The 57671-nt window shown below is 69.8% G+C and carries 47 protein-coding genes, 1 pseudogene and 1 riboswitch (1 of these 49 only partly in view); of the genes and pseudogenes, 25 read left to right on the top strand and 23 right to left on the bottom strand.

Annotation, left to right across the window (positions count from 1 at the left end; genetic code table 11):
• Positions 1–574: the 3' portion of a TRM11 family SAM-dependent methyltransferase gene (locus tag ACTOQ3_RS25110; RefSeq protein WP_440085791.1), read on the top strand. It extends 503 nt beyond the left edge of the window; 574 of the gene's 1077 nt are visible here — the last part of the coding sequence; the start codon falls outside the window, past its left edge; it ends in the stop codon at positions 572–574.
• Between the two features lie 41 nt (positions 575–615).
• On the opposite strand, the gene ACTOQ3_RS25105 is transcribed toward ACTOQ3_RS25110, so the two are convergent.
• A complete protein-coding gene (locus ACTOQ3_RS25105; RefSeq protein WP_440085844.1) occupies positions 616–2790 on the bottom strand; it encodes a sigma-70 family RNA polymerase sigma factor in 2175 nt (724 codons plus the stop codon).
• Positions 2791–2838: 48 nt separating this feature from the next.
• A complete protein-coding gene (locus ACTOQ3_RS25100) occupies positions 2839–3174 on the bottom strand; it encodes a YciI family protein (RefSeq protein ID WP_440085790.1) in 336 nt (111 codons plus the stop codon).
• Between the two features lie 289 nt (positions 3175–3463).
• Here ACTOQ3_RS25100 and ACTOQ3_RS25095 point away from each other — a divergent pair, with 289 nt between their 5' ends.
• On the top strand, positions 3464–4165 hold the full coding sequence (locus ACTOQ3_RS25095; protein ID WP_440085789.1) for a DUF998 domain-containing protein: 702 nt from the start codon (positions 3464–3466) through the stop codon (positions 4163–4165).
• Between the two features lie 22 nt (positions 4166–4187).
• On the opposite strand, the gene ACTOQ3_RS25090 is transcribed toward ACTOQ3_RS25095, so the two are convergent.
• A complete protein-coding gene (locus ACTOQ3_RS25090; protein ID WP_440085788.1) occupies positions 4188–4838 on the bottom strand; it encodes a DUF998 domain-containing protein in 651 nt (216 codons plus the stop codon).
• Between the two features lie 309 nt (positions 4839–5147).
• On the opposite strand from ACTOQ3_RS25090, the gene ACTOQ3_RS25085 reads away from it, so the two are divergent.
• From ACTOQ3_RS25085 to ACTOQ3_RS25065, 5 genes are all read left to right on the top strand, one after another.
• Complete coding sequence (locus tag ACTOQ3_RS25085; RefSeq protein WP_440085787.1) at positions 5148–5549, top strand: hypothetical protein; 402 nt, start codon at positions 5148–5150, stop codon at positions 5547–5549.
• A 13-nt stretch (positions 5550–5562) separates the two neighbouring features.
• Positions 5563–5787, top strand: coding sequence for a helix-turn-helix transcriptional regulator (locus tag ACTOQ3_RS25080; protein WP_440085786.1), 225 nt, complete (start codon positions 5563–5565; stop codon positions 5785–5787).
• A gap of 552 nt (positions 5788–6339) precedes the next feature.
• A complete protein-coding gene (locus ACTOQ3_RS25075; protein WP_440085785.1) occupies positions 6340–7155 on the top strand; it encodes an SAM-dependent methyltransferase in 816 nt (271 codons plus the stop codon).
• A gap of 468 nt (positions 7156–7623) precedes the next feature.
• Entirely contained in the window at positions 7624–8256 is a 633-nt protein-coding gene (locus ACTOQ3_RS25070) for a gluconokinase (RefSeq protein ID WP_440085784.1), read from the top strand.
• The gene (locus tag ACTOQ3_RS25065; RefSeq protein WP_440085783.1) at positions 8253–9626 is read left to right on the top strand and encodes a GntP family permease; all 1374 of its coding nucleotides are present in this window, start codon (positions 8253–8255) and stop codon (positions 9624–9626) included. Before ACTOQ3_RS25070 ends, ACTOQ3_RS25065 begins: the two co-directional genes overlap by 4 nt.
• A gap of 44 nt (positions 9627–9670) precedes the next feature.
• Here ACTOQ3_RS25065 and ACTOQ3_RS25060 read toward each other — a convergent pair whose 3' ends face one another.
• The 4 genes from ACTOQ3_RS25060 to ACTOQ3_RS25045 all read right to left on the bottom strand — a co-directional run bounded on the left by ACTOQ3_RS25060 (position 9671) and on the right by ACTOQ3_RS25045 (position 13868).
• The gene (locus tag ACTOQ3_RS25060; protein WP_440085782.1) at positions 9671–11584 is read right to left on the bottom strand and encodes an FUSC family protein; all 1914 of its coding nucleotides are present in this window, start codon (positions 11582–11584) and stop codon (positions 9671–9673) included.
• A 10-nt stretch (positions 11585–11594) separates the two neighbouring features.
• On the bottom strand, positions 11595–12389 hold the full coding sequence (locus ACTOQ3_RS25055) for an SDR family NAD(P)-dependent oxidoreductase (protein ID WP_440085781.1): 795 nt from the start codon (positions 12387–12389) through the stop codon (positions 11595–11597).
• A gap of 323 nt (positions 12390–12712) precedes the next feature.
• Positions 12713–13276 (bottom strand): carboxymuconolactone decarboxylase family protein, encoded by a 564-nt coding sequence (locus tag ACTOQ3_RS25050; RefSeq protein WP_440085780.1) that lies wholly within the window; start codon positions 13274–13276, stop codon positions 12713–12715.
• 136 nt (positions 13277–13412) lie between these two features.
• Positions 13413–13868, bottom strand: coding sequence for a winged helix-turn-helix transcriptional regulator (locus tag ACTOQ3_RS25045; RefSeq protein WP_440085779.1), 456 nt, complete (start codon positions 13866–13868; stop codon positions 13413–13415).
• Positions 13869–14015: 147 nt separating this feature from the next.
• Here ACTOQ3_RS25045 and ACTOQ3_RS25040 point away from each other — a divergent pair, with 147 nt between their 5' ends.
• Positions 14016–14726 (top strand): SDR family oxidoreductase, encoded by a 711-nt coding sequence (locus ACTOQ3_RS25040; RefSeq protein ID WP_440085778.1) that lies wholly within the window; start codon positions 14016–14018, stop codon positions 14724–14726.
• A 103-nt stretch (positions 14727–14829) separates the two neighbouring features.
• Here the strand turns inward: ACTOQ3_RS25040 and ACTOQ3_RS25035 are convergent, their stop codons facing one another.
• The 8 genes from ACTOQ3_RS25035 to ACTOQ3_RS25000 all read right to left on the bottom strand — a co-directional run bounded on the left by ACTOQ3_RS25035 (position 14830) and on the right by ACTOQ3_RS25000 (position 24275).
• Positions 14830–15420, bottom strand: coding sequence for a phosphoribosylanthranilate isomerase (locus ACTOQ3_RS25035; RefSeq protein WP_440073850.1), 591 nt, complete (start codon positions 15418–15420; stop codon positions 14830–14832).
• 57 nt (positions 15421–15477) lie between these two features.
• The gene (locus ACTOQ3_RS25030) at positions 15478–17133 is read right to left on the bottom strand and encodes a penicillin-binding transpeptidase domain-containing protein (protein WP_440085777.1); all 1656 of its coding nucleotides are present in this window, start codon (positions 17131–17133) and stop codon (positions 15478–15480) included.
• Positions 17134–17335: 202 nt separating this feature from the next.
• On the bottom strand, positions 17336–18154 hold the full coding sequence (locus ACTOQ3_RS25025) for a PIG-L family deacetylase (protein ID WP_440085776.1): 819 nt from the start codon (positions 18152–18154) through the stop codon (positions 17336–17338).
• Positions 18155–18295: 141 nt separating this feature from the next.
• Complete coding sequence (locus ACTOQ3_RS25020; RefSeq protein WP_440085775.1) at positions 18296–19579, bottom strand: Gfo/Idh/MocA family oxidoreductase; 1284 nt, start codon at positions 19577–19579, stop codon at positions 18296–18298.
• 99 nt (positions 19580–19678) lie between these two features.
• The gene (locus ACTOQ3_RS25015) at positions 19679–20944 is read right to left on the bottom strand and encodes an ABC transporter substrate-binding protein (protein WP_440085774.1); all 1266 of its coding nucleotides are present in this window, start codon (positions 20942–20944) and stop codon (positions 19679–19681) included.
• 34 nt (positions 20945–20978) lie between these two features.
• Entirely contained in the window at positions 20979–21839 is an 861-nt protein-coding gene (locus ACTOQ3_RS25010; protein WP_440085773.1) for a carbohydrate ABC transporter permease, read from the bottom strand.
• Positions 21823–22803 (bottom strand): carbohydrate ABC transporter permease, encoded by a 981-nt coding sequence (locus ACTOQ3_RS25005; RefSeq protein WP_440085772.1) that lies wholly within the window; start codon positions 22801–22803, stop codon positions 21823–21825. Before ACTOQ3_RS25005 ends, ACTOQ3_RS25010 begins: the two co-directional genes overlap by 17 nt.
• 503 nt (positions 22804–23306) lie before the next feature.
• The gene (locus ACTOQ3_RS25000) at positions 23307–24275 is read right to left on the bottom strand and encodes a LacI family DNA-binding transcriptional regulator (protein WP_440085770.1); all 969 of its coding nucleotides are present in this window, start codon (positions 24273–24275) and stop codon (positions 23307–23309) included.
• A 147-nt stretch (positions 24276–24422) separates the two neighbouring features.
• Here ACTOQ3_RS25000 and ACTOQ3_RS24995 point away from each other — a divergent pair, with 147 nt between their 5' ends.
• From ACTOQ3_RS24995 to ACTOQ3_RS24960, 8 genes are all read left to right on the top strand, one after another.
• On the top strand, positions 24423–25310 hold the full coding sequence (locus ACTOQ3_RS24995; RefSeq protein ID WP_440085769.1) for an NAD-dependent epimerase/dehydratase family protein: 888 nt from the start codon (positions 24423–24425) through the stop codon (positions 25308–25310).
• A 25-nt stretch (positions 25311–25335) separates the two neighbouring features.
• Entirely contained in the window at positions 25336–26202 is an 867-nt protein-coding gene (locus ACTOQ3_RS24990; protein WP_440085768.1) for a 5-dehydro-4-deoxyglucarate dehydratase, read from the top strand.
• A complete protein-coding gene (locus tag ACTOQ3_RS24985) occupies positions 26199–27242 on the top strand; it encodes a mandelate racemase/muconate lactonizing enzyme family protein (RefSeq protein WP_440085767.1) in 1044 nt (347 codons plus the stop codon). Before ACTOQ3_RS24990 ends, ACTOQ3_RS24985 begins: the two co-directional genes overlap by 4 nt.
• The gene (locus tag ACTOQ3_RS24980) at positions 27239–29140 is read left to right on the top strand and encodes a DUF6807 family protein (protein ID WP_440085766.1); all 1902 of its coding nucleotides are present in this window, start codon (positions 27239–27241) and stop codon (positions 29138–29140) included. Before ACTOQ3_RS24985 ends, ACTOQ3_RS24980 begins: the two co-directional genes overlap by 4 nt.
• A 185-nt stretch (positions 29141–29325) precedes the next feature.
• Complete coding sequence (locus ACTOQ3_RS24975; RefSeq protein ID WP_440085765.1) at positions 29326–29517, top strand: hypothetical protein; 192 nt, start codon at positions 29326–29328, stop codon at positions 29515–29517.
• The gene (locus ACTOQ3_RS24970; protein WP_440085764.1) at positions 29514–30848 is read left to right on the top strand and encodes a hypothetical protein; all 1335 of its coding nucleotides are present in this window, start codon (positions 29514–29516) and stop codon (positions 30846–30848) included. The genes ACTOQ3_RS24975 and ACTOQ3_RS24970 overlap by 4 nt, the downstream gene beginning before the upstream one ends.
• Positions 30849–31016: 168 nt before the next feature.
• Complete coding sequence (locus tag ACTOQ3_RS24965; protein ID WP_440085763.1) at positions 31017–31625, top strand: TetR/AcrR family transcriptional regulator; 609 nt, start codon at positions 31017–31019, stop codon at positions 31623–31625.
• Positions 31622–32548: an SDR family oxidoreductase gene (locus tag ACTOQ3_RS24960; protein WP_440085762.1), complete on the top strand. Its 927-nt coding sequence runs from the start codon at positions 31622–31624 to the stop codon at positions 32546–32548. Before ACTOQ3_RS24965 ends, ACTOQ3_RS24960 begins: the two co-directional genes overlap by 4 nt.
• Positions 32549–32714: 166 nt before the next feature.
• On the opposite strand, the gene ACTOQ3_RS24955 is transcribed toward ACTOQ3_RS24960, so the two are convergent.
• The 4 genes from ACTOQ3_RS24955 to metE all read right to left on the bottom strand — a co-directional run bounded on the left by ACTOQ3_RS24955 (position 32715) and on the right by metE (position 41673).
• The gene (locus ACTOQ3_RS24955; RefSeq protein WP_440085843.1) at positions 32715–36665 is read right to left on the bottom strand and encodes an NB-ARC domain-containing protein; all 3951 of its coding nucleotides are present in this window, start codon (positions 36663–36665) and stop codon (positions 32715–32717) included.
• Positions 36666–37202: 537 nt separating this feature from the next.
• Positions 37203–37709 (bottom strand): lytic polysaccharide monooxygenase auxiliary activity family 9 protein, encoded by a 507-nt coding sequence (locus ACTOQ3_RS24950; protein WP_440085761.1) that lies wholly within the window; start codon positions 37707–37709, stop codon positions 37203–37205.
• A gap of 646 nt (positions 37710–38355) precedes the next feature.
• Positions 38356–39153 carry an SAM-dependent methyltransferase gene (locus ACTOQ3_RS24945; RefSeq protein ID WP_440085760.1) on the bottom strand — a complete coding sequence of 266 codons (798 nt, stop codon included), beginning with the start codon at positions 39151–39153 and terminating at the stop codon, positions 38356–38358.
• Positions 39154–39447: 294 nt separating this feature from the next.
• Positions 39448–41673 (bottom strand): 5-methyltetrahydropteroyltriglutamate--homocysteine S-methyltransferase, encoded by a 2226-nt coding sequence (metE, locus tag ACTOQ3_RS24940; protein WP_440085759.1) that lies wholly within the window; start codon positions 41671–41673, stop codon positions 39448–39450.
• A 110-nt stretch (positions 41674–41783) separates the two neighbouring features.
• Positions 41784–41994, bottom strand: a riboswitch (cobalamin riboswitch).
• Positions 41995–42179: 185 nt separating this feature from the next.
• Here metE and ACTOQ3_RS24935 point away from each other — a divergent pair.
• The 5 genes and pseudogenes from ACTOQ3_RS24935 to cutA all read left to right on the top strand — a co-directional run bounded on the left by ACTOQ3_RS24935 (position 42180) and on the right by cutA (position 47268).
• The gene (locus ACTOQ3_RS24935) at positions 42180–42914 is read left to right on the top strand and encodes an NUDIX hydrolase (protein ID WP_440085758.1); all 735 of its coding nucleotides are present in this window, start codon (positions 42180–42182) and stop codon (positions 42912–42914) included.
• On the top strand, positions 42911–44029 hold the full coding sequence (locus ACTOQ3_RS24930; protein ID WP_440085757.1) for a 5'-methylthioadenosine/S-adenosylhomocysteine nucleosidase family protein: 1119 nt from the start codon (positions 42911–42913) through the stop codon (positions 44027–44029). Before ACTOQ3_RS24935 ends, ACTOQ3_RS24930 begins: the two co-directional genes overlap by 4 nt.
• 68 nt (positions 44030–44097) lie before the next feature.
• Entirely contained in the window at positions 44098–46008 is a 1911-nt protein-coding gene (locus ACTOQ3_RS24925; RefSeq protein WP_440085756.1) for a hypothetical protein, read from the top strand.
• A gap of 15 nt (positions 46009–46023) precedes the next feature.
• Positions 46024–46866, top strand: a pseudogene (locus ACTOQ3_RS24920) (replication initiator).
• 84 nt (positions 46867–46950) lie between these two features.
• Positions 46951–47268, top strand: a complete 318-nt coding sequence (gene cutA / locus ACTOQ3_RS24915; RefSeq protein WP_440085755.1) for a divalent-cation tolerance protein CutA — start codon at positions 46951–46953, stop codon at positions 47266–47268.
• 809 nt (positions 47269–48077) lie between these two features.
• Here the strand turns inward: cutA and ACTOQ3_RS24910 are convergent.
• On the bottom strand, positions 48078–48410 hold the full coding sequence (locus ACTOQ3_RS24910; RefSeq protein WP_440085754.1) for a helix-turn-helix domain-containing protein: 333 nt from the start codon (positions 48408–48410) through the stop codon (positions 48078–48080).
• 502 nt (positions 48411–48912) lie between these two features.
• Here ACTOQ3_RS24910 and ACTOQ3_RS24905 point away from each other — a divergent pair.
• Both ACTOQ3_RS24905 and ACTOQ3_RS24900 read left to right on the top strand, forming a co-directional pair.
• Positions 48913–51066, top strand: coding sequence for an ATP-binding SpoIIE family protein phosphatase (locus ACTOQ3_RS24905; protein WP_440085753.1), 2154 nt, complete (start codon positions 48913–48915; stop codon positions 51064–51066).
• A gap of 254 nt (positions 51067–51320) precedes the next feature.
• Positions 51321–51965: a DDE-type integrase/transposase/recombinase gene (locus ACTOQ3_RS24900; protein WP_440085752.1), complete on the top strand. Its 645-nt coding sequence runs from the start codon at positions 51321–51323 to the stop codon at positions 51963–51965.
• A gap of 316 nt (positions 51966–52281) precedes the next feature.
• Here ACTOQ3_RS24900 and ACTOQ3_RS24895 read toward each other — a convergent pair whose 3' ends face one another.
• Positions 52282–52806, bottom strand: coding sequence for a hypothetical protein (locus tag ACTOQ3_RS24895; protein WP_440085751.1), 525 nt, complete (start codon positions 52804–52806; stop codon positions 52282–52284).
• 66 nt (positions 52807–52872) lie between these two features.
• Between ACTOQ3_RS24895 and ACTOQ3_RS24890 the strand changes: the two genes are divergently transcribed.
• Together ACTOQ3_RS24890 and ACTOQ3_RS24885 are read left to right on the top strand one after the other, a co-directional pair.
• Entirely contained in the window at positions 52873–53931 is a 1059-nt protein-coding gene (locus ACTOQ3_RS24890; protein ID WP_440085750.1) for a helix-turn-helix domain-containing protein, read from the top strand.
• A gap of 223 nt (positions 53932–54154) precedes the next feature.
• On the top strand, positions 54155–56032 hold the full coding sequence (locus ACTOQ3_RS24885) for a hypothetical protein (protein ID WP_440085749.1): 1878 nt from the start codon (positions 54155–54157) through the stop codon (positions 56030–56032).
• Here ACTOQ3_RS24885 and ACTOQ3_RS24880 read toward each other — a convergent pair.
• Both ACTOQ3_RS24880 and ACTOQ3_RS24875 read right to left on the bottom strand, forming a co-directional pair.
• Entirely contained in the window at positions 55945–56193 is a 249-nt protein-coding gene (locus ACTOQ3_RS24880; protein ID WP_440085842.1) for a hypothetical protein, read from the bottom strand. The genes ACTOQ3_RS24885 and ACTOQ3_RS24880 overlap by 88 nt on opposite strands.
• 80 nt (positions 56194–56273) lie before the next feature.
• The gene (locus ACTOQ3_RS24875) at positions 56274–57428 is read right to left on the bottom strand and encodes a hypothetical protein (protein WP_440085747.1); all 1155 of its coding nucleotides are present in this window, start codon (positions 57426–57428) and stop codon (positions 56274–56276) included.
• Positions 57429–57671 lie beyond the last annotated feature (243 nt).

Here is a 57671-nt window from a genome sequence, read left to right as displayed (position 1 = left end):
GAGGATCACCGACCGGCCCCTGCACCGGCGCGCCTACAAACAGCGCTCCATCCCGGGGACCCTGCATCCTCCGCTGGCCGCCGCGATGGCACGGATGGCCGACATCCACCCCGGGCACACGGTCCTCGACCCCTGCTGCGGCGCCGGAACCCTGCTGATCGAGGCCGGGCTCCACCAGCCGCGGGCCCGCTTTCACGGCTTCGACCTGGCTTCGGAGTCGTTGCGGGCGGCGAAGGAGAACGCGGCGGGGCTGCCGATCTCCATCGACCAGGCCGACGCCGGTCACCTGCCGCTACCGGGCGGCGGCATCGACCGCGTCCTGTGCAATCCCCCCTGGAACGGTCAGGTCGCCGCGCGGGGCCGGCTCTCCGGCTCCTCCTCGCACTGGTGGGCGGAGCTGAGCCGTGTCCTGGCGCCCGGCGGCATGGCCGTGGTCCTGCTTCCCGACGCCGGGGACATCGCGGCCGGGATCAGGCGACGGTTCGTCCCGCTGCGCGTCCAGCGCGTCCGGATCTCCGGCGCGCAGCCCTTCCTCGTCCAGTTCGCGGCACCCGGCGAGGAGAGGGGGTCGTAATGCCGTGGACTCCGTCCGGCGGAAGGGCGCCGGGCGGAGTCCTACCGGGTCCTGAGCTGGTCGAGGGTGTGGCCGGTGGCCCGCTTGAACAGGTATTCGGCCCGTTCGTAGGAGAGCCTTCGGCGGCCGGTCTCCGGGCACAGGTCGGCGGGTGCCGGGAGCCGGCCGGGACCGGGCCTGCGATCGGACAGGAAAAGAGGACCCCGGCGACGGCCCGCGACGAGCCGCGGGAGGAGTTCGGCGGTACCGGAGCGCCAGTGGACCCAACCGGATCCGGCGGCCACCTTCCCGCGCCTCCCGGCCAGGTCGAGATCCTCGACGTTGAGCGAGAGCACCGGGCCCGCTCCGGCCGCGCTCTCGTGGAGCAGCAGCCACAGGGCGCGCTCGCGCGGGGCGATGTCCGGACGCTCCCAGAGCGCCTCGACCCGCGACCGGTCCATGGGCTGGGTGCGCCCCCGGGGCTCGGGCCTGCGCCCGAGTCCCGCGGCCAGGTCACGGTGCGTTCCACCGCCCGGACCGCCGGCCGCCGAACCTCGATCGCCCATCGGCGGACCCTGGCCGGCGGCCCAGGCGCAGAAGGAGCGGACGGCCCCGCGGTGGCGGTTCCACGTGGCGGGGGCCGCGTCTCCCCACGCGGCGCCGAAGATCTCCGTCACCCGCGCGGCGCTCACGTCCGGCAGCGGGATGTCGTCGCCGAGGTCGCGGCGCAGCCGGTTCATGGTCTGGCGGTAGGAGCGGACGGTCGCGGCGTCCAGGTCGTCACGGGCGAGGAAGGCGGTCGCGGCCTCGGCCAGGGTGACGACCGTCCTCGGCGCGGCCCTTCCCGGGGTGGCCCTTCCCGGGGTGGCCCTTCCCGGGGTGGCCCTTTCCGGGGTGACCGCCCCCGGCACGGCCGTTCCGGATCCGGCCGTCCCCGGCGCGGCCGTTCTCCGCGCGGCGATGTCGGCGCAGGCCGCGGCGCGTCCCGTGAGGATGGCCCGTTCCGGCCCGTTGAGGGTGAGGGCGGCGGCCCGTTCGAACTCCCGCCGGGCCTCCTCGTGGCGGCCGAGCCTGGCCAGCAGATCACCGCGCACGCTGGGCAGGCGGTGGTAGTCCTTGAACACCGGTTCGCCGACCAGCGTGTCGACGAGCGCCAGACCCGCTTCCGGACCGCTGGCCATGGCCAGCGCGACCGCGCGGTTGAGCTGCACGACGGGAGTGGGCAGGACCCGGGCGAGCGCCTCGTAGAGGGCGTTGATCTGTGTCCAGTCGGTCTCCTCCGCCGTACGGGCCCGCGCGTGGCAGGCGGCGATGGCGGCCTGCAGCACGTACGGGCCGAGAGGCGCGGCGCACCGCCTGGCGCGCAGCAGGGCCGTGAACCCCCGGCGGATGAGCAGCTGGTCCCAGCGCCCGCGGTTCTGCTCGTGCAGCGCGACGGGCTCCCCCGACGCCCCCGTCCTGGCGGCCGCTCGTGACGCCTGGAGCTCCATCAGCGCGACCAGGCCGTGCACCTCGGCCTCGCCGGGCGCGAGACCGGCCAGCAGGCGGCCCAGGCGCAGCGCCTCCTGGCAGAGGTCCTGACGCATCCAGTCGTCGCCGGCACTCGCCGCGTACCCCTCGTTGAACACCAGGTAGACGACCCCGAGGACCGACGACAGGCGCGCCGCCCGGTCCGGACCCTCCGGGACCTCGAAGGGGAGCCGGAGGGTGGCGATGGTGCGCTTGGCCCGGACGACACGCTGCGCGACGGTCGACTCGGGGACGAGGAACGCACGCGCGATCTCCTCGGTGCGCAGGCCGCCGAGCAGCCGCAGCGTCAGCGCCACCCGGGACTCGGCGGGCAGCGCCGGGTGGCACGAGACGAACATCAGGCGCAGGACGTCGTCGCCCACCTCGTCGTCGAGGGCCGCGTCGATGTCGGCCTCGGCGGTTCCCGCGGTCCCGGCGGTGTCCCGCCGGGTGGCGAGGTCGTGGGCGAGTTGCTCGTGCCTGAGGCCGAGCCGCTCCTCGCGGCGCAGGTGGTCGATGGCGCGGCGCTTGGCGACGGCCATGAGCCAGGCGCCCGGGTTGTCCGGGACACCCGCCCCCGGCCACTGTTCGAGGGCGGCCAGGAGCGCGTCCTGCGCGAGCTCCTCGGCCAGCCCCACGTCGCCCAGCATCCGGACGAGGCCGGCGACGATTCTCGCCGACTCCATCTTCCAGACCGCGTCGACCGCGCGGTGGGCGTCCCCGGACATCACGTGCCCGATCAGAGCACCCTCCGGACCGGGTACGCAAGCGTCCGGTCAGCTCTCCGGGCCGAAGACCTGCTGGATGTCCCCCTCGCCGTCGCCGACGATCCTCCAGAAGCGCCGGGCCAGCTCGACGGCCTCCTCCTTCGATCGCGCCTCGACGAGCGCGAAGCTGACGATCGCCTCCTTCGCCTCGGTGAACGGTCCGTCGGTGACGGTGATCTCACCGCCGGAGGACGAGATGTGGGTGCCGGCCGGGTCCAGGCCGCCGGTCGCCAGCAGCACTCCCGCCCTGGTCATCTCCTCGATGAAGGCGGCCATCTCGGCGTGCATCGCCTCGCTCGGGGGTGCCATGTCGTGGCTGCCCTTGGTCGTCATCAGGAACCGCATCGCCATATCTCCTTCGGGTGTCCGGGTGACCGATCCTCGCCGGTCCTCGGCTGCGCGTCGAACGGAGCGGCCGGAAATCGACACGCACCGCCCGACCTGGGCGGCGACCGGATGTGACAGGGAATGCCATGTGACAGGGAATGCCTGCCCGATCCAGGTCATCGCAGCTCAGAGGCGCTATGGAGGCGGGACGTCGATTCCCGCCCCTTCCGTTCGACGCGTCAGCGAGGCCGGGCGAACCGGCGGAACGAGAACGGCGACGGCCCCCGTCGCGCCGAGAGGAAACGACATGACCGCCATCCGGCCCGGCAACCCCGCCGTCCCCGCCAACGGCTCCGTCGACGGCCCCGCCGGTGACCCCGTCGCCCCCGCGACGCGCGTCCTGCTCGCCTGCTCCGTCGCCGCCGCACCCCTCTTCGCGGTCGTGTCGCTGGCGCAGGCCTTCACCCGCGAGGGCTTCGACCTGACGCGCCACCCCCTGAGCATGCTCGCCACCGGCGACCTCGGCTGGCTCCAGATCGCCGACTTCCTGCTCAGCGGCGCCCTGACGGTCGCCGGGGCGGCCGGCCTGCGCCGCGTCATGCGCGGCACGCCCGGCGGTACGTGGGCGCCCCGGCTGATCCTGGTCAACGGCGTCGCGACGGTCGCCGCCGGCGTCTTCGTGATGGACCCGGGCGACGGATTCCCCGCGGGCACTCCCCTGGGCCAGACGGGCACGTTGAGCTGGCACGCGCTCATGCACCTGGTCGCCGGGTCCATCGCGTTCACCGCCCTCATCGCCGCCTGCTTCGTCCTGGGCCGCCACTTCTCCCGCGCCGGTCGTCCCGGTTTCGCCACGGCCTCGCGGCTCAGCGGCCTGGTCTTCGCCCTCGGTGACGGCTGGGCGATGTCGGGCGGGCGGGCCGGTTCCCTGACCCTGGCCGTCGGCGCGATCACCGCGATGGCGTGGATCGCCGTGGTGGCGGCGGACAAGCGGGCCGCGCTCCGCTAGGCCGCACTTCACCAGGAACGCCTCAGCGAGCCGCGGCTCCCTCGCGACGCGAGGGAGCCGCGTCCGGAAGGCCGCGCATCACGCGGACCGCCAGAGCCGCCACGAACGCGAACAGCACCGCCGACGCGAGCAGCAGCCGCACGCTGAGGCCCTCCGGATCGGGCCACGCGGTGAGCACCAGGGCCGCCACGGCGGTCGCGACGCACGTCGCGACCCAGCCCCACCGCCCGAGCGCGGCGAACCGGCGCGCGAACACCAGGCATCCCACCGTCATCCCGCCGACCGCCAGCATGGGCCCGAGACCGTGCAGGGCACCGTGCCAGCTGATCTCGGGTGCCCCGGCCGGCGCGCCCGGCGGGTACCCGGCGCCCGCGTCGGTGACGAAGACCCCGCCCACGATCAGCCCGGCGCCGAGAAGACCGACCAGCAGCGGGCCCCAGGTGCCGCTGCGGCCGGGACGCAGCGCCCGCCACATGCCGACGGCGCAGGCCACGTACAGCACGCCGGTCACGGTGAAGTTGGCGATCTGGATCCACCCGAGATCCCCGAGGCTCAGCAGGCTGATCGGGTGGCGGCTCAGGTCGTACCCCTCGCGGGTGAACGCCTGGATCAGCACCACCGCGACGAACAGCGGGCCTGCGACGACGCCGCACGCCAGCAGCTTGTACTTCACGGTTCTGTCTCCTCGCCGGGCACCCCTGCGGTGCCACTCGGCGGAGACGTCGGAGCCACCGGTCCCGTTCCGGACATCCACCCGCCGCCACATCGCGAGAGGCGGCCGCCCGCCGTACGCGCCCGGCCGGACCCGCTCGGCGGCGATCGCCGAAGCTGGGCGAAGGCCGACGCCGCGGCAGTGCCGAGCAGCGAGCGTCGGGCCAGGCTCAGGGGTCGTCTCGCGGTCAAAATAGCAAGAATGTAAGGTGTGCCTTCCATTAAGTCAAGGGTGCTTGACTGTATGGAAAGGCTGCTTTACCTTCGTGTCATGGCGAAACAGCAGGACCAAGTGACGCGCGCGGCCCACCGCGCCGCCCTCATCGACGGCCTGCCCGTGGCCGCTCTGGGCCCTGTGGCCCTGGCGCTGGGCAGTGATCCCGACCAGAGCACCGCTCAGAAGGGTTTGTGGATCGCGGCTACCGCCGTGTTCGCGCTCGCCGTGGCCTGGGCCCTGCTGCGGGCGTTCCGGCGTGCGGACGAGTACCTGCGCAAGATCCAGCTGGAAAGCATGGCCATCGCCTTCGCGGCAGTCCTCGTGGCACTGCAGGTGGCCACCGTGCTCGACGCCGCGGGCGTCGTCCGGCTCCATCAGCTCACGCAGCTGATCCTCCTCGGCGGGGTGGCGATCTGGCTTGTGGTCGCCGACCTGCGCACCCGCCTGCACCGATGAAGACGCCGCACCCGTGAAGAACCGACTACGCGAACTGCGAGCAGCCCGCCGGTGGAGCCAGGCCGCCCTGGCCGACCGGTGTCAGGTCTCCCGACAGGCCATCAACGCCATCGAGACCGAGCGGTACGACCCCAGCCTGCCCCTGGCGTTCACCATCGCCGACGTCTTCGGCCTGACCATCGAGGAGATCTTCCTGCCCGACCGGGCGGACACGACGAACGGCCCGGCCCGATCCTGAACGCCTCAGGCCGGCTTCCGGCCGGTCGGTGCGAGCGAGCGGGCAGAGACGGAGCCACCGTTCCCCGCCGGGACGCCACGTCCAGCGAATTATGGCCGGCGCCCGTGGGCGAATCACGCAGCCCGAGAGTGACACCGTCCGTGGCATTCCATGAAACGCGAAGCAGCTTGGAGCTGCCACCGAGGTTGAAGGGCGGATGTCACGGCGGGGTGCGGTTGCGGGCGATTGCCGGGGTGTTCGCCATGCCGGAGGTATGAGGTATCCCGAAGGGGGCGGTCCGACCGCGGAGGAACGGGCCAAAGGCGAGCGATTGCGATTCGAGGCCGCCGAGTTGACGGTCTTCCGGCTACCGGCTTCATCGGCCAGACCGAACTCATCCTCCAATCACCGCAACTCCCACCTTTTCAACCTCAGCGGCACGTGGAATGGCAGCCGCATACGGGTTTCACGATGACCGTGGATGCATAGTTGATTTGCCCCGAACATCACGTTTGTGATCGACTATCTCCCATCCCATTCGATGCGAATTCCTCATGAACGGATCCCACCCCCATGAGTACCTCTCGCGAATCCGACTGGCAGCCGGTGGAGCTCGATGTCGACCGGCCGCATTCGGCGCGCATCTGGAACTACTGGCTGGGCGGGAAGGACAACTACCCCGCCGACCGCGAGGCCGGGGACATGGTCGAAGGGCTCATACCCGGCATCGTCGACTCGGCCCGAGCCGACCGGGCGTTCCTCGGCCGCTGCATCAAGCACCTCGTCGCCGACGCCGGGATCCGCCAGTTCCTCGACATCGGCACGGGCCTGCCCACCGCCGACAACACGCACGAGGTGACGCAGCGGATCGCCCCGGAGTCCCGGGTCGTCTACGTCGACAACGACCCGCTGGTCCTGACCCACGCCCGCGCCCTGCTCGTCAGCAGCCCCGAAGGCGCCACCACCTACCTCGACGCCGATCTGCGCGACCCCCATCACATCCTGCGGGCGGCGGCGGAGACCCTCGACTTCACCAGGCCCGTCGCGCTGATGCTGCTGGGGATCCTGCACCACATCACCGATGACGACGAGGCCAGGAAAGTCGTGCAGGAGCTGGTCGACGCCGTCGCGCCGGGCAGCTACCTGGTGATCGCGCACGCCACCGCCGAGGTGCACGGCGACGCCATGCACGAGGCGATGCGGCGGTTCATGGAGCGGGGCGGCACCCCGATCGTGGCCCGCGACCGTGGCCACCTCGCCTCGTTCTTCGACGGCCTGGAACTCCTGGAGCCCGGCGTGGTCTCCTGCTCGAGGTGGCGCCCGGAACACTCCCCGTGGGGCGAGCCCGCGGAGGTGTCCCAGTTCTGCGGCGTCGCCCGCAAATCCTGACGTCGCCTCTCCCGAGGACCGCCCTCCGCTCCCTCGCCGAAGGCTCCGCCGGGCCCGCCGGATGATCCCGGGGACCCGTGGCCGGGAGAGTTTCCACCGTTCGCGCACGGTCACGATGACGCCGGCGCGGCCACGGTCGCCGACCGGCCCGGCGGTCGCGGGGCGCGGATCGCCGCCCCGGACGCCCTCGATCGCCCTCGAACGTCCCCGGTCAGGTGCCGGGGTTCCCCGGTTCAGGCACCTGACCGGCGACGAGGTCACCTGACGCGACCGGCGTGCCGAGTTTGTTCAGGGTTTATTCAGGGCGCTCCGGTGCAGTCTCATAGTCGTCCGCCGTTGTCCCCCAGCGACCGAACACCCCAAACAGGGATATAACAGCACAAAATATGATTTATCACTGTTAACCCTGGGTCGCAGATCACTGATCCAGTCAGGCTGTCGCGAAGATCGACATGGGAGGCCGTCTCCATGAACCCCGCTCAGGATCCCGCCGCACCACCCCCCGGCGCCGCGCTGCTCGTCGTCATGGGAGTGACCGGTTCCGGCAAGACCACCGTGGGAGCCGCCCTCAGCCAGCGGTTGCGAGTGCCGTTCGCCGACGCAGACGACTTCCACAGCGAGGCCAACATCGCCAAGATGTCGGACGGGATCCCCCTCGACGACGAGGACCGGCTGCCCTGGCTGCGCGCGATCGGCGCCTGGCTCGCCGACCACGCCGCCACCGGCGGCGTGGCGAGCTGCTCGGCGCTCAAACGGGGCTACCGTGACATCCTGCGCGAGGCCGCACCGACGGTGACCTTCGTCCATCTCCACGGCGACATGGACGCCGTACGCCGGAGAGTGGCCGGCCGCCCGGGGCACTTCATGCCCGCCTCGCTGGTCGAGTCGCAGTTCAAGACCCTGGAGCCCCTGGAGCCCGACGAGCGGGGGATCGTCCTCGACTTCGCCATGCCCGTCGACGAGCTCGTGGACGCCTACCTCACCACGACGGCCCGGACGCGGCCGGACCCGTCCCCCGCCGGCCCCGCCGCTCCGGCCACGCCCGAGAACCGGGAGCGGGGCACGGGTGAGGACGCCGGCGAGGCCGGGAGCACGAGGTGAGCCCCCTCCTGACCGCGCTCGCCGAGCCCGCCGCCACCTCCCCCGGCAGGCTCATCCCGGCCGCGCTCGTCGGCATCGCGCTGATCGTCGTACTGATCACGTACTTCAAGCTGCACCCCTTCCTGAGCCTGACCCTCGGCTCGCTGGCGGTCGGAGCCGTCGCGGGCCTGGCGATGACCGACACCATCGCCGCCTTCACCGACGGGTTCGGCAGCACCGCGGCCGGTGTCGGCACGCTCATCGCGCTCGGCGCGATGTTCGGCAAGCTGCTCGCCGACTCCGGCGGGGCCGACGAGATCGTGGACACGATCGTCGGCCGGTCCAGCCCCCGTTCCCTGCCCTGGGCGATGGCCGCGGTGGGCGCGCTGATCGGCCTGCCGATGTTCTTCGAGATCGGCCTCGTCCTGCTGATGCCGGTGATCTTCCTGGTCTCGCGCCGCTCCGGCGTCTCCCTGATCCGGGTGGGCATCCCCGCGCTCGCGGGGCTCTCCGTGATGCACGGGCTCGTCCCTCCCCACCCGGGTCCGCTGGTCGCCATCGACGCGCTCAAGGCCGATCTCGGCATCACGCTGGGCCTGGGCGTGCTCGTCGCCATCCCGACGGTCGCCGTCGCCGGACCGCTGTTCTCCAAGTACGCGGCCCGCTGGGTGGACGTACCGGCACCGGAGCTCTACGAGACCCGGCCCCCGGCGGAGGACACCCGGCGGCCGTCGTTCGGCGTCACCCTCGCCACCGTGCTGCTGCCGGTCGTGCTGATGATGGGCAAGGCCCTCGCCGACATCCTTCTCGCCGAGGGCAACGTCCTGCGCACCGTGCTCGACTTCCTCGGTACGCCGCTGGTGGCGCTGCTCATCGCCGTCATCGTGGCGATGTTCACCCTGGGCCTCGGCGCCGGCATGGACAGGAAGGCGATCGCCGGGTCCCTGGAGCAGTCGCTGCCGCCGATCGCGGGCATCCTGCTGATCGTGGCCGCCGGCGGCGGTTTCAAGCAGACGCTGATCGACACCGGGATCGGCGACCTCATCGCCACGTGGGTGGAGAACAGCGGTCTGTCGGTGCTGCTGCTCGCCTGGCTGGTCGCCGTGCTCATCCGGCTGGCCACCGGCTCGGCGACCGTCGCGACCGTCACGGCCTCGGGGATCCTGGCCCCGCTGGTCGCCAACCTCAGCGTCGGGGAGACCTCGCTGCTCGTGCTCGCCATCGGCGCGGGCTCGCTGTTCTTCTCCCACGTCAACGACGCGGGCTTCTGGCTGGTCAAGGAGTACTTCGGGCTCACCGTGGGCCAGAACATCAAGACCTGGTCGGTGATGGAGACGATCATCTCGGTGACCGGTCTGGTGTTCGTCCTGATCCTGAGCCTGTTCCTGTAGTTCCCGCGGCCGGTCCTCGCGGCCTTCGCACGACACGGTGCCGGTCAGTCCTGGCGGTCACCCGACACCGTGTCGCGCAGGCATCGGACGGCGGAGTGGACCGGCTCCAGCGGCTCCTCGACGCAGAACCCGACATCGCCGGGGTCTCCTCCCCCGCGAATGTCCCCGGCGATGTCCTCCAGGGAGCGCGCCAGCGCCCGTACTCCCGCCTCGGACGGCGGCGGCGCGCCGCGCTCGGTGCGCGCGACGGTGGCGGCGACCGCGTCGGCCACCTGCTCCAGCGCGGCCATCGCCGGCATCCAGGTGGTGACGCGCCGGCTGATCACGGGGGGTTCGGCCAGTGCCCGCTGGAAGACCGTCCGCAGGTCGCCCAGGGTGTCGTACACCCCCCGGCGCAGCCGCGCCCTGCCGGTGTGCCCGGTGTCGAACGCGTGCCGCAGGTAGTTCGCGGTGGCCGCCACCGCGTCGGCGAGCCGCGGCCCGACCGGCGCCTCCCAGCTCGCCGGCCACGGCAGGTATCCCAGCACCAGGACGATCACGCATCCGATCAGCGTGTCCACCAGCCGGATCCTGCCCAGGTCGGGGCCCCCGTGGGTCAGCAGGTCCACCAGGAGCAGGACCAGCGGCGCCTGGAAGGTCGACATCAGACCCCAGTTGCGTTGCATGCCGTACGGCATGAGCGCCGCGCACACGGCGATGGGGATCAGGAGTTGCGGGCCGTGCGGCACCAGGACGAGCGCCAGGGTGCCGATCAGCGCGCCCACGACGGTCCCGAGCGCGCGTTGCACGGCACGCGCGAACACCGACCCGAAGTCGGGCTTGAGCACCAGCGCGACGGTCAGCATCATCCAGTAGGACCGTTCGAACCGGCCGGACGCGCTGAACGCGGCGGCGACGCCCATGCAGAGTCCGAGCCGGACCGTGTAGACGCGGACGAGGTGGCCCCGCCACATCTGCTCCGCGACGGCGAGGATCCGGGAGCGGTAGCCGACCGGTTCGTAGGGCAGCTGGTCCGCCGCGACGTCGCCGCCGGACGCCAGCTCGGCGGCCCCCCGCACGGCGAAGTAAAGAGCACGCGCGGCGGGCGAGCCGGGCTCGCAGGGCGACATCCGGGGTGCGGGCCCACCGGCGAGTGACCCGGCGACGGCCCTGACGGCGGACACGGTCCCGGCGGGCGGCTCGCTTTCCTCGTAGCGCAGCGAGAGCAGCGCGTTGCGGATCAGTGAGGCCTGGTTCAGCAGGGCCACCAGACGGGTGCGGCCGGGATCCAGCCCCGCCGCCGGGGAGCGGGCGCCGAGCACGACGTCGTAGCCGCCCTTGAGAGCGGTGTCGAACGCCGCCAGCGCGGGGGCGTCGCGATCGGAGAACAGCCGGTCGAGGGCCTGGTAGACCTCGATCACGGCGGCCCGCTCCGGTGCCCGGGGGTGGAACGGCCAGTCGGCGACCCCCAGCACGATCACCCACAGCACGCCCAGCAGGAACGCGAGCGCGTTCGCCTCCGACGCCCCCGGCAGTCCTATGCCGGTGGCGATCCCCGTCATCACCAGCAACTGCAGCCCGGCGGCCGAGCCGGCGGCCCCGCCCGTGCTGATGAGCGCGGACACCACCGAGACGGCCACCACGACCGGCACGATCCACCAGCCGTGGCCGCGGACCGTGGACCCGACGAGATACCCCAGCGCCCCGGCGACCCCGGCCGCGCCCATCAGGATGATCCTGGTCCGGTACGGGCCGCCCCGGTCGGCCATGCCGGCGTTCATCGCGCCCAGGGCCGGCAGCAGGCCCGCCGTGACGTTGCCGGTGGCGAACCCCAGCAGGAGCGGGACGGTCACCGCCACGGCCATGCGCAGCATCGGCCACCACCGGAGCGGCGCGGGCACGGGCCTGACCGTCTCGACCAGCCAGCCGGGTGCGGCGTCGGTCAGCCGGTCGGCGGCGCGCCGGAAGAGCGGGGGCATTCCTCGCCGCTCAGGGGATGATGGCGTCGACGTATCCCCCGTCGACGCGCAAGGCGCCGCCCGTGGTGGCGGAGGCCTGCGGTGAGCTGAGGTAGACGACCATGTTGGCGATCTCCTCCGGCTCGATCAGCCGTTGCAGGAGCGACTGCGGGCGGTGTGCCCGCATGAAGGCGCGCTGGGCCTCCTCCCAGGGCAGGTCCCGGTCGACGAGCCCGTAGACGAAGTCCTCCACGCCGCCGGTGTGGGTGGGTCCGGCGATGACGGAGTTGACGGTGACGCCGCTGCCCGCGGCCTTCTTGGCGAAGCCGCGCGAGACGGCCAGCAGGGCGGTCTTGGACATGCCGTACTGGATCATCTCGATGGGGGTGACGATCGCGGAGTCGCTGGCGATGTACTGGACGCGGCCCCAGGAGCGCGCCGTCATCCCCGGCAGGTAGGCGCGGGTGAGGCGGACCGCCGCCAGGACGTTCACCTCGAAGTAGCGGCGCCACTCGTCGTCGGTGATCTCCAGTGCGTCCTTCGACTCGAAGATCCCGAGGTTGTTGACCAGGATGTCGACGTCCGGCAGGAGGTCCACGGCGCGCTCCGCGCCCTCCTCGGTGGCGAGGTCGGCGGCGAGCGGGACGACCCGCGCGCCGGGGACCTCGGCGCGCAGCGCGTCGGCGGCGGCGTCGACCTTGTCGGGTTTGCGGCCGTTGACGGCGACCGTCGCGCCCGCCCGCGCGAGGCCGGTGGTGATGGCCGCCCCGATGCCCTGGGTGGATCCGGTGACCAGTGCCGTCTTGCCGGTGAGATCGATATGCATGCGTCACGTCCTTGGAACCCGGCGTGCGGCCGCCCGCCGATGTGGGCGGGCACCGCACGACCTGGCGATATGTCGTCCAGCCGATCCGGTGTTCGTTCCCGTGTCCGCCGGTGCGGAACGTGCCGACGATGATCGTTTTTCGCGAAACAGCCACTTCGCGCCGTCGGCCACCGGGCCGCCCGAGCATTCCGGGCGGCCCGGATCCCGTGTCCACCGGCTGGAGCCTCCGGTGCTCCGCCGCCGACATCCCGCTGTCCGGCGGCCTCGGCACCGTCGCCGGGGTCCGCCGATCCCTCTGACCGGTCACGCGGACCGGTCCGGGCTCACCTGTCGTCGCCGTCCCAGGCGAAGGCGTGGAACGGCGGGTCGAGGGGGGCCTCGATCAGGCGGTTGGCGAAGGTGGAGATCGTGTACGCGCCGATCCCGAGGACGACCTCGAGAGCGTTCCGCGCGCTGTGGCCCGCGTCGAGGAACGCCCGCGTCTCCTCGTCGCCGACCGCGCCGCGATGGTCCATGACGGCGAGGGTGAAGGACCGCAGCGCCTCCGACCGGGCGTCCGGGAGGGGCGTGCCGGCCCGGAGCGCCTCGACGAGGTCGGAGGGGGCCTCCAGCCGGGCCAGCGTGGCGGTGTGCACCGCCACGCAGACATGGCAGCCGTTGCGGGTGGCGACCGTCATGACGACGATCTCGCGGTCGACCGGATCCAGGGTGCTCTGCTCGAAGGCGGCGCTCGCCGCCAGGAACCCCTTGAGCAACTGCGGGGAGGTGGCCATCCGGCCGACCGCCGTGGGGACGTGGCCGAACTTCCGCCGCACGCCCTCGATGGTGGGGCGGGCGTCGGGCGGAGCGCTCTCGGCGGTGTGCGTGACGAAGACGGCATGGGACATGGGGGCCTTCTCTCTTGTTCTCCGGGTCCTCGGAACGTGGGCTGCGCAATCGCACCTCGGGGCGATACCGTCAACGAGGTTGTCTATATAGTAAAGACGGTTGACGGCTTTGGCAACGCCGGATCCGGAAGGCCGCTCAGGCGCCGAGGAAGACCAGGTCGACGTCCTCCCGGGGCACGGGCGTGCCGGCGTCGTCGACGAACGTGACGCGCACGGGACGCCCGGTGGACCGGCTGCGGCTCCACATCGAGGGACCCTCCTCGTGGGGCCGGTTGACGTCACCCCACTGCTGGAGCGAGGCGAGCACCGTCACCAGCTCCTCGCCGGCCGGGGTCAGGTGGTAGCTGTGACGAGCCCTGGCTCCCGGCTCCCGATAGGGACGGCGCTCCATGACACCCGCCTCGACCAGCGCGTTCAGCCGGCCGGTGAGCAGGTCGGAGGCGATGCCCAGGGAGTCGCGGAAGTCGGCGAACCGGGTCAGACCGGCGAGGGCGTCCCGGACGATCAGCAGCGTCCACCGCTCGCCAAGCACCTGCAAACTCCGGGCGACGGAGCAGCGCGGTTCGGGTACGCGGTTTGTCTTCGTGGGCATGATTCCAGTCTATGCGAGGTTGGGTTTTCCAATCCAGGGTGCTAGATTGGATATACCAACTCAGGTGCCGGAGAATCCTCCGGCGGTCCCGTGGCGTGGAAACCGTCTCGCGGCGTCTCCGCCCTTTCATCCACGGTAAGGAACATCATGCAGATCAACGGCTCTGTGGCCCTCGTCACCGGCGGCAATCGCGGACTCGGCGAGCGGTTCGTCCAGGCACTGCTCGAACGCGGCGCGTCCAAGGTGTACGCCGCCGCGCGCAATCCCGGCACGATCACCACGCCCGGCGTGGTGCCCATCGCCCTGGACGTCACCGACCCGGCGGCCGTACGCGCGGCGGCCGACCTGGCACCGGACGTCACCCTGCTGATCAACAACGCCGGAAGTTCCACCAAGGCGGGGCTCCTCGACGGGGAGCTCGACGCCTTCCGGCTCGAGATGGAGACCCACTACTTCGGCACGCTCGCCATGAGCCGGGCCTTCGCCCCCGTCCTCGCCCGCAACGGCGGCGGGGCCGTCCTCAACGTCCTGTCCGTGCTGTCCTGGGTCGCGCTCCCCAGCAGCGCGGCCTACTCCGCGGCCAAGTCGGCGGCCTGGTCCCTGACCAACGCGCTGCGCCTGCAGCTCGCCGAGCAGAAGACCCTGGTCACCGCCCTGCACGTCGGATACATGGAGACCGCCATGGCCGCGCACGTCGACGCGCCCAAGAGCGACCCCTCGGTCGTCGCCCGCGCGGCCCTCGACGGCGTGGAGGCCGGGCGGTACGAGGTCCTCGCCGACGAGATCAGCACGCGCACCAAGGCCGCGCTCTCCGGCGACCTCACCGCGCTCTACCCGAGGCTGACCGGGGCCCGCTGAACGGCACCGGCTCCCCCGGGCGGCCCGGGGGTCGGCCGTCGAACGTCCGGGCGGCCGGGAGACCGTCCTCGCGGACATGGTGCCGGGTGACCGGCCGCGGCGCTCAGCCGCCGCGGGCGGCGGTGACGAAGTCCCTGATGAGACCGGGGTCCTTCACCCCGGGCGCGACCTCCACCCCGCTCGACACGTCGACCCCCCAGGGCCGGGCGGCGGCGATCGCCCGGGACACGTTCGACGGGTCCAGCCCACCGGCCAGCATCCAGCGGCCCTCCGGGCGCCCGCGCACGGCCGCCCAGTCCCACGGCTCCCCCGAGCCCGGTCTGGGCGCGTCGACGATGAGCAGGTCCTCGTCGAGGGCACCGCAGCGCAGGTCGGTGCTCGCGGCCCCGGCGCGGACCAGAGTGACCCCGAGGTCCTTCAGCGCGGTGAAGTCCTCGTGCGGATGGTCGCCGTGCAGCTGGACGGCACGCAGTCCCGCCTCCAGCGTGGCCGCCCTGACCTCCTCGGACGGCTCACCGGCGAACACCCCCACGGTCAGCACGTGCGGGGGGATCGCCGAGGCCAGTTCCCTCGCCCGCGCGGGGGTGACCCGCCGCGAGCTCCTGGTGAGGACGAACCCGACGGCGTCGGCTCCCGCCTCGACGGCGGCCGTCACATGTCCGGGCTCGCGCAGCCCGCAGATCTTCACGTACACCCTGTGTACGGTAGCCCGTTCCCCGTACCCGGAACGCCGGGAGCGCGGCGGAGGGCGTCAAAGGGCGTTCAGGAACCTCGCGGCGATCGGCGCCGCCACCTTGCCCCCGGCGCCGCCGTGCCGGACGAACACCGCGAAGGCCAGGGAACCCCGGTAGCCGATGAACCAGGCGTGGTCCCCGCCGCCCTCGACCTCGGCGGTGCCGGTCTTGCCCGCGGTGTCCGGCGGGAGCCCGGCCTGGGAGGCCGTTCCCTGGGTGACCACGGCGCCCATCATCGTCCGCAGGCTCGCGGCCACCCCCTCGTCCAGCGGCACCGGGGCCGGCGAGTCCGCGGGAGGCTCCTCGGTCATGATGGCGGGTTTCCAGACGCCGCTCGCGACCGCGGCGGCGACCTCGGCCATGCAGAGCGGGCTGGCCTGCACCGAGTTCTGGCCGATGGCGTCGGATCCCAGCTGGTCCGGGCTTCCGTACGGCTGGATCCGGCAGGAGCTCAGCCCCGGCTTCTCCCGGAAGCCGAACCGGTCGGCCGCCTCGGCGCGCAGCCGGTCGTCGCGCAGCCGCTCGTACGTCTGCTGGGCGAAGGTGGTGTTGCAGGAGAGCGCGAAGGCCGTGGTGAAGGGCACGTTGCCGTGGTCGACGCCGTCGGAGTCGCTGAAGCTCCTGCCGTTCGGGATGGTGTAGCCGGCAGGGCAGGCGACCTGCGACTCCGGGGTCAGGCCGCCGCGGAGCAGCGCGGCGGCGGTCACGACCTTGAACGTCGAGCCGGGCGGGTAGAGGCCGTTGAACGCCTCCTTGCCGCCCAGCGTGTCCGCCACCGCGCGCACCTGGGCCGTCTGGACGTCCAGGGCCACGATCGCGGCGGGCTGGCCGACACCGTCCAGGGCTCGGGCCGCGGCGGCCTGGACGGGCCGGGAGATCGTGGTCCTCGTTCCCGAGGCCTGCCGGGGCGGGGAGGCCAGCAGCACCCGGCCGGAGGGCTCCTCCTCCAGCTGCAGCTCGACCGCCATGTCACTCAGCCCGCCGAAGTAGTGGCCCGCCCTGCTGTCGCGGGGGAACGGGACCCCCTCGCGGGTCAGCGTGGCCGGGCTCCGGACCTCGGTCTCCTTCAGCCGCAACCTCCCGCCGTCCTTGAGCGAGCGGTGCATCGTCTCGGGGGTCCAGCGCACCTTCCACACCCCGAACCGCAACTCCAGGCGCAGGACGGAGTCGAACGGCCACTCGCCCAGGCCGGTGACCTGCCGTACCCCCCTGAAGGACATCTCGGCCGCCTCCTCGCCGCGGTGGCGCAGCTCGCCGGGGGTGAGCGACAGCGACGAGACCCGCAGGTCGGCGTCGAACCCGCGGTGCCGGACGCCGAAGTCGGCCGGGGGGTCGACGACCATGCCCGTCATCCCGGTGAAGTCGCCGTTCTGCCAGGCGGTCAGGTAGTTCCTCGCGGTCGCCTCGGGACCGCTCTGCGGGGCCGGCGTGACCGGGGTCAACGTGACCAGGTTCGGTGGCGGCGAGACGGGCACGGGGCTGGGCGCCTCTCCTGCTCTCGTCACCGTCGCCCTGTCCTCCGGGGTCTTCGCGTCGTCGGCGTCACCGGCCGGCGCGGGGCGCGGCGAGGGCGAGGCCACCACCGCCCCGGGGGAGGCCACCACCCCGTACACGCCGAAGACGAGGATCGCGGTCGCGGAGAAGATCAGCGCGAGGAGCCGTCGATCACGCATAACCGTTTACTCCCCCGGGTTTGCAGAGTTGCATACCAGAGAAAAGATCGTAAAGGCGACGAGAAGCGTTGAACCAGGTTTTTCGTACTTCGGTATGACACCGTAGCCCTCGGCGGGCCCCGCGGGGCCCGCCGAGGGCCGTACCCGCGGAGGCGGCCGAGGGCCGTACCCGGGGAGGGGCCGCCTCCCCGGACGCGTCCTCCTAGCGGAGGCCGTCGAAGAGGTCGTCCTCGCGGTCGGCCGCGGCGGGAACGCGGTTGATGTGGCGGACGAAGGTCTCGTGCGCGAACACCCGGTGCTGGGCCTCGGCGGGCATGCGCAGGAAGAAGATGCCGTCGCCCTGGCTCGCGTGCGCCTCCAGCGCCTTGATCTTGCGCTCCACCTGGGCGGACACGTCGACCACGGCGGTGATCTGCTCCTCGGGGACGCCGAAGTCGTCGGGGAACTCGAAGCCCTCCGGGGCGTCACCGGTCGAGCGGAGATACTCGAACAGCTCGGCCATCCGCTCGCGGGGCACGGCCGTGTAGTAGAGCTTGCCGGGAATGCCGCTCGCCTCGGCCGCGGCCACCGCGATCCGGTGGGCCTGGATGTGGTCGGGGTGACCGTAGCCGCCGTTCTCGTCGTAGGTCACGACGACCTGCGGGCGGTAGCGCTCCATCAGCGCGACGAGCCGGCCGACGGCCTGCTCGAAGGGGACGTTGGCGAAGGAGTCGGGCGCCTCGTTGGCGGCCCAGCCGACCATGCCCGAGTCGCGGTAGCCGAGCAGCTCCACGTGGGAGATCCCCAGGTGGGTCGCCGACTCGCGGAGCTCCTCCAGCCGCAGCGCTCTCACCGCCGCCTCGTCGTGGCCGGGCTCCCCCGGCTTCACCCCGCCGGGGCCGTCGCCCTGCTCGCCGTTCGTGCAGGTGACCAGGACGGTCCGGACACCCTCGTCCGCGTACCTGGCGAGGATCCCGCCGGTGCTGATCACCTCGTCGTCGGGATGGGCGTGAACGGCCATCAACGTCAGTTCTTTATCCATAAATTTCCACCCGTTTTCGAAAAGTCCTGCGGACCGGCCCACTCTACGGCGGCCGCCGGGAGGCCGGGAGCGGCAGGTGGGGCGCCGGAACGGGCGGGACGTCCTCGCCGGGAAGGCAGGGTCCCCGTCGAGCGCCGGGGGTCAGCCCGCGTACCGGGTGCCGTCGTCCTCCAGGAGGACGGGCGTGCCGCTCGCGGCGGACAGGTTGGCCGAGACCCCGACCATCACGCTCGCGACACCCGCGCGGTGCCCCGCCTGGCGGCCCAGGGGGTCCTCGCCCGCGCCGCGGAAGACGTCGTCCAGCATGAGGGCGTCGCCGCCGCCGTGGCCACCCGCGCCGGAGGAGACGGCGATCTCCTCGGGCTCGCTCCAGTGCCGGTGCAGGACGAGCCGCTCGGAGGCGCCGGGGGCGTGCGCCTTGTCGGCGGCGGTCGGGTCGATCGCGGCCCGCGGCGGGGTCCAGGCGCGTTCGACGACCTCCAGCTCCAGCCGTCCCGCGGTGCCGTTCATGGCCACCCGGTAGCCCTCGAAGGGGCCGTGGGCGTTGAGGGAGTAGGTGAGCATCGCCCCGCGGGAGTACCCGACGAGGACGGCCATGTTGTCCTCGATGGTCACGCCGTCGTCGAACACGTCCTGGTCGCGGAGGTAGCCGTCCTCGTGCTCGGCGTCCAGGTAGAGGCGCTTGAGCCGGGGATCGGCGGAGATGTCGAGGAGGTAGGGGTCGGTGCCGAGCCCCGGCGCGCCGTGGGCGCGTCCCGGCCGGTCGCGCAGGCCGCGGGCGCGGGCGTTGCCGGCCCCGTAGAACCGCAGCGCCGACCGGGCGTAGACCGAGCGGGCGGTGTCGGCCAGCCACCAGTTGACCAGGTCGAAGTGGTGGGTGGACTTGTGCACCAGCAGGCCGCCGGAGTTGGCCTTGTCGCGGTGCCAGCGGCGGAAGTAGTCGGCTCCGTGGATGGTGTCCAGCACCCACTCGAAGTGGACGGAGGTGACGTCGCCGATCGCTCCGTCGGCGAGCAGCCGGCGGACGGCGCTGTTGCGCGGCGAGTAGCGGTAGTTGAAGGTGACGATGAGCCGGCCGGTGCTCCGCTCGGCGGCCTCGGTGATGGCCGCGCAGTCCTCGGCGGTGGTGCACAGCGGCTTCTCGACGATGACGTCCTTGCCCGCCTCCAGCGCGGCGACGACGTAACGGGCGTGGGTGGCGTCGACGGTGGCGACCACGACGGCGTCCGCGAGCTGGAGCATCTTGTCGAACTCGTGCGGCGCGAAGCACGGGACGTCGCGTCCGATCCGATCGAGGTAGTAGCCGATCCGGGTGCGGTTGACGTCGCAGAGGGCGACGATCTCACCGGTGTCGCCCCACTCGCCGAGCAGCGCGTCGATGTACAGCTGCACCCGGTGGCCGAGCCCGACGAAGGCGTATCGCATCAATCACTCCATGAGAAGGACGGTGAAGGGTGGAGACAGGTGTGCCGTACGGCTCGGCGCGAGCCGTACGGCACGTCAGCGGATCCCGGCTACCGCCGGCTACTTGGTGATGGCGGCGTTGGCCTCGGTGAGGAAGGCCCGCGCGGCCTCGTCGGCGGAGGTCTTGCCGAACAGCACCGAGTCGGTGGCGCGCTTGAGGATGTCCTCCATCTCCATGGCGCCCTTCGGCGGGATCGAGATCGGGCTCAGCTCGCTCCTGATCGAGTCGATGAAGGCCAGCACCTTCTGGTCGGTCGGGGTCAGCTTGTCCTTGATGGCGGCGACGACCTTGGCGTTGGTCGGCAGGCCGCGGTCGCTGAGCAGGATGGCACCGGCCTCGGGGTCGTTGACGAGGAAGTCGACGAACTTCTGGGCCGCGTCGGCCTTCTCGGTCTTGGACGAGATCGTGTAGTACATCGCCGGCTGCAGGAACATGCCGGCGGTGGCCGCCCCCTCGGCCTTCGGCATCCGCAGCAGGTCGAGCTCCTGACCGGAGCCCTTGCTCAGCGCGGTGAGCTGGTTGCTCCACCAGCTGCCGAACGCGCTGGCGTTCGTGGCGAGCAGTGCCTGGTCGACCTTGGTCCCGGTCTCCAGCATCAGGGCGGCGTCCGGGCCGGCCTTGGTGGAGATGATCTTCTGCAGGAGGGCCCACCAGTCCTTGATGACCTGCTCCGACAGGCCGATCTTGCCGTCCTTGTAGAACTGCTCCCCGCGCTGGGCGGCGAACAGCTGCAGGAAGGCGGGGTTCTCGTTGTACTCGGTGCCCCAGACCTTGCCGTCGCCCTTCTCGGTCACCCTCTGGGCGAGCGCGATGTACTCGTCCCAGGTCCAGGTCGTGTCGTCCGGCACCTTCTCGCCGGCCTTCTCCACCGCCGCCCTGTTGACGATCATCGGGAAGGTGTTGACGCCGGTGGGGATGGCGTACTGCTTGCCGTCGACCTGGCCGGCCTTGAGCACCTCCTGGTCGAGGTCGGCGGTGTTGACCTTGCCGTTGAGGTCGGCGAGGGTGGCGCGGCCCGCGTACTCGGCGAGACCGCGGATCTCGATGGACATGACGTCCGGCGCGTCGCCGGCCGCGGTCTTGGTGGCCAGCTTCTCGTAGTAGCTGTCCCAGTCGGAGAAGTCGCCTTCGATATCGATCGTCGGGTTCTTCTTCTCGAACGCGGCGATGGCCGACTCCGTCAGCTTCTGCCGGGCATCGCTGCCCCAGTACGAGAAGACGACCTTCGTCTTCCCGTCCGACCCGCCGCCGCTGTCGTCGCTGCCACACGCTGTGGCCGAGACGGCGAGCAGGGTGATGGCGGTGGCCGCCAGGATTCGCTTCATCGAGATACCTCCGGGGGGATGGGGGTGGGAGGGGTTATTTGAGACCGGTGGTCGCCATGCCGCGAACAAGATACTTCTGGCCCGCGAGGAAGAACCCGAAGATCGGGCCGAGAGAGATGATCGACATCGCGAACAGCGGTCCCCAGGAGGATTCGCCGCTGGAGTCCATGAACTGCCGCAGCGCGACGGGGACGGTGAGATTGTCGGAGTTGGTCAGGTAGAGGTTCTGGGTGAAGAAGTCGTTCCACGTCCAGATGAAGGTGAAGATCGCGGTGGTCGCCAGCGCCGGGACGCACAGTGGCATGATCACCCGGATGAACGTGCGCCAGTAGCCCGCGCCGTCGATCGCCGCCGCCTCGTCCAGCTCCCGGGGAAGGGTGCGGATGAACTGCACCATCAGGAAGATGAAGAACGCGTCGGTCGCGAGGAACTTCGGCGCGACGATCGGCCAGATCGTGTTGATCCAGTCGATCTTGGCGAACACGATGTACTGCGGGACGACCGTGACGTGGTGCGGCAGCATGATCGAGCCGAGCATGATCGCGAACCACATCTTCTTCAGCGGGAACTCCAGCCGGGCGAAGGCGTACGCCGCGAGCGAGCAGGCGACCAGGTTGCCGACCACCGCCAGCGCGGTGAGGACCGCCGAGTTCCACAGGTAGTAGCCGAAGGAGTGCTTGAGGGCGTCCCAGCCCTCGGTGTAGTTCGCCTCCGTCACCGCGGTCGGCATCAGCCCCGGCTCCCGGAAGATCAGCTCCTCGGGCTTGAACGAGCTGGAGACCATCCAGAGCAGCGGGTAGAGCATGAACAGCCCGGCGCCGATGAGCAGCAGGTGCCTGAGCAGGCGCGGGGCGGGCCGGAAAAGGACCGGCACGCGCTTACTTGTCGTCGCCATAGAAAACCCAGAATCGAGACATGAGGAAGTTGACACCGGTCAGCGCGGCGATGATGAGCAGCAGCACCCAGGCCATTCCGGCCGCGTAACCCATTTCGTAGTTCTTGAAGCCCTTGATGTAGAGGTAGAGCGTGTAGAAGAGGGTCGAGTCGACCGGCCCGCCGTTGCCACCGCTCACGATGAACGACTGGGTGAAGGACTGGAACGACTTGATCACTTCCAGCACCAGGTTGAAGAAGATGATCGGGGTGAGCAGCGGCAGGGTGATCGAGCGGAAGTTGCGCCACCTGCCGGCGCCGTCGACCGAGGCCGCCTCGTACAGGCTCTGCGGGATCTGGCGGAGCCCGGCCAGGAAGATGACCATCGGGGCGCCGAACGTCCAGATGTGCAGGACGATCAGTGTCCACAGCGCGGTGTCGGGACTGGTCACCCAGCCCTGGCCCTCGTAGCCGAACAGGCCCAGGAACGAGTTGACGATGCCGTCGGTCCCGAAGATCTTCCGCCAGAGGATCGAGATCGCCACGCTGCCCCCGAGCAGCGACGGCAGATAGAAGATCGAGCGGTAGAACGGCAGGCCGCGCAGGCCCTTGTCCAGCACGAGCGCCAGCGCGAGGGCGAAGGCCAGCTGCAGCGGGACGGACACCAGCACGTAGGTCGTCGTCACCTGCAGCGACGCCATGAACCGCTCGTCCTGGGTGAACATCTCCACGTAGTTGTCGAACCCGACCCACTTGGCCTCGGTCAGCAGGCTGTAGTCGGTGAACGACAGGTAGAGCGAGGCGATCATGGGGCCGAGCGTGATCGCGAACAGGCCGATGAACCAAGGGGCCAGGAACAGATAGGCCGCCCGTGCCTGCGATCGGCTGCGGTGGCTCTTGAGACGCCCGGGGTGGGGGGCGCCCGCCTTTTCCGGGGGCGCGACCGGCACCTCGGTCGTCCCCGCCGGTGCGGGACTCAGCGTCATCACTGGCCCTTCGGGGAGTTGGTGAATGGGATGCGCTTTTCCTATAGCTTCACAAACTAAGACGTCAACCCTTTGCAGTGAGCTAGCTCACGAATCGTAACCTTCGGTTTTATTGTTATCGCAGGTCAGACGGGATATCCCTCGTCAGAGGCCGAACGGAAAAAACTCGCTTGAACACGAGTTAGTACAACCGATTGCAGTAGCGGACCGTGATCCGCCCGCGGCGCGACGAGCAAGAAGTGCCTGGTGGCCGCCCTCCGGGCGAGGTGTCCGCTCGAAGCGCGTCACCACCGCGACGGGATCACGTGCACCGTTGTGCCGGGATCCGGCCGCGCGTGGAGCGTGGGAAAGAACCGGAAGTCCGCGGGCCCACCGCTCCCGGCGTTCCCTTCGGGTGGCGCGCTCGACTCCGGGGACACGGCGAACTCCGGAAGGCGCCGCGGGCCCCGGAGGACACGGTGAACCCCGGAAGGCACGACGGGCCCCAGGAGGCGCGGTGGACCCTAGGAGGCGCGGTGGCCCCCGGGAGGCGCGGTGGACTCCCGGACCACCAGATGGGTCTCCAGGACGGTCGCGGCGCTCATCGACTGGATGAGCAGGTCCACCGCCATCCGGCCGGCGTCGCTCGCGGGCATCGCGACCGTGGTGAGTTTGGGACGATGCAGCCGTCCGGTGATGCTGTCGTCGAAGCCGATCACGCTGACGTCGCCCGGCACGTCGACGCCGAGGACCTCCAGTCCCTCGATGAGTCCGATGGCGACGAGGTCGTTGTAGGCGAGCACCCCGGTCACCCCCGCCTCGGCGACCTTGGGTGCGGCGGCGATCCCGCCCTCCTCGGTGGGAGAGTTGGGGCCGATGACCACCGTGTCGAGACCGGGGATCTCCGAGACGGCCTTGCGGATCTCGCCGCTGGTCCACGAGCCGGCGGGGCCCGCCACCAGGGCGACGCGCCGGTGACCGAGGCTCACGAGGTGCTCCATCGCGGCGCGGGCGCCGTTCGCGACGTCCATCACGACCGTGGTCAGCCCGCGGATGCGCCGGTTGACCAGCACGAACGAGACCTGCTCCGAGAGCTTCTCCAGGGCCTTGTTGGACAGCCGCGGGCTGCACAGCACGATGCCGTCGACCTGCTTGGAGAAGGCCAGTACGAGATTCTCCTCCTCGACGGGGTCCTCGCCGGTGTCGGCCACGAACAGGTGGTAGTCCTGGCGGCGGGCGGCGGCCTGCGCGGCCTTGATCAGCGGAGGGAAGAACGGGTTGGCCAGATCGGCCACGATCAGCCCGATGTTGTTGGTGCGGCCCGTCTTGAGCGAGCGGGCCGCCCGGTTGGGCCGGTAGTCGAGCTGTTCGGCCGCCGCCAGCACCCGGGTCCGGGTCTCGGCGTTCACCAGATGGGGCGCCGAGAAGGTCCGGGAAACCGTCGACACATGGACGCCTGACGCCTGGGCGACGTCCCGGATGGTCACTGACATGCCGCACACCTTAACGCAATCGTTTGCAGGCGGGTCAACCATCCTGAGACCGGTTGCCGGTGATTGACCCCGCTCACTTGACGTATTGTCCCGCCTGACGCGATTGTTTACTGCAACTGATTGCAGTCTTCAAAAGGAGTCCACACGGTGAGCAGAGTGCTCGTCACCGGCAGCGCAGGCCGGCTCGGCCGCAGCGTGGTCGCCTCGCTCGCGGCGGCCGGGCATGAGGTGATCGGCGTGGACAGCGCGCCGGGAACCCCTCGCGAGGCCGCCTCGACCCTTCCGGCGGATCTCACCGATCTGGGTGAGGCCCACGCGGTGATCGCACGGTTCCGGCCGGAGGCGGTGGTCCATCTGGCGGCCATCGCGGTGCCGTTCAGCCGTTCCGAGCCCACCACGTTCCGTGTCAACACCCAGCTCGCCTTCAACGTCTGCGCGGCCGCGGTCGCCCTCGGCGTGGAGAAGCTCATCGTGGCGAGCAGTCCCACGGTGATCGGATACGGCGCGCCCGGCGGCTGGACCCCCGCCTACCTGCCCCTTGACGAGGACCACCCGACGGAGCCCTGGAACGCCTACAACCTGTCGAAGGTCGTGGCCGAGCAGACCATGCGGACGTTCGCCCGGACCAGCGAGACCACCCGGATGGCCGCGTTCCGCCCCTGCTTCGTCGTCGCGCCCGAGGAGTGGGAGGGCGCGCCCACCCAGTCCGGGCACACGATCACCGAGCGGCTGGACCGGCCCGAGATAGGCGGGGTCTCCCTGTTCAACTACCTCGACGCCCGCGACGCCGGCGACTTCGTCGACGCGCTGATCACCGGGCTCCCCCTGCTGGAGACGAACGGCGAGGTCTTCTTCGCGGGCGCCGGCGACGCCCTGGCGCGCGAGCCGCTGGCCGAGCTGCTGCCGACCGTCATGCCGGAGACGAAGGCGTTCGCCGCCCACCTGACCGGCACCGCCCCCGCCTTCTCCTCCGCCAAGGCGGAGCGACTGCTCGGCTGGACCGCCAAGCGCAGCTGGCGCACCGAACTCTCCTGACTCTCCTGAAAGAGAGACTCTGATCATGAACCTCGATGGTGTCCTGTTCTTTCCCGTGACCCCCTTCGGCCCGGACGGCGGGCTCGCGCCCGGCGTGCTGGCCGACCACGTCCGGCGGGGACTCGAGCACCGGCCGGGCGGCGTGTTCGCCGCCTGCGGGACCGGCGAGTTCACCGCGCTGTCGGAGGCCGAGCACGCCGAGGTCGTCCGGGTGGCGGTGGAGACGACGGCCGGGGCCGCCCCGGTGTTCGCCGGGGCGGGCGGGCCGATCGGCGCGGCGCTCGCCCAGGCGCGGGCCGCCCGCGAAGCGGGTGCCGACGGGCTGCTTCTCATGCCGCCCTATCTCGTCCAGGGACCCGGTTTCCCCGCGTACGTACGGGCGATCGCCGCCGAGCTCCCGGTGATCGTTTACCAGCGCGGGCCGATCGCGCTCGAACCGGAGACGGCGGTCGAGCTGGCCGCGATCCCTGGTGTCATCGGGCTGAAGGACGGCCTCGGCGACATCGACCGGATGCAGCGGATCGTGCTGGCCGTCCGGGAGACGCACCCGGACTTCCTGTTCTTCAACGGGCTGCCGACCGCCGAGCTGACCCAGCCCGCCTACCGGGCCCTGGGCGTCGGCCTGTACTCCAGCGCGGTGTTCTGCTTCGCGCCCGAGATCGCCAACGCCTATCTCAACGGCGACGAACGGCTGCTCACCGAGTTCTACGCGCCGCTGGTGCGGCTGCGTTCCAAGGTGCCGGGCTACGCGGTGTCGCTGGTCAAGGCGGGGGTACGGCTGCGCGGGCTGGACGTCGGCGCGGTCCGGCCGCCGCTGGTCCCGGTGGCGCCCGAGCACGAGGCCGAGCTCGAGGCGCTGATCAAGTCCGGACTCGCCCTGGTAACGCCATGATCAAGGATTTGACGGTCACGCCGCGGTCGGTGCCCCTGACGCGGCCCTGGGGCGCGGACGTGCCCTTCAACCACGCGCTGCTCGTCACGATCACGCTGGACGACGGGCGGCGCGGCACCGGGCTGGCGTGGACGCCGCAGATCGGGGCCCAGGCGGTCCAGGCCCTGCTGGAGCACGACATCCGCGACGCGGTGATCGGCCTGCCGCCGCATCCGGAGCTCGTGTGGGACCGGCTGTCGGCCCGTCTCGGCGAGGCGGGGCGGTCCGGGGTCGTGCCGATCGCCCTGGCCGGGGTGGACCTCGCGCTGTGGGATCTGCGCTGCGCGGAGCGCCCGCTGGTCGAGGTCCTCGGCGCGCGGCGCGAGAGCGTCCCCGTCTACGGCAGCGGGGTCAACCTCCACTACCCGCTGGAGGAGCTCCGGGCGCAGGCCGGACGGTGGGTCGCCGCCGGATACACCGCGGTCAAGATCAAGGTCGGGCGCCCCTCGCTCGCCGAGGACGTCGAGCGGGTGGCGGCGGTCCGCAAGGTGATCGGCCCCGACCGGCTGCTGATGATCGACGCCAACCAGCGCTGGGACCTGCACCGGGCCCGGACCGCGCTGCGGGCCCTGGAGAGGTACGACCTGTTCTGGATCGAGGAGCCGCTGCCCGCCGACGACCTGGCCGCCCAGGTGGAGCTGCGGCGGAGCGTCGCCACCCCGATCGCGGTCGGCGAGAACGTCGCCACCGTCCACGGGTTCCGCGACCTGCTGACCGGGGGCGCCTGCGACGTCGTCCAGCCGAACCTGGTGCGGGTCGGCGGAATCACGCCGTTCCTGCGGATCGCCGAGCTCGCCCGCGCCTTCAGCGTCCCGGTCTATCCACATCTGCTCACCGAGTTGTCGGGCCAGCTCGCCCTCGCGCTGCACCATCCCTCGATGGTGGAGAGGGTGGAGGACGCCGCGCTCACCGATCTCGGGCTGCTCGCCCCGCCCTTCCCCGTGGAGATCACCGGGCCGGAGCTGCGGGCGACCGGGGCACCGACGAGGTGGGCGCCGTGAAGCCGGTTCGAGTGGTGGTCGCCGGGATCCACGGCCACGGGCGCAACCATGTGGAGAACGTCCGGCGGCTGGCCGCGGCCGACCGGGCCGAGCTCGCCGGCGTCTGCGACACCCGGCCGGCGACCGGCCTCGACGTGCCGTGGTCGGCGGACCTGCCGTCGCTGATCGCCGAGACCGGGGCGGAGGTCGCGGTGATCGCGACACCGATCCACACCCACGCGCCGCTGACGGTCGCCGCCCTGCGGGCCGGGGCCCACGTGCTGCTGGAGAAACCCCCCGCGCCGTCGGTGGAGGAGTTCGAGCGGATCTCCGCCGCCGTGGCCGAGACGGGGCTGGCCTGCCAGGTCGGCTTCCAGTCGCTCGGCTCGGCCGCCGTCCCCGCGGCGGCCGGGCTGCTGGGCGAGCCGATCCGCGCCATCGGCGTCGCCGGAGCCTGGACGCGCCCGTTCACCTACTACACGCGCGCCCCCTGGGCCGGGCACCGGCGGCTGGACGGCGTGGACGTCATGGACGGCGCGCTGACCAACCCGTTCGCGCACGCGGTGGCCACCGCGCTGGCCGTCGCCGGGGCCGACGCGGTCTCCTCGGTCGAGGGGATCGAGCTGGAACTGTACCGGGCCAACGCGATCTCCTCCGACGACACCTCCAGCGCCCGGCTGCGCCTCGCCGACGGAACCGTCATCGCGGTCACCGTAAGCCTCTGCGGCGACCGGCGGACCGAGCCCTACCTGCATCTGCACGGCGAGACACGCTCCGCCCTGCTCTTCTACACCCTCGACGAGATCGAGGTGGACGGCGTCCGTACCGGCTTCGACCGGGTCGACCTCCTCGACAATCTCCTGGCGCACATCGGGGAGGGCGAGGAACTGCTGGTGCCGCTGGAGCGGACCGGCGGCTTCACCCGGCTGCTCGACGAGATCCGGCGCGCGCCCGACCCGCTGCCCGTCGACGGCTCCCGCGCGGAGCCGTCCCGGCTGGTGCTGCCGGGCATCGACGGCCTGGCCGTGCGCGCGGCGGCCGAGCTGAAGACCCTGTCGGAGGTCGGTTTTCCCGGCAGCCTCGCCTCCCGGCCGAGCACCTGGCCCGAGTCGTCGCTGCGCGTCGGTTCGCGGGAGGTCGCGACCTACACCCGGCGGGGCGACCTCAAGCCGACGGACGCGCCGCGGCCCCACCTGCATCCGGTCCGGACCCTCGGCGGGACGCTCGTGACCGAGACCCAGCCCGCGGACCACGTGCACCACTTCGGGGCGAGCGTGGCGATCTCGGATGTCAACGGGGTCAACTTCTGGGGCGGCTCCACCTACGTACCCGGTACCGGTCCGAGGATCCTCCCCAACCACGGGCGGCAGCGACGGCGCTCGCTGCGTCCCGTGGACGGCGGCTTCGCCGAGCACCTCGACTGGGTCGGACCGGACGGCGCCGTCCTGGCCACCGAGGAGCGGACCCTCACCGCCCGCGCCCTGCCCGGCGCCTGGGCGCTGGACGTCGCCTTCACCCTGCACAACCGGACCGGCGAGCCGCTGTCGATCCAGAGCTCGGCCTGCAAGGGCCGGACCGGCGCCGGCTACGGCGGGTTCTTCTGGCGCGCGCCCAAGGACTCCCCCGGGCTGGACGTCTTCGCCGCCGACGCCTCCGGCGAGCGGGCGGTGCACGGCGGCCTCTCGCCCTGGCTCGCGCTCGTCTCCGACGACTGGAGCCTGCTGTTCGTGCAGACCCTCGGGCTCGACCCGTGGTTCGTCCGCGTCGCCGAGTACCCGGGCGTCGGACCGGCCCTGGCCTGGGACGCGCCGCTGACCGTCCCCGACCGGCTGGAACGCGCGATCACCGTCGTGGTCGCCGACGGGCGGTTCACCACCGAACGGGCCGCCGCCCTCGCCGCGGAGCTCGTCGTCCCATGAGGACCTCCGCTGTGGGGCGCCTCGGCGGGACGGCGCCCCACAGCGGACCGTGACGGCGCGAGAGCCGGCGTGACCGGCTCTCGCGCCGGGCGGATCGCCGGGATCGGCAGGACACTTTCGTCCGGCTGCCGTACCGGTCCGCCGCCGCGCTCACTTTGTCGGTGATGATCTCTACTCTCCGGCACATGACACGTGCGACACGGGCGTACGGCCACGCCGCGCCCTCCTCCCCGGTGGAAGACGGGCGTCCGGGGTCACCGGCATCCGATGACGAGACCCTGGACGGCGAGGTGTCCGGCAGGGGGACATTCCGCGCCGGCCACGATGGGCCGCGCGAGGCGCGGGCCGCCCGGATCACCGTGGAGACGACCTCGTGACCGCCTGGCAGGAGGTGCGCGACCTCATCACCCGGCGCGAGACCGGACCGCTGGCCGACCGCGTGGTCGCGCTGACCGAGGCCGAGCGCGCCGAGGTGGCGGGGCGACTGCCGGGGTTCCTCAAGGAACTGCGCGAGACCACCACGCGGATGGCCTGGGAGAGCGGGCCGGCCGACCTCGACGTCGACCTCGCCTCCGACGAGGAGAGAGACGAGCTGCTCTCCTGGGAGCAGGAGGTGCGTCAGGCGATCGCCCGCTCGAGGGCGGACGAGGCGCTGGCCGAGTTCGAGCCGTCGCTGCGAATCGCGGGCGCGGGCACGATCTCGGGGCCCGCCGCGGTGGCCGCCTGGCTGGCCCGCCGCGAGCTCAACCCCCGGTGGGCGCCGCGGGCGGATCCGGCCGGGGTGGTCCAGGTGCTGGCCGTCCGTCCCGCCGGCTGGCAGGCCGACGTGGCGGGCAGGCTCTCCAGGAGGATCCGCGCGGCGGGTGATCGCATCGTTCCGCTCGCGCTGGCGCTGCTGCGGGCCTCCGGCTGCGAGCCGCCCGAGCACGACCCCCTCGTGCTCGCCTGGCTCTCCGCCGAGATGGTGGACGACGACCCGCTGGCCGGTCCGCTGCTCGCGAGGATCTTCGAGGTGGAGGGGGTGGGCCGCGTCCTGCGGAAGGAACGGCTGACACCCGCGCCCACCCGGTGGCTCTCCCTGCTCGGACGGCTCCTCGCGGCCGGAAAGGTGTCGCGCGAGGATCTCCTGGACGGCTGCGTGAGCCGCTTCCTGCGCGGAGGTGACGCCATCGACCTGCGCTTCTTCGTACGGCTGCACGACCTGATCGACCCGGTGCCGCAGGAGGCGGCCGCGCGGGCGCGTGACTACCTGCGGCTGCTCCCCGCCGCCCCCGGCACGGTCGCCGAGCTGGCGCTCGCCCAGGTGCGCCGTACCGGCCCCCACGACGGCGCCGACGTCGTCGAGGCGATCGGCGCGCTGACCTTCCGCCCCGAGGCCAGGATGGCCCGGGCGGGCCTGGGCTGGCTCGACGAGGAGGTGCGGCGCTCGCCCGCGTGCGCCGGCGAGCTGGCGCACGCGCTCGTCACGGCGTTCGCGCACACCTCCTACGAGGTTCAGGGACGCGCGGCCCAGCTCGCCCTCAAGCACGCGGCCGCCTTCGGCACGGGCGCGGATCTGATCGTCGAGGCCGTTCGCACGCTGCCCGCGGCCCTCGGGGCACGGGTGGCCTCGAGGTTCGGAGGCGAGACCGCGCCTTTTCCCACCTGTACGAGACGGAGCGCTGGTCCGGCCTCACCTTCTGGGCGGCCGCCCTCGCCAAGGAGGTGATCACTCCTGGAACCGATTCCGCGGTGAAGGCCCGCCGCCGGCGGCTGGAGGCGTGCGCGGCCGTTCCCCCATGTGAACGGCCGGACCGGCCGCTTCCTGGCGCTCCGATCGGGGGGTCGTCGCCGTGTGCTATAAATAATGAAGGTTCATTATTTAATGGGAGGGGTCATGGCGGGACGGCCGCGCACGATCAGCGAGGAGCGCATCATGGTCGCGCTCGCCGCGGCGGTCGGACGGGTGGGACCGGGCCGGCTGACGCTGGCCGACGTCGCCCGGGAGGCCGGGGTGTCGACGGGCGTGCTCGTCGGGCGGTACGGCAGCAAGCGCGACCTGCTGCTCGGATTCGTCCGGTGGGGTCTGGCCGAGAAGACGTTCGTCCAGCCGATGCGGGCCGCGTTCGAGTCCGCCGCCGATCCGGTGGAGGGGCTGATCCGCGCGGTGGTGCGCAGCGCCGGACCCGACACCGAACCGGAGGAGTTCGCCAACCACCTGGCGTTCCTTCACCTGGAGCTGGCCGACCCCGAGTTCCGCGAGCTGCTGGGCGAGCACGACGCGGCGGTCCGCGCCGAGCTCGCCGCCTGCCTGCGGTCGGCGGTGGCGAGCGGGCACCTGGCGACGGGCGCCGACGTGGACGCGCTCGCCGCCGCCGTCGACTCCATCCGCAACGGCACCCAGCTCACCTGGGCGATGACCAGGTCGGAGCCGCTGGCCGAGGCGCTCCGCCGGGACCTGAGCACGCTGCTCGACCCCTATCGGCGCGACAAGGAGGACCGGTGACAGAAGAACCGGTGAAGAACAGACCGCTGACCGGACAGGTCGCCCTCGTGAGCGGAGCCACCCGTGGCGGAGGCCGGGGAACGGCCGTCCAGCTCGGCGCGGCCGGCGCGACCGTCTACGTCACGGGCCGCAGCACGGCGGCGGCGAGATCGCCGATGAACCGTCCCGAGACCATCGAGGAGACCGCCGACCTGGTGACCGCCGCCGGCGGCCACGGCATCGCCGTCCCCACCGACCATCTGGACGTCGCCCAGGTCCGCGAGCTGGTGGCGCGGATCGACCGCGAGCAGGACGGCAGGCTCGACATCCTGGTCAACAACGTCTGGGGTGGTGACCCGATGACGGTGTGGGACAAGCCGCTGTGGGAGCAGCCTCTCGAGGACGGCCTGCTGCTGCAGCGGCAGGCGGTGCACACGCACATCATCACCAGCTGGCACGCGCTGCCGCTGATGGTGGCCCGCCGCCGCGGCCTGGTCGTGGAGGTCACCGACGGCACCGCCGACCAGGACTACCGGGGCACCTTCTTCTACGACCTGGCCAAGGCGGGTGTCATCCGGGCGGCCCTGGCGCAGGCGGGTGACCTGCGGCCGCACGGCGTCACCGCCCTCGCGCTCACGCCCGGCTTCCTCCGGTCGGAGGCGATGCTCGACCACTTCGGCGTCACCGAGGCCACCTGGCGCGACGGCATCGCGAGGGACTCCTACTTCGCGATGTCGGAGACACCCGCCTACCTCGGCCGCGCGGTGGCCGCGCTCGCCGCCGACCCGGAGGTGAGCCGCTGGAGCGGGCACTCACTGTCGACCTGGCAGCTGGCCAAGGAGTACGGCTTCACCGACGCCGACGGCTCCCGGCCGGACTGGGGCGGCTACTTCGGCGCGACCCAGCGCCAGAGCGGCGCTGTCGCCCCGGAGGACTACCGGTGACATCCGGATCGCGCCGGTCGCCGCCGAGGGGGTGCTCGCGTCCGCCGTTCTCACGGCCGTGGCCGCGCTCGCGCCGCCGCGAGGCCGAACGCGGGAGCCCACCGCGCGGGAGCCGCGGTGACGACCGCGCCGGTCGCGCCGGCCCACCGCGAGCGCGATCGGGGCGCTATTCGGGCGGAGGGTAGAGGTCGAACCCGTACAGGCCCTGGTCGCCGCCCGCGGCCAGGGTGAAGCCGCTGGGGAACCAGGCCAGGCAGTTGAGGCCCGCCTCGACCCGAGCTCCGGCGGCGGACGACTCGCCGTACCTGTCCCACACCCGGATGGTGCCGTCGTCGGAGCAGGTGGCGAGCAGGTTGCTGTCCGGGGAGATGGCCACGCCCCGGATCCTTCCCTCGCCGCCGGACAGTCTCGCCCGTTCCGTGCCGCCCGCCGACCAGACACGGGCGCCGCCGTCGTCGAAGCAGGCGGCCAGCCAGGTGCCGTCGGGGGCGATCGTCACCCCCCGGGCCGGTCCCGGGCATCCCTTGAGCGAGGCCCGCGCCTTCCCGTCGGCTCCCCACAGACCGGCCGTCCCGTTGGCGGAGAAGATGGCGAACCATCTGCCGTTCGGCGCCACGGTGATCTCGCCGATGTCCTCCACCCTGTTCCTCAGGGTGGCGTACCTGCGGCCGTCCGGTTTCCAGAGCTGGATCTTCCCGTAGATGGACAGGGTCGCGAGCCAGCCGCCGTCCGGGGAGATGAGGAGGTGGGCCGTCGCCCTGACGTTCGCGACCAGGACGGCGCGCTCGGTGCCGTCGGCCCACCACACGCGGGCGGTGCCGTCCTCGGAGCAGGTGGCCAGCCAGGTGCTGTCGGGAGCGATCACCACCTCGCGCACCGGCCCGGTGTGACCGGCAAGCACCGCCCTCCTGCTGCCGCCCGCGCCCCACAGCCGTACGGTCCGGTCGGCCGACCAGGTGGCCAGCCAGGTGCTGTCGGGAGCGATCGCCACCCCGCGCAGGCGTCCCGCGTGCCCCGTCGGGATGGCCCGCCTGCGGCCGCCGGCGCCGCGTATCCGGACGACGTGGTCGGCCGACCACACGGCCAGCCACGTCTTGTCCGGCGAGACAACGCCGTGGTGGCTGTTCTCGAGGGGAACGGTGAGGGTCGCCCCTTCTATCCTGTCCTCGTTCCAGAGCTTCACCGACCCGTCACCGGAGTGCGTGGCGATCCAGCTCCCCTCGGGGGAGATCGTCACCTGGCGCACCGTCCCGGTCCGGCCCCTGCGGCTCTGCCGCGCGGTGCGCTCCGACTGCCAGATCCGGATCGTCCCCTCGTCGGAGCAGGCGGCCAGCCAGCCGCTGTCCGGCGCGATCACCACCTGACGAACCACCCCCGCATGACCCGTCAGAGCGGCCCGCTCAACACCGTCGGCCTCCCACAGCCGCACACTCCGATCACCGGAGAGAACCGCCAGCCAGCCGCTGTCCGGCGCGATCACCACCTGACGAACCACCCCCGCATGACCCGTCAGAGCGGCCCGCTCAACACCGTCGGCCTCCCACAGCCGCACACTCCGATCACCGGAGAGAACCGCCAGCCAGCCGCTGTCCGGCGCGATCACCACCTGACGAACCACCCCCGCATGACCCGTCAGGACGGCCCGCTGCCTGCCGCCGGCCTCCCACAGCCGCACCGGACCGGTGGACGCCCAGGTGGCCAGCCACGAACCGTCGGGAGAGATCCGCATGCCCGATCCCGCCCCGGTGTGTCCCGTCAGGACGGCCCGCTCGACGCCGTCGGCTCCCCACAGGCGCACGCTCCCGTCTCCGGAGAGGGTCGCCAGCCACGAACCGTCAGGTGAGACGGCTATTTCGGAGACCTTGCCGATCGGCCTGTCCCGGCCGGAGACCTTCTCGTCCTCCTGGCTCCAGCCGCGCATCCTCAGGACGTCTTTCAGGCGTCGCGGCTTGGTTCTCACCCGGACCCGGCTCCTGAGGACCAGTCGTCTCCTCCCACCGGGACTCCAGAGAGCGACCCGTCCCGTCGCGGAGCGGGACGCCAGCCACGAACCGTCCGGCGCGGCCACCAGCCCGGCGAGCTTTCCCGCCCCGCTTCGCAGGGCGGCTCGCCTGCTCCCGTCGGGATTCCAGAGGCGGCCCTTCCCGCTCGCGGAGAGGGTCGCCAGCCACGACCCGTCGGACGCCGCCACCATCGCGGCAAGCTTTCCCGTCCCGGTGCGCAGGACGGCCCTCTCGGTGCCGCCGATCCCCCATATCTGCACCTTCCTGCTCCCGGAGCGGGTCACCAGCCACGAGCCGTCCGGCGCGACGACGACCTCGTGCACCGGTCTTCCGTGGGTGGCCAGCGTCGTCCGGGTGGTGCCGTCGACCTTCCAGATCTGCGCGCCGCCGTCGCGGGCGTGCACGACGAACCGTGACCCGTCCGGTGTGATCGACACCTCGTCGAGCCGTCTCGTCGCCGAGGTCAGGGTCCGCAGGAGGCAGGTGGCGCCGTCGTCGGGCAGCGGCCAGCGGGCTCTCAGGAAGGTGGTCTTGTTCTCCTGGCTGTAGCGCTCGACCGACGCCCGCATCGGCGGGAACGCGTAGAGGCGGGCCAGCAGGTTCGACGTGGAGACCGCGTCCGACTCGAAGGGGGTCAGCAGGTGGGCGCTGCGGTCGATCAACCGGCGGACCCCGGCGACGGAACGGGAGGTCGACAGGGCCAGGTCCGCCTCCGCCGCGGCCACCCCGAACGCGCGTACCCGGGCGACGAACCACCGCACGTCGTGCAGGAGCGACTCCAGCTCCCGGTATCTCCTCGCCTCGGAGAGGTGGAACAGCAGGTGGTCCCAGAGGTAGGGCACGGTCCGGGGCAGCCTCCACCATTCGGCGTCCGCCGTGAGGTCGTCGTCGGGTATCAGGTTCCTGGCCTCGTCGAGGAGGTCGCGGTTGGCGGCCTCGGCGCGCTCCTTTCCCAGGCCGCCCTCCGAGCGGACGGCGGAACGGACGACGTCGTGGATCGTGATCGACGGCGTCGTTCCCCTCGCGTGACGTCTGCTGACCAGTGAGAGGTCCTGGAGCCTTCCGCAGAGCCGCTCCGCCTGCTTGGACGTGAGTCCCGCGGTGCCCCGCCAGAGAAGCTCGACGACGGTGACCGGTATCTCGGCGTCCTCGGGGAAGACGCCCAGTTCCAGGAAACGGGCGCGGTCGAACGCGCCGAGGGCCTCGAGGCCGTGCTCGACGGTGGCGAGCACGGCGGTCTCCCGCTGGGAGGCGACGGTGACGTCCAGGACGGCGGGTACGGCCCGGCCGAGCCGCTCGGCCGCCCGGCGTGCGGCGACGTCGGCGTTCGTTCCCGCGCCGTGCTCGTCGCGCAGCCGCGCGTTGACGAGGGACAGCAGCAGCGGCCATCTCCCCGTCAGTCCGACCAGGTCGCTGACGACCCCGGGGTTCATCGGCGGCAACCCCCGGCTCAGCACCTGGACGGCCACCCGCGGCGCCATCTCGTCGACGATCATCGCGATCGCCTTCGGGGGCAGCGCCCGGGGCAGCCGGGTCGTCACCAGCACCCGGGACCGCACGGCCGCGGCCAGGAAGGGGCGCAGTTGCCTGAGGCTCCACACGTCGTCGACCACCAGCAGCACGCGGCCCCGCTCCGCCAGGGCCTCGGCCATCCGGTGACCGGCCTGCTCGGGGCTGGAGAACTCCGGCCGGACGCCCAGCACGGCCTCCGTGACGTCGTTGGCGAGCGCCGCGATGTCGGCACCGGCGCGGTCACGGCCCACGGTGACCCATATGACGCCGCCGCCGAACCGTTTACGCACCTCGTCGCTGTGACACGCCTCCACGGCCAGGGAGGTCTTGCCGAACCCGCCCGCCCCGGCGAGGCCGGTGGTCAGCCCGACCGTGCCCGAACCCCTCATCGTCAGGGTGGAGACCACGTCGTCCAGCTCGGTTCTCCTGACCCAGCCCGGCTGCCTGTCCGGCACCAGGAAGAGCCCGCCGCGCGTGCGTGACTCCCTCAGTTTCGGCGTCAGCCATGTCAGCAGGACGACAAGGGAGGCGGTTAATCCGAAAATCGCGATCCATTCGATCCGGTGCTCGACGACCGTGTCCGGAAGATATTCTTCGACCATTCGCACCGGAAGTCCGACCAGGATTCCCAAAACCACCAGAATCGCCGTGGCGACATCGGTGATTCTTTTTGTGCGACGAGTCACCGTCCACCCCTACAGTGCCGACCCCTGCCCCGACGGGCGCCGGGAACCCTGGACGCACGATATCTGTTCCCCATTGCCGCTGAGTTGAATCACCGAGGTTTCGGCAATTAAAGCGCATACGAAAACCGCGTTGCACAGTTTGAGCTGCTATGTCCACGACATCGTGGCCGCCATTCCGGATCCATTCAAGGTAGATCCTTTCGTGTGACAACGCGACCGCCCCCGGTGACCTCTCCTGGAGCGTCCGGGAGAGGGTCCGAAGAAGGTGATGGAACGACGAACCGCCCCCGCGCCCATCGGGCCGGAGACGGCGCGGGACGCCGTCGGGCCGCGGAGGGCGCGGGAGCGGTTCGGTTCTGACGGGCCGGGCCTCGCCGGCCCGATCCGGCCGGACCTGACAGGTCCGGCCGGATCGGGTCTTGAGGTCACGGATCGCGGATCGCGGATCGCGGATCAGCGCTGCAGGTCGACGCAGGAGTAAAAGGCGTTGGCGGTGTCGGCGATGTTCCAGACGGCGAGGATCTTCAGACGGCCGGTCCTGCCACCCAGGTTCACGTTGTGCGAGACCGTGGCGCCGGGCTGCCTGCCGCCGTCGTTGAACACCGCGATCCGGGTGTTGCCGACGTAGTACTCCCACGTGCTGGTGGCGTGGCGGGCGGTCAGCACCCAGTTGAAGGTGACCGAGTTGCCCACGCTGGTGGCCGGCCAGCCCTTGCTCTCGTCGCTGAGCTGGGAGAACCGGGCGATGTTGGCGTGGCAGTTCCGCAGGCCCTTGGGGCCCTCCACGCTCTGGGGCTCGTAGATGATGTCGCCGCAGTTGGAGACCCGGCCCTGGGCGCACATGGCCTGGCGGCTCGGCGGCGACGAGATGTAGCCGTGCGCGTTGGCGGGCGAGGCGATGAACACGGTCGAGGCGACGGCGATGATCGCCATCGCGAGGAAGGTGACCGTTCTGCGCATGTCCTGCTCCTTCGCTGGGGGGTGACTCGAATATAAAAGAAAGTTTCCTAACAGTAAACATTCGAGTCATGAAATATTCGGAAGCCGGTCAGGCGCGACGGCCCCTTCGGCCGGGCCCCGGGAGCGGCGGTTCTCACGGTTGGCCGCCCGGTCGCTCTTTTCGGGGATGACGGCCCTGATGTGGCGTCGGCACAGATGGCCGCGGTTGTCGCGGGAGGAACGGGAGGGAGCAGGCCTTGTCGGCGGCCGCCGCGGCAGGGCGGGTACACGGGCGGCCGGACCTTGATACGAGCCAGGACGGCGCGAAACCGCGCGCTGTCCCCGCTTGCCCCACGGTCAAACGGTCAACGCTTGCCCCACGGTCAAGACGAAGGACAGCGGACGACATCGCCGGCCGACCGGCAGGTGGACCTTGCCGGTCACCCACCCCGAGAAAGGCCGGGCTGCCCACGGGCAGCGGCCCCGCCGATCATCGTCTGCGAAGGAGGTGCGCCCGAGCTCGGCGCAGATCGTGTGGACGGCGTCGACTCGGGCGGCCGGCAGGTGGGTGTGCTCGCGCGGCGGGAAGGTCTCCCCCGGCCGTTTCGTGAACCTGGAACGGATCACCATCGGGACCCGGTGGACGTCTCCCGAAGGGACGCGACCCCTACGGAACTCTCGCGACCATGCCGAAGATGCCGGGTTCCGCGAGGTCGGGGATGGGGTCGAAGTCGTCCTCGGGGCGCCAGCCCTGGACGGGGACGATGCCCGGAGCCAGGAGCTCCAAGCCCTCGAGCCACGCGGCCATGTCCGCGCGGGTGCGGCCGACGACGGCTCCCTGACGGGTGCGGCCGTACAGCTCCTGGCCCTTCTTCGCCAGGTCTCCGGTCAGCTCGCCGGGGTGGCCGTGGGAAATGGCCACGTAGCTGCCGGACACCAGCGGGCGACGGATCTCGGCGATGATGCCGGCCGCCTCCTCGTCGTCGGGGATGAAGTGCAGGACGGCCAGCAATAACACTCCCACCGGCTGGGTGAAGTCCAGGTAGTCGTGGACCGTGGGGTGCCGCAGCAGGGCGGCCGGGTCGCGGATGTCGGCCGGGACGACCACCGTGCCGGGGTTGTCGGCGAGCAGCGCGCGAGCATGGACGAGCACCACGGGATCGTTGTCGACGTAGACCACCCGTGAGCTCGGCGCCGCGCGCTGGGCCACCTGATGAACGTTCTCCTGCGTCGGCAACCCGGCGCCGATGTCGAGGAACTGGCGGACGCCCGCGTCGACGAGGGTGCGCACGGCCCGGCTCAGGAAGGCACGGTTGGCCCTGGCGTTCTCGCGCGCGTTCGGCACGGACTGGAGCACCATATCGGCGGCTTCACGATCCGAGGCGAAGTGGTCCTTGCCGCCCAGCAGGTAGTCGTATATGCGTGCCGCGCTCGGCACGGTCAAGTCCACGCCCGGTATATCCATGGACGAAAGGTTAATGAATCAAGCTCCTTCATCGGCGTTTTTCGCGCAAAGGCTGGACATCGGTCCCCGGCCGCCCGAGCGAGGTCTGCGCGCTCGCCAGGAGTCAGCCGTTCCGGCATGCACGACCTCGGCCGAACGTAGAGGCGCTCGATCAACGATCTTCTGCACCGGCCCGCCTGGCGACGCCGCGACGCAGGACCCCGGCAAGCCACGAGACCGGCCCCTGCCTCCGAGGCTCGATCATGTGGCTGAAGCTCCTCACCCCAGCCACATGATCGAACCTCTGAACCGGCTCTAGACCGCTTCCGCGCGGACACGCAGGGCAGCCTCGACCATGTTCCTGAGGCTGGCCTCCGTCTCCGGGTAGTCGCGGGTCTTCAGGCCGCAGTCGGGGTTGACCCAGAGCAGGGCCGGATCCACCGAGGCCGCGGCCGTACGCAGGGCGGCCTCGATCTCCCCGACCGAGGGCACCCTGGGCGAGTGGATGTCCCACACGCCGGGCCCGATGCCGCGCGCGTAGCCGAAGGCGCGCAGGTCGTCCAGGAGTTCCATCCGGGAGCGGGCCGCCTCGACGCTGGTCACGTCGGCGTCCAGGTCGCCGATCGCGCCGATGATCTCTCCGAACTCCGAATAGCACATGTGGGTGTGGATCTGCGTGCTGTCGGCCACCCCGCTGGTGGCCAGCCGGAACGCGGCGACCGCCCACTCCAGGTATGCCTCGTGGTCGGCCCGCCGCAGCGGCAGCAGCTCCCGCAGCGCGGGCTCGTCGACCTGGATGATCCTGATGCCCGCCGCCTCAAGATCGCGGATCTCGTCGCGCAACGCCAGCGCCACCTGCCTGGCGGTCTCGCCCAGTGGCTGGTCGTCGCGGACGAACGACCAGGCCAGCATGGTCACCGGGCCGGTGAGCATGCCCTTGACCGGCTTCTTCGTCCGCGACTGCGCGTAGGAGGCCCAGCGCACCGTCATCGGCTCGGGACGGGAGACGTCGCCGAACAGGATCGGCGGGCGGACGTAGCGGCTGCCGTACGACTGCACCCAGCCGTGCTCGGTGGCGGCGTAGCCCTCCAGCATCTCGGCGAAGTACTGGACCATGTCGTTACGCTCGGGCTCGCCGTGCACCAGCACGTCCAGGCCGATGTCCTCCTGCAGCGCGATGACGCGGTCGATCTCGGCCTCCATCCTGCGCTCGTACCCGGCCCTGTCGATGTCGCCCGAGCGCATGGCGGCGCGGGCCTGGCGCACCTCGCCGGTCTGTGGGAAGGAGCCGATGGTGGTGGTGGCCAGCGGCGGCAGGCCCAGGTCGGCGTTCTGCACGGCGAGCCGCTCGGCGTGCGGGGCGCGCGGGCTGCCCTCGCCCAGGGCATCCAGCCTGGCTCGCACCCGGGGGTTGAGGAACCGCTCGACGGTCCTCTCCCCCGCGACGACCTCCTCGCCGTTCAGCGCCCGGCCGATCCGTACGACCTCGTCGACCTTCTGCCTGGCGAAGGCCAGCCGCTCGCGCAGCCGCGGGTCCAGCGAGGTCTCGGCGTCCAGGTCGAGCGGGACGTGCAGCAGCGAGCAGGAGGTGCTCACCACCAGCCGGTCGCTCAGGCCGAGCAGCGCGGCGCAGGTCGCCAGCGCCTTCGCGATGTCGGTACGCCAGACGTTGCGGCCGTCGACGACCCCGGCGACGAGGGTCTTGCCGGGCAGCCCACCGGCGGCGGCCAGCGCCTCCAGGTTGCCGGGCGCCGAGACGAAGTCCAGGCCGACGGCCTCGACCCGGCTGCGGGCCAGGATCTCCAGTGCGGGCCCGATCTCGCCGAAGTAGGTGGCCACCAGCAGCCGGGGGCGGCTGCTGAGCTCCCCCAGCCGCGCGTAGGCCCGGCGCAGCGCGGCCAGCTCCTCCTCCGTATGGTCGGCGGCCAGTACCGGCTCGTCCAGCTGCACCTCGGCCACCCCCGCCGCGGCCATCCGCTCCAGCAGCTCGGCGTAGGTCTCCAGCAGGCCGTCCAGCAGCCGCAACGGCGCGAAGCCGGGCTCGGTGGACTTGGCCAGCAGCAGGAACGACAGCGGCCCGACCAGCACCGGCCGGGTCTCGACGCCCAGCCGCCGCGCTTCGGCGTACTCGGCCAGCGGCTTGCTCCAGTCGAGCCGGAACCGGGTCTCGGGGCCCACTTCCGGAACCAGGTAGTGGTAGTTGGTGTCGAACCACTTGGTCATCTCCAGCGGTGCGACCCCCTCGGCGCCGCGGGCCATCGCGAAGTACGGGTCCGCGGCACCGGAAAACCGCTCGGGCACCGCGCCCACCATGACGGTGGTGTCCAGCACGTGGTCATACAAGGAGAAGGTGTTGGACGGCACCGCGTCCAGCCCCGCCTCCGACAGCTTCCGCCACACTCCTTGCCGCAACCCGGCGGCCGTCTCCTGCAAGCCGGCGGCGTCGACCCGCCCGGCCCAGTGATCCTCCGTCGCCCGCTTCACCTCGCGACGGCCCCCGATACGGGGATAACCCAAAACGGTCGTGGTGACCTTGCTCATGGCGTCCTTCCCTCGGCTCATGCCATGCCGACCCACGGCCACACGGAAGGAACACCCAGGAAAAACCCATCCCAGGCCCTCCCACGAGACCACGGATCACCGCACACCGGACGGCGCACGAGCGGCTGGCAGGTCTTCGGACTCGCGGGCATCACACACACTCCTACTGACCGTCGCTTCCCAGATGACACGCACCCAGTGCCGATGACGGCGTTCGTTCCCACTCACCGCTGCGGGGCAGTCCCGGAATCACACCGGGTTCCCTCTTACGACTCCCGACACCAACACGGCACCGGGAGAACCAACCGCGCCACGAGCATAACCCGCCCCCACCCCCACCGGACCGGGACGCCACCCAGCGGATCGATGAGGCAGGGATCACCTTCGATCACCCGGCCGCGCGCTCATCCCCATCAGCGTGAAGTAACCCTCAGCGGACCGTGGCTGTCTAGAACTAACCATTGCGCTACTTTCTGTCAAAGTGACAGAAATCTAATGTCGCCTCCATGAGCGATGACCGATGGGAGCCACCAGCCGTCCTGCTCGCCGTTGACCTGGTGATCCTTACCTTGCGCGAATCGCGCCTGCACGTGCTCCTCGTCGAGCGTGGCATCGAGCCGTGCAAGAGTGCCCAAGCTCTGCCAGGCGGCTTCCTTCAGCATTCGGGAGAGAGCCTCATCGAGGCGGCTCACCGGGAGCTGGCGGAGGAGGCCGACCTGGATGTCGAGACACTCCGCCTTGAGCAACTCGGCGTCTATGACGACCCTGGCCGTGACCCTCGCGGCCGGGTGGTGAGCGTTGCCTATCTGGCCATCGCCCCTCGGCTGCCCGAGCCGATCGCCGGGACCGACGCCGCCCGCGCAGGCTGGCAATCCACCGACCGGGTGCTTTCCGGAGCGTTGAAGCTCGCTTTCGACCACCGGCACATCGTCGCGGACGGCGTCGAGCGCGCCCGCGTCAAGCTTGAGCATTCCGCACTCGCCACAGCCTTCTGCAGGCCGACCTTCACGATCACCGATCTCCAGGACGTGTACGAGGCGGTATGGGGGATGCCACTCGACCCCCGCAACTTCTACCGCAAGGTCCAGAAGACCGAGGGCTTCATCGTCTCTGCCGGTTCGGCACGGAAGGCCGCGACCGGACGACCGGCTCGGCTGTTCAAAGCCGGCCCTCGCGATGTTCTGAACCCCCCGATGATCCGGCCCACCGACTCGCCAAACGGAAAGGAACCAACGCAGTGAGCCTCGTCGTGATCCTCACCGCACTAGACCTGGAATACCAGGCGATCCGAGAGAAGCTGATCAACCCGCGCCTGCACCGACACCCGCAAGGCACCCGCTTTGAGGTGGGCCGACTGGCGGACGGGCGATCCCGGGTGGCCCTCGCCCACGTCGGCAAGGGCAATCACTCCGCGGCGGTGCTCACCGAACGCGCCATCGCCGAATTCCAACCGGCCGCTCTCCTGTTCGTGGGTGTGGCCGGCGCGCTGCATCCGGACATCGCTCTCGGAGATGTGGTGGTGGCCACGCACATTTACGCCTTCCACGGTGGGACCAGCGAGGATGACCGCTTCAGGAGCCGTCCCCGCGTCTGGGAGACCTCGCACGCCGCCGAGCAGATCGCCCAGCACCTGTGCCGCAGCGGTGCCTGGGGCAAGGATCTCGATTCCCGCCCGGATGTGCACTTCGGGCCGATCGCCGCAGGAGAAGTGGTCCTGAACTCCCGGCTCTCCTCACACGCCCGCTGGATTCGCGACAACTACAACGACGCGCGGGCGATCGAGATGGAAGGCGCAGGCGTGGCGCAGGCCGGGCAGCTGAACCGAGCGCTGCCGGTGGTCGTGATCCGGGGCATCAGCGACCGAGCCGACGGCACCAAGGAGACCACGGATCGCGAACGGTGGCAGCAGCGGGCAGTCGCCAACGCGGCCGCGTTCGCCGCAGCTCTCGCCGAAGAACTGTCCACCGAAGAGCCCACGAGAAGGAGCTCCACCATGCCCGACACGACCAGGAACATCGCGAAGGGGAACGCTCGCGTGGGAGTGCAGGCAGGTACCGTACACGGCGGCATAAGGATCTCTCCCGAACCGTCCAGACCGACGGACCTGCCCGAAGCGCTGCTCTCCTTCCGCACCCGGCTCCAGCAGGCACGGGCGGCGGAACGTTTGGACGAGGTGACCTACAAGGCGGCGGAAGCGGAACTCGCCGTGGCCGACCAAGCGCTGAACACGGAGACGCCGGACCGGAAGAACATGCTGACGCTGGCGCTCAAGAAACTACGCGGACTCGTCGGTGATGTGGCCGAGCTGGCGGCGGAGCTGACAGTCATCATCGCCCTTGCCCAGGCCCTGTCATGACAGAACCCGGGCACCACGGCGGCAACGTGGCCGCGGGTTCCGCTCAAGTCGGAGTGCAGGCCGGGACGGTGCACGGCGATGTCGTTTACATGACGACACCACAGGACTCACCGGAGACCAAATTCCGGACGGGTGTCTCCTTCCTGCAGGGGCGCATGCCGAAACAGGCCCGGCAGCTCATCCGCGAGGCAATGACCGACTACACCACCAACGAGGTCTGCTTCTACTGGCTCCTCGCCATGGTGAGCGGCCGGACCCGGCACGAGTTGAACAAAGACGAGACCGTCCAGCTAAGAGACAGGAGCGCCATCCTTCGGCTCTCGGGCGAGGACGCGTGGCGGGACGGCGTACGGATCATCGACCGTCTCCTGGAGTCGGCCGGTAAGGCCGAGGCGGACATCCGCGTTGTGGTCAAAGAGCTCGACGCGCTACGCGAACCGCAACGCGGCCTGATCCTGGAGCACTTGGAGCTGTACCTCGACGGCCCGATCGAGGACCATCTGTGGCACCGGGCGCTGTCGAAAGCCAAAACGGACCAGATGGCCAGCGACCGGGAAGATCGAATCTGGAAATTCTTCCATCCCGTGCCAGCCGTCCCCTTGCCTCGAGAGCCGCGGCCATCCGGCATCCCTCTGGGGACCTGGGTCCAAACCGTAACGACGACGGCTGTGCTTCTCGTGACGACAGCCCATCTCGGCTATCTGGTCCTGAGGAGCGGCAGCGTTCCCTCGATGCTCGCCTACCTGCTGGCTGTCACCGGCGCCTTCGTCGGCGTACGGAACGCTGTGGACTGGCGCTTTCGTGTCGTACGCTGCCACGCCAAGAACAGGGAGTATTTAGGGTTCGCGACCGGTACACCGCCTGGCGGCTTTGCGAAGAGGGCGAAGCACCGGATAGACCACTACTTCGCCATATACCTTCCGTCCGGCGTGGACCGAGACGCCTGGCTGGCACAGACCAAGGGGATCCGCGGGAGCCTCTGTGAGGAGATCGCTGAGGTTTACGCAGGGATCCCGGGCGGAGTCGAGAAGGTCGCCTGGCTTATCCGGCACCGAGCGAGCGACGTCAGCACCCGCCACAGGAAAGGCACACTGTGGAATTACCGCGAGGAACTCGCGACGCCTCGGCGAACAAAGACGCTGGCGATCCTCGGACTTGCCACCCTCACAGGTGGGGGAGGTTTGGCCACGAGCGGTGCAGCGCTGATCGACCCTCTGCGGACGATCGGCATGATGCTCGTCCTACTGATCGCTGGGTGGATCGGCGTCCGCACGGGGCTGCACATCGTCCTGGAGCGCCGCCGGTACGCCGCCGACAGAATTGAAAACCTCCGAACCTGGGAGGCCGACAAGATGGCTCTGGCTCGATGGCGCGCGAAGCTGGCCAACAAGCCCTCCGACAAGGAGATGGCCGCCTGGCTGGACTGCGACCGGAAAGTGCTCCTAGAAGAGGCTCTGCGCCACTATCGGTTGACCATGAGCGGCGTCATCGCCTACGCCTTCATCGAAGCGCCCGCTCCGTCGAGCGCACGCGCGCGGGTACGCAACGGGCCATGGCGCTACAAGAGATACAAGCTTCTGGTCTTCCTCATCACCCAGGAAGGAGTACGTCAGCTCAATGTCACACTCGACTCCTTGAATGGCACGTTCCATAACCGCCAGCGGCTCAACTATCGCTTCGAAGCGGTCGCCTCCGTACGAGTGAGCGAGGCAGACAACGGCGACCGCACCTTCCAGCTCACGCTTGTCAACAGCGATGAGATCACTGTCCCGGTGAGCCAAGGGATGGAGGAGCTTCAGCTGGGAGAAAATCCCGGAGAGGTGGCCGAGGTGACATTGGACGCAGCAGGACTCGCCCATACCCTCCATGTTTTGGAGGGAATCGCCGCGGAAGGAAAAGGCTGGGTCGAACAGCAGGACAAACGCACGGGCAATCTCCTGGGTACCTTGAACGACTCCGGACCCCCTCAAAGCTCATGACATGTCGCCTCGGCCATGCGCTTGCCCTTGGCCGAGGCCCAAGCACTCCCGGCTGTCATGGCTTGGCAGCTCTGCGTACCTCGTGCTCACCCGCGCGAAGTGCTTCGCCTGTCGTATGCCAAGGTCGCCGAGTACCAAGCGCGCGGTCTGGTCCACTTCCACGCGGTGATCCGCCTCGACGGCCCGGACGGTCCCGACTCCCCTCCCCCAGGCTGGGCAACCGTCCCGCTGCTGGACACCGCGATCCGGCAGGCCGCCGTACAGGTCGTCCCGGCCTCGAAGCAGTCGCCGGACGCTCCTCCGCCGGTCCTGCTGCGCTGAGGTGATCAGCTCGACGTGCGACCGGTCTACCTCTCCACCGACCTGGACGGCGTGAGTGACCAGCGGGTGGCCTCCTACGTGGCCAAGTACGCGACCAAGGGCGCCGAGTCGGCGGGAACGGTGGACCGACGCATCCGTGACGTTCGAGACATCGCCCGACCGGACGTGACCGAACACGCCCGACGCATGATCCTGACCTGCCTCGCCCTGAACCGCCTGCCTCAATACCGGCTACTCCCGCTGCGGCACTGGTCGCACATGCTGGGCTACCGGGGCCACTTCTCCACCAAGAGCCGCTACTACTCCACCACCCTCGGCGAGCTACGCCGCACCCGTGCCGACTACCGGGCCGCGCAAGCCCGGATGATCCTCGGCCTGCCCGACCCTGCCGAAGAGATCACCCTCACCCTGTCCGAGTGGCGCTACGCCGGAAGCGGCCACCGACACGGCGAACCCTTCTGGGCGGAACTGGCCCGGCAACGCATCGCCACCGCTCGCAAGATCGCCAAAGAACCTGCTCATCCTGAAATGGAGTGATCTCATAAGGATGCGTTCCAGTCGTCCGGAAGCCGTCTTCACTCTTCTGTGCCGGATCCGGGGAAGTGATCCAGGCTTGGCCACATGACTGGCTACCTTCAGGTTTCGACCACAGTGGACAGCCGTGATGCGGCGATGAATCTTCTCAGATCTGCCGTTCGTGCGAAATTAGCAGCATCGGGCCAAGTCTTCGGGCCTGCGCAGTCTGTTTTCTGGCATGAGGGAGAAATAGGCGAAGGGGAAGAGTGGCAGATCTTCCTGAGGACGACTGTGGAGCGCTACCCGGACTTGGAGGCACATTTGATATCCGAGCATCCGTGGAACAACCCTGAAGTGACCTTCACATCGATTGACGGTGGGTCGGCCCCGTATTCGGAATGGCTGAGCAAGACGACGGCGTAGCCATGCGGTCGAAGAGTTCGGCAACGGATGACAGCGACCTGTGATCCTCAAGTCGCTCAAGAACGGCACTGACGCGCTGGCGTGGACGAATCGACGCGACATCCACGGAGAGGCTCAGCGACTGACTCAAGGCGGCGGATGCGCGTTCGATCTCCCCGGCGTCTAGATACGCTTCCGAAAGCCAAGTCGTATAGAGGGACTTGTCCCGGGCGTGGGTGTCCTCGTATTTCGAGAGGGCATCCTCAAGAACGGCGATGGCCTTAACGGGTTGATTCAGCGCGACCCAGCACCGTCCTGTCATGATCTGAAGTTCGAGCCGGTCAACCCAGAGTGCCCACCTGGATTCGGCTCACCACTGCTCTCCTCAAGCGCCCTACCGGCTTCTTCAAGAGCTCTTTCGACCTCAACCTGGCATCTCTGCCCTTCAAACGCGTACGCCCACGCCGCTCGCTCCAGCAGGAGTGCCCTGACCTCAGGGGGAGTCCCTCGCTCCGCCACCCGGCACGAAGCATCCGCTTCCTGAATCCCCGGAGAGCCATAACTTACTTTCTGATAGGCCAGGAACGCCGGCGAATTGGCAAGAAGGGCGGTGTCTCCGGCATCGGTGGCGGCCGACAAGCTTTTCTTGAAAAGCCGCCTCGCCCTCTTGGCCCATCCCGCGTCGAAGGCAGCCCATCCCGCCTGCTGCGCTTGCTCGCTGACCACGCTTAGCAGCGCTCTTCCCGTCTTCTCCGTATAACTGGCCTCGCTGACGAGTGTGCTCGTTCTCTCAAGTTCAGCAGCATAGGGAGGATAGGTTTCGGCACCACCTAGATAGTCGTCGATTCGACGTAACCGCGCAATGCGCTTGCGAAGCGAAACGACAAGCTCATCATTGACGCGTCGCCCCCGAGAGAGAAGGATAGGCCGGTCTCGTTGAAGAAGCCGGTGATGAGCTCGGGTCCTTTGGAGGCCAGCGCCGCGGTTCCCCCGGCCTGCCAGGTGCGATACCAGCGGCTGGCCGACATCGGCGAGACCCGCAGCAACCGCGCCACCTCGGCCTGCGACGTTCCCTGCGCGAACATCTCCGCCGCCTGCAGTCGCACCGCCTCACGTCGCGCTCGGTCTTTGCCGGTCAATTCACCGCCTTCGGGATATCTCATAACTCCGGCATACCGAACGTGAGGTCATCCAACGGCCATAAATCACCACTGATGATCTAACTCCCGAGCTTCAGCCTCAGTAATGGCACGGCGATCAACTCGTGGCCTGGTCTTGTCATGAGGTGCTCACGGCGTTCTACTCCTCGACTTACATTTCGGAGTAGCCGGCCGACCGGACGCGCGTTGGTGTCTTGCTCCCTGATCGCGTGCAGGGTGTCGGCTGCTCGCTCTACCTCGCCAATCTCCTGGAACCGTAGAGGCCATGATTGATCATCTTTACTTTTAGGATCTTGCTCGTGCGCCCGCGCCCTCGCGATGGGCATGCTCGGTCCTCTGGGTGGCGATGAGCGCGGCCAGCTTCACCGGGTCGTGTTGCCAAGGGGCGCACACGAAGCGGCGGAGTTTCGCGGACCCCAGAAGTGCCGCGTATGGCGGTGAAAGCTAGTGTGGATGTACATAAGTGGTGACTTTTCACATTGTCGCGCTTATGCCAGGAGGTGAGGTGGCGGCCCGGAATGTTAGGTCCGAGGGCCACGCCGAGCAGCCGCAGGCGGAGCAGCTCGGCGTTACGGGGACCTCGGACGAAGGGCAGTGGAGCGCGCAGACTCTGACGCTGGCTCTCCAGCAGGCGACGACGGGACTGGGCGGCCTGGGCGCCCTCGTGCACAGGTGCGATTCCGCTACCGGTTGCCTGCGTCTGGCGGCGGCCAGCGGGCTTCTCCCGGAGGCCGCCGAGGCGTGGGCGGATCTTCGTACCGTGCAGGACGTGGCGCCCACACGCGCCGTGCGGCGTGGTGGCTACGTCTGGGTGGGCGGGGACAGCTTGGGGATCGGGGCAACCGGCACGGCGGCATTGCCCCTCCCGGGTGCCGATGGGCCGGTCGGGGTGTTGTCCGTGCTCACGGCAGGGTCCGCCGAGCCGGATGACGAGCAGCGATCCTTTCTCGGTGCGGTAGCGGCATGGGCCGCTGCGCGCCTGGAAGGCTTGCCCGGCACGGAGCCAGGCGTTACTTCGGCGGCCGGGTCCGAGCGGACGGTCCGGATGGGCGAGCTGACCGTGGCGCTCGCCGAGGCCGTCACCACCCGGGACGTCGTGCAGGCCGTCGCGGACCATGTCCTGCCTCCGTTCCGTGCCGACGGGCTCGTGGTCTGGCTCATCGAAGGCGGCCGGCTGGATGTGGTCGGCGCCGCCGGGTACCCACAGGATTTCCTCAGTCTTGTCGACCGGCTCCCGCTCACCGAAACCCTCCCGGTGACCGATGTGTTAGGGACCGGTACTCCCCGGTTCATCGGATCGGAAACGGAGTATTGCCGGCGCTATCCAACGATGGAGAGTGTGGGGAAGGCGTCACCGAAGAACGCCTGGGCGTTCCTGCCCATGATCGCCTCTGGGCGGTCCATCGGCTCATGTGTGGTGTCGTTCACCCGGGAGCGTGTCTTCAGCGACGAGGAGCGCACCCTGCTGACGGCGTTGAGCGGTCTGGTCGGTCAGGCGCTGGAACGGGCCCGGCTGTACGACGTGGAACACGCCCGCGCACAGGAACTGCAGCGCGGTTTGCTTCCCCGGGAGCTTCCCCGGCTCCCCGTCGCCTGCGCCGCCGCGCGCTACCTGCCCGCGGGCCGGGGCGAGGAGGTGGGCGGCGACTGGTACGACCTGATCCCGCTGTCCGGCGACCGGGTCGCCATGGTGATCGGCGACGTCATGGGACACGGCATCACCGAAGCGGCCACCATGGGTCGCCTGCGCACCGCTGTACGCACCCTCGCCGATCTCGACCTGCCCCCCGACGAACTGCTCGGCCACCTCAACGATCTGGTCAGCGACCTCGGTGACGACTTTTACGCCACCTGCCTGTACGCCGTCTTCGATCCCACCACCCGGACCTGTACGTTCTGCCTGGCCGGCCATCCCCCACCGGTCATCGTCCACCCCGACGGCACCGTGTTGTGCCCCCACCTGGCCGCCGACCCGCCGCTGGGCGCCGCGGAACCGCCCTTCGAGATCCACGAATTGCACCTGCCTGAGGAGAGCCTGCTGGTGCTCTGCACCGACGGCCTGGTCGAATCCGCCACCCGCGACGTCGACAAGGGCCTGGCCCAGCTCCGCCGAATCGTGGCCCAGGCCGTGCCCCGCATTCCCCACCTCTGGTCAGGACGCCAGGGCGACGACGTCGGGCCCCTGGAGGATCTCTGCGACACGGTCGTCTCGGCGCTGCTGCCCGCCCGTGAACAGACCGACGATGACGCCGCCCTGTTCATCGTCCATACCCGCGGTACCGCCGCCGACGATGTCGCCACCTGCAACCTCCCCGACGATCCCAGAGCAGCCGGACAGGCCCGCAAATATGTCCGCGAACAACTGGCCATCTGGGGACTGGACGATCTGACGATCACCACCGAACTTCTGGTCAGCGAGCTCGTCGGCAACGTGATCCGGCACGCAAAGGGCCCCATATGTCTGCGCCTGCTGCGCAGCCGCTCCCTGATCTGCGAGATCTACGACGGCAGTCTCAGCACCCCGCGCATCCGCCACGCCTCCTACACCGACGAAGGCGGCCGGGGCCTGCAGCTGGTGGCCGCCCTCTCCCGGCGCTGGGGCGCCCGCTACCTCCAAGACGGCAAATGCATCTGGACCGAGCAATCCCTCCCCTGCTGACGACAACGCGATAAGGCCCCTCGGGTGAGATGGCCTCTCTTGGTGACTGGGGGCCGAGGCCGAACGAAGGCAAGCAAGATCAAGAGAACGTGTGAAGCGGCTTCTGGCCTGGCGGCCTATCACTTCTTGCCTTCGGCCTGGCGCTGCTCCTTCATCGCCCTGATGGCATCACTCATCGCGTGTGGCGTCGCGCGGGCTTGCTCGCGACCAACACCTGTGCGGGCGTGGAAGTCCTGTCGTCGAGGTGAACGACATTGCGGATCACGTTGAGGGTGTTGTTGATCGCGACGGCGTCGTCCGGCCCGATCGGCGAGACCCTGCTGGTCTGGGATCTCGATGAGGATGAGGGGTTCTCCGACGGCCTGATCCCGCTGGATTTCGAGGGGGAGCAGGTTGAGATCGTTCATCATAAGCTCGATGAGATTTCGATCACCTGGAACACCGTTGATCCGGCTCGGCCCTTGGATTGGGTCGGGCAAGGATTCCGGCTGGCGTGGCGAGAGGACGTGCCAGGCGAACTCGCTGCGTTGAGGGGTCAGCGGCTGCGGCTGGGCCACGGCGTGCCGGTCAGCCACGGCGCAATGAAACTCCTGATGCGCCGGGCCGGACCGGCCGGGGTCACCGGCCGGCCCAGGTGGCGCCGGTCCACACCCGACCAGATCGCCACCGACCTGGTCGACCGCCAGTTCTCCCAAAGCGCGCCGAATCAGCTATGGGTCACCGATATCACCGGGCACCCCACCCGCGAAGGCAAGGTGTACCGCGCCGTGGTGCTGGATGCCTCCTCGCGCCGCGTGGTCGGCTGGTCCATCGACCCATCTCCCACCGCCGCGTTGGTGACCATGATCGAGGCGTTCTGGTCCCGAATGCAGGTCGAACTCCTCGACCGTCAGCATTGAAACACCCGGATCGAGCTCGCCAACGCCATCTTCGAGTACCTGGAGATCTGACACCACCGCAGACGGCGTCACAGCAGCCTCGCCATGCTGACCCCGACAGAGTTCGAAAACACGACCATCGTGGCATGACAATCCAGAAACGCGACTCCACCGGACCCGGGGCAGACCACCGACTCCACGAAAGCCGGGGTACATCACCCTGGAACGCCATTGCCAATCCTCCTCGCAATTAGGGATCGGGCGTGCGGCGTGGCTTAGGGCTGGCTGAAGGCTTTTGCTTGCTTGATGGACGGGCCCACCCTCTGTGCCAAGATGATCACTGCGTCATCCACTCCGGCGGTTCAGTCGAGGTCGCCTTGCGCCATGTCTCCGCTACCTCCGAAGGGTTCTGCCGATAGAGGTTGCGGAGGAGCATTATTGCCACGCGGACGAGATCGGGGAAATCCCGCTCTAAAGCGATCCGGAAGCCTTTCATAATTAATGCAAGGCCCTCTTCAAGTTGTTCTGATTCACTTGGCAACTGGCCATTGACAACGCAGCCGGCGGCCAAGTCCACCGAGTGGACCTCAGGGTTGGCACGAGCAAGCGTGCGCCTGACGTCCTTCGAACGCCGCCTGCCGGTGACCAGGCTCGCGCTCGACGTGCGGCGGGAGTCTGTCTCCCCTTGCGACAAGCGGCGTAACCAGTTGCCGCAGTGCCCATCACCGTGGCCGCGACCGTCGACGGCCCACGCCGGTGCCGAGATGAACCGTCGATTCGACATGCTCGAATGCCCGGTGAGGAATCCGTCGATCAGCCAGGAAAGTCCACGAATCGAAACCCTTGACAAGGTGTCTCGCATTTATCAAGGCTGTGATCAGATACCAAATCGAAGAGGATTCGAGTTATTCGAATGGTGACGACAGGAATGCCGACGACGAGGAAGTCGTCGAGTACGACCAAGGCGTTCGAGCTGCTGGAGACGGTGGCGTCCGCCGGCACAGCGGGTGCGAGCCTGTACGATCTGGCAGCCGCGCCCCATGTCGCGGTCAGCACGGCCCACCGCTACGCCGCATCCCTGCTTGAGCTCGGCGTCCTGGAGAAGGACGGCGGCGACCGGTACCGGCTCGTCGACATCACGATGACCAAGAAGGACACGATCGACCACCCCGACCGGCCCAGCCGATTCGCGTACGGGGCCACGCAGATCGAAGCCGAGGTCCCTTACACGGTGTTCAAGGACAGCCCGTCTGTGGACATGTCCGTGGCGCTGCACAACCCGACGGACACGGCGAAAAGCTACGAGTACTGGACCTGCACCACGCTTGCACCGGGCGAGGAGTCGACCTGGGGTTCGCCGACGATGGACATCGTCACGAACGTCGACACCTTCCGGTACGACTCGGCCTACCGCTGGATGGCCGACGTCGAGCAGCCGGCTCACCCGCAGACGCCGACCGACCGGTATCTCGTGCTCGACAAGATCAAGAAGATGAGCGAGTGGCGTAGCGACGGCACCGCCTACGGTCAGGATCTGGCCATCACCCCGCAGAACAACTTCTGGGGCGTGGTGAACCAGGAGAACCGTGAAGGCGTCGTCCGCGTCGGGGACAACACCATCACGCCCGGCATGAAGTTCTGGGAGTGGGGACAGAACGGCTCCTTCGACACGAACATATTCCGGCGCGGGTCGTCCGAACGGCCATACATCGAGCTCTGGGCGGGTACGTCCGACAGGTTCTTCTCCCCGGCGGTCCACCAGCCGCACCAGACGGGCTCGTGGACGGAGTCCTTGGCGCCGGCGCTTGGGCTCGCCGACGTCACCAACGCCACCGCCGACGGCGCCGCGCACGTCGGGTTCGCCCACGACGACGAAGGTGTGCCGGTCACGGCCAACGTGTTCACAACCCTCATCGGCCAGGACGTGACGGCCGCCCTGGTCGACGACTCGACCGGAAGCACGCTGACGAGTGCGACTCACGGGTGACGCGTACGTCTCGCACGAACTCTCGGCACCTGTCGAGTCCGGTGCGACCGCGACGCTCGTGCTCACCGATGGTGGCGGGAAGGAGTTACTGCGCGCGAGCGTGACCGACGAGTGAACCGAACCAGCGCACATCGGCACCCGTGACGGGGGCCGCGCCTCACGCGCGGCCCCGAGGCCCAGAGCGGCACGAACGGACGCCTTGCTCAACGGAGAAGGAAGCGCAATGAGAGCAACAACTCGCAATCGCAGACGTCGCTCGGCCGTGGCGGCCCTGAGCGTGGTCACCCTGGGGGCATCTCTGGTCCTCGCCGCGACGTCGGCCGCCGCGGACGGGCCCAGCGCCTCGATCATCTTGGGCGAGGTCAACGAGGAGAACGGTCTCCGCCAGATCGAGCAGGGTGACGGCACGACCGCACCCGTGACGGTTGGCGGGCTGAGCGCACGCGCGACCGTGCAGACCTCGGCACCGGCGGAACACATGTATTTCCAGGTCGACGACGCGATCGCCTTCGATGGCGCGTTCGTCGCGTGCCTGCAGGTCGAGTACTTCGACGAGGGCGGGGCCACATTCCGCGTCCAGTACGACTCGACCAGCAGCGCGTACGGCTCGACGGGTTCGGTGAACCGCACCGGGTCGAACACGTGGAAGACGGCGGGCTTCGAGCTGATGGACGCCCGGTTCGCCAACCGCGAGAACGGCGGCGCCGACTTCCGCGTCGAGGCGGGCACGGCCGGGGTGACCTTGCACAGCGTGAAGTTGACGATCATCCAGAACGACGACGGCGTGACCCCGCCGTGCGCGGCCGCCTCGCCCGAGCCGGAACCCGTCCCCCCGCGCTGGAAGCTCAAGTATGTCGAGCAGTTCGGGAAGCCGATCCGCACTGAGGCCAGCCCGTGGGTGCTCGACGACTACAGCGAGCCGGTCGACGACTTCAACGACGACAACGGCGACCTCTACCGCCTTCAGCTCGGTCCCGAGTTCGACGCGGCGATGGCGACCATGCGGACCTACCGGCAGGAGACCGAGTTCGGCCGGGACGGCTGGCTCACGGCGTCCCTCTCCGCGCGCGAGAGCGGCGGGCGGGTCGACGACAGCTACACCGACACTGCCGAACGTCCGTCGATCGTGACGGAGTCGCTGAAGAACGCGGGCTCCGTCGCCAAGATCACCGTGCCCAACCACACAGGTGGCGCGATCATCCGCAACACCGAGCCGCTGCCGAAGTACTACCGCATCGAGTACGACCTCAAGACGCTCGACTTCGGCGGCTTGCGTGACGGCTCGCTGTTCTACGACGGCAAGTACAACGGGTACGCCCTCGGGGAGTGCAAGACGTTCTACCCCTGGGTCGGCGACCCGAACGACATCGAACCGGCCGACCCCTGCGCCACACGCTCCGTGCGGGAGGACAGCAACGAGGCGTACAACGCGTTCCACTTCATGTCGATCCTGGACTTCCCGGCGATGCCCCGGAACCTGGCGATGTACCACTGGCACCGCAAGGTGCTCATGGACCAGTTCAGCCCGGCCCCGTCCCGGAACACGGACGGCTACGACGTCTGCAACTCGCGGACCGGTGAGAAGTACCCCTGGGACGAGAGCAACCGCACCACGGTGAACATGCTCTACTTCACGGGTTCGCTCGGTCAGTCGCAGACGTTCGTGACGAGCTGCGACCGTCGGCCGGTTTCCGGCGTGCAGAAGTCGGCCGTGGAACTGCAGCCCGAGCTGATGCCCAAGCAGGACTACACGTTCGCCATCGAGCGCACCGAGGCGGGTTACACGCTCGAGGTCAGCGGCAACTTCAAGAACGTCGGCAAACAGACCTACCGGTTCACCCGGGGCTTCATCGACGACGACGCCGGCGTGGTCGGGGCGAACGTCCCGATCTTCCACTACAACGTGGACGCCGAGGAGTACGACGGCCAGTTCAACACGTCGCACACCGCGCGGGGCGAATTTGGCTCCAAGACGTGGGACAACCAGTGGCCGGCCGGCTCGGCCTACCCCGACTACTTCGTCATCGGTGAGCCGTACACGAACGTCGGTGAGGGCCAGGCCCGCATCGACAACATCCGGCTGTACGTGCCGAAGAAGTAGGCACGGGAAGGTCGCGGTCGAACTGACGCAGCCGCGCCCCTGCCGGAAACCCGCTCGGGCACCGCACCGACCAGCGCGATCGTGTCCAGCACGTGGTCATACAGGGAGAAGGTGTTGGACGGCACCGCGTCCAGCCCCGCCCCCGACAGCTCCCGCCACACCTCTTTCGAAAGGACGGCGTCGCCATACTCGCCAGGAGCCACTGTGCGGGCTCCTGGCCCATTCCTCCCCCCACCGGAAACTAAGCCGGGCAGTTGGAAGCACCCACGCGGGCCAGGTCAGCGACCACCAGCCGGTCCTGAGTCGTTCGCCAGAAGACGAGTGGCCCGTCCTGCGTCCACGCACCGATCTTGATCTCACTCCATGGCCCCTCGGCCCTGGTCAACGCGTAGGACCCGAGCAACGCGGTCTGGCGCGTGCAGCGATCGTGAACCTGGGTCACATGTCCGAGGCCCCCGGCTCCCCAGGTCCGCGGAATGAAGTCATCTTCGTCGACGGCCGACACGCCGGTGATCGTCGGGACACCGAGAAGGGCGAGTCGATCACGAATCAACGGTCTCATCAGGAGTGCGTCCCCCGGCAACGTGGTGCGATCGGAACCGTCCACACGCAGCACCGTCGCCCGCGTGACCTTCCACAACTCCTGCCAGTCCTCGCCCACACACCATGCGGGCCCGCAGGCCAGGCGGTGTTGGAGATCATCGATTTCGGTCACCTCGGTCTCCTGGCCTGTGTCGAGATTGACCACGGTCCGCTCGTACTCGTCATACGCCCATGGCCAGGAGCTCACTCGAAGACGCCTCCCCGGAAGCACCTGCTCAGGTTCGCCGCCGCTCAGCGGCACCCGCCAGACGTCGCCGTCATAGCTCCACCAGACAGCGTGCCCACCCGTGATCTGGAAGCCGTGCACATAGGCGTCCTCGGCCTGAACGTTTGACGGCAACCGCACCGCCATACGCATGGGTCCACCTGTTCGCGACATGGTCCACAGCTCGTAGTGACGTTGCCCGCCGGGAGAAGCGCCTGGCGCGTACCCCTTGACGAAGAACGCCACGTGGGACGTTCCGAGAGCCATTTTCTGGACCTCGAAACACCCACCGCACGCTGCCCATTTGGGAGCCCGCGCTATGACGCGCTGCTTCTTGGTCCGTGTGTTGAAACTGATGAATTCCGTACGGTGCTCATGCGTCCTCAAGAGCAGATGGTCACTGTCAAGTGCGCCAACCGGCCATAGCCACGTGCCGTCCTTTCGTTCGGCGGGTACCACGCTGACTGCTTCAGGCCAGACCTCACCGATCGGAGCAAGGTGCGGCAAGGCCGGGAGCTGCGCCGGCCGCTCCGGCACCTCCTCATCGCGGGAGGTCCACGCCACCCCCAACGCGATCGCCAGCAACACGGCCGCACCCACACGCGTCACCGCGACCCGATTCCAAAGACCACTCATCTACCCGCAACCCCCGGCTCCGGCTCCCGACGCCGCAGAATGGCGATGCATGAGGTGAGCAGTAAACCACACACAATCCCCAGAGCCCATTCATGGCAGAAGAACAGCCGCCGAATGGGAAAACCTCTGCTTCTCCGGCGCACCGACATGGCTCCTTTCGTCGGGGCGCGATCCTGTGAAGCGGGGTCGCCGTAC

The sequence above is a fragment of the Streptosporangium sp. LJ11 genome, from assembly GCF_051918945.1.
Classification (GTDB): Bacteria; Actinomycetota; Actinomycetes; order Streptosporangiales; family Streptosporangiaceae; genus Streptosporangium.
The sequence above is the reverse complement of the archived record's forward strand: the minus strand, read 5'-3'. Positions and strand labels throughout refer to the sequence as shown.

Coding starts and splice junctions, on each gene's coding strand:
- ACTOQ3_RS25105 (WP_440085844.1), bottom strand. CDS start 2,790: ATGTCCGGGGACGCCCACCGCGCGGTCGACGCGGTCTGGAAGATGGAG.
- ACTOQ3_RS25100 (WP_440085790.1), bottom strand. CDS start 3,174: ATGCGGTTCCTGATGACGACCAAGGGCAGCCACGACATGGCACCCCCG.
- ACTOQ3_RS25095 (WP_440085789.1), top strand. CDS start 3,464: ATGACCGCCATCCGGCCCGGCAACCCCGCCGTCCCCGCCAACGGCTCC.
- ACTOQ3_RS25085 (WP_440085787.1), top strand. CDS start 5,148: ATGGCGAAACAGCAGGACCAAGTGACGCGCGCGGCCCACCGCGCCGCC.
- ACTOQ3_RS25075 (WP_440085785.1), top strand. CDS start 6,340: ATGAGTACCTCTCGCGAATCCGACTGGCAGCCGGTGGAGCTCGATGTC.
- ACTOQ3_RS25070 (WP_440085784.1), top strand. CDS start 7,624: ATGAACCCCGCTCAGGATCCCGCCGCACCACCCCCCGGCGCCGCGCTG.
- ACTOQ3_RS25060 (WP_440085782.1), bottom strand. CDS start 11,584: ATGCCCCCGCTCTTCCGGCGCGCCGCCGACCGGCTGACCGACGCCGCA.
- ACTOQ3_RS25055 (WP_440085781.1), bottom strand. CDS start 12,389: ATGCATATCGATCTCACCGGCAAGACGGCACTGGTCACCGGATCCACC.
- ACTOQ3_RS25050 (WP_440085780.1), bottom strand. CDS start 13,276: ATGTCCCATGCCGTCTTCGTCACGCACACCGCCGAGAGCGCTCCGCCC.
- ACTOQ3_RS25045 (WP_440085779.1), bottom strand. CDS start 13,868: ATGCCCACGAAGACAAACCGCGTACCCGAACCGCGCTGCTCCGTCGCC.
- ACTOQ3_RS25040 (WP_440085778.1), top strand. CDS start 14,016: ATGCAGATCAACGGCTCTGTGGCCCTCGTCACCGGCGGCAATCGCGGA.
- ACTOQ3_RS25030 (WP_440085777.1), bottom strand. CDS start 17,133: ATGCGTGATCGACGGCTCCTCGCGCTGATCTTCTCCGCGACCGCGATC.
- ACTOQ3_RS25025 (WP_440085776.1), bottom strand. CDS start 18,154: ATGGATAAAGAACTGACGTTGATGGCCGTTCACGCCCATCCCGACGAC.
- ACTOQ3_RS25020 (WP_440085775.1), bottom strand. CDS start 19,579: ATGCGATACGCCTTCGTCGGGCTCGGCCACCGGGTGCAGCTGTACATC.
- ACTOQ3_RS25015 (WP_440085774.1), bottom strand. CDS start 20,944: ATGAAGCGAATCCTGGCGGCCACCGCCATCACCCTGCTCGCCGTCTCG.
- ACTOQ3_RS25010 (WP_440085773.1), bottom strand. CDS start 21,839: ATGGCGACGACAAGTAAGCGCGTGCCGGTCCTTTTCCGGCCCGCCCCG.
- ACTOQ3_RS25005 (WP_440085772.1), bottom strand. CDS start 22,803: ATGACGCTGAGTCCCGCACCGGCGGGGACGACCGAGGTGCCGGTCGCG.
- ACTOQ3_RS25000 (WP_440085770.1), bottom strand. CDS start 24,275: ATGTCAGTGACCATCCGGGACGTCGCCCAGGCGTCAGGCGTCCATGTG.
- ACTOQ3_RS24990 (WP_440085768.1), top strand. CDS start 25,336: ATGAACCTCGATGGTGTCCTGTTCTTTCCCGTGACCCCCTTCGGCCCG.
- ACTOQ3_RS24985 (WP_440085767.1), top strand. CDS start 26,199: ATGATCAAGGATTTGACGGTCACGCCGCGGTCGGTGCCCCTGACGCGG.
- ACTOQ3_RS24975 (WP_440085765.1), top strand. CDS start 29,326: ATGACACGTGCGACACGGGCGTACGGCCACGCCGCGCCCTCCTCCCCG.
- ACTOQ3_RS24965 (WP_440085763.1), top strand. CDS start 31,017: ATGGCGGGACGGCCGCGCACGATCAGCGAGGAGCGCATCATGGTCGCG.
- ACTOQ3_RS24955 (WP_440085843.1), bottom strand. CDS start 36,665: ATGGTCGAAGAATATCTTCCGGACACGGTCGTCGAGCACCGGATCGAA.
- ACTOQ3_RS24950 (WP_440085761.1), bottom strand. CDS start 37,709: ATGCGCAGAACGGTCACCTTCCTCGCGATGGCGATCATCGCCGTCGCC.
- ACTOQ3_RS24945 (WP_440085760.1), bottom strand. CDS start 39,153: ATGGATATACCGGGCGTGGACTTGACCGTGCCGAGCGCGGCACGCATA.
- metE (WP_440085759.1), bottom strand. CDS start 41,673: ATGAGCAAGGTCACCACGACCGTTTTGGGTTATCCCCGTATCGGGGGC.
- ACTOQ3_RS24935 (WP_440085758.1), top strand. CDS start 42,180: ATGAGCGATGACCGATGGGAGCCACCAGCCGTCCTGCTCGCCGTTGAC.
- cutA (WP_440085755.1), top strand. CDS start 46,951: ATGACTGGCTACCTTCAGGTTTCGACCACAGTGGACAGCCGTGATGCG.
- ACTOQ3_RS24910 (WP_440085754.1), bottom strand. CDS start 48,410: ATGAGATATCCCGAAGGCGGTGAATTGACCGGCAAAGACCGAGCGCGA.
- ACTOQ3_RS24895 (WP_440085751.1), bottom strand. CDS start 52,806: ATGCGAGACACCTTGTCAAGGGTTTCGATTCGTGGACTTTCCTGGCTG.
- ACTOQ3_RS24890 (WP_440085750.1), top strand. CDS start 52,873: ATGCCGACGACGAGGAAGTCGTCGAGTACGACCAAGGCGTTCGAGCTG.
- ACTOQ3_RS24885 (WP_440085749.1), top strand. CDS start 54,155: ATGAGAGCAACAACTCGCAATCGCAGACGTCGCTCGGCCGTGGCGGCC.